At 68.7% G+C, this 54146-nt stretch carries 48 protein-coding genes, 1 tRNA gene and 1 pseudogene; 33 read left to right on the forward strand and 17 right to left on the reverse strand.

Translation table 11 applies throughout. From position 1 onward, the window contains the following. From DM816_RS06700 to DM816_RS06720, 5 genes are all read left to right on the forward strand, one after another. Window positions 1–1410: FtsX-like permease family protein (locus DM816_RS06700; RefSeq protein WP_211588574.1), on the forward strand; the 1410-nt coding region annotated here is incomplete at its 5' end. Between the two features lie 112 nt (window positions 1411–1522). Continuing rightward, the gene (locus DM816_RS06705; RefSeq protein WP_117209271.1) at window positions 1523–2383 is read left to right on the forward strand and encodes an ABC transporter ATP-binding protein; all 861 of its coding nucleotides are present in this window, start codon (window positions 1523–1525) and stop codon (window positions 2381–2383) included. Then, entirely contained in the window at window positions 2370–3017 is a 648-nt protein-coding gene (locus DM816_RS06710; protein WP_117209272.1) for an ABC transporter ATP-binding protein, read from the forward strand. Before DM816_RS06705 ends, DM816_RS06710 begins: the two co-directional genes overlap by 14 nt. Window positions 3018–3114: 97 nt before the next feature. Further along, window positions 3115–3774 carry a hypothetical protein gene (locus tag DM816_RS06715; RefSeq protein WP_162907189.1) on the forward strand — a complete coding sequence of 220 codons (660 nt, stop codon included), beginning with the start codon at window positions 3115–3117 and terminating at the stop codon, window positions 3772–3774. Next, window positions 3767–4636: a GNAT family N-acetyltransferase gene (locus tag DM816_RS06720; protein ID WP_117209274.1), complete on the forward strand. Its 870-nt coding sequence runs from the start codon at window positions 3767–3769 to the stop codon at window positions 4634–4636. Before DM816_RS06715 ends, DM816_RS06720 begins: the two co-directional genes overlap by 8 nt. Here the strand turns inward: DM816_RS06720 and DM816_RS06725 are convergent. Together DM816_RS06725 and DM816_RS06730 are read right to left on the reverse strand one after the other, a co-directional pair. Further along, complete coding sequence (locus tag DM816_RS06725; RefSeq protein ID WP_162907190.1) at window positions 4553–6067, reverse strand: hypothetical protein; 1515 nt, start codon at window positions 6065–6067, stop codon at window positions 4553–4555. The two genes, DM816_RS06720 and DM816_RS06725, sit on opposite strands and share 84 nt — an antisense overlap. 116 nt (window positions 6068–6183) lie before the next feature. Continuing rightward, a complete protein-coding gene (locus tag DM816_RS06730) occupies window positions 6184–6498 on the reverse strand; it encodes a PadR family transcriptional regulator (RefSeq protein WP_117209276.1) in 315 nt (104 codons plus the stop codon). 28 nt (window positions 6499–6526) lie between these two features. Between DM816_RS06730 and DM816_RS06735 the strand changes: the two genes are divergently transcribed. The 6 genes and pseudogenes from DM816_RS06735 (at window position 6527) to DM816_RS06760 (ending at window position 12088) form a co-directional block, all read left to right on the forward strand. Continuing rightward, on the forward strand, window positions 6527–7681 hold the full coding sequence (locus DM816_RS06735; protein WP_117209277.1) for a DUF4153 domain-containing protein: 1155 nt from the start codon (window positions 6527–6529) through the stop codon (window positions 7679–7681). 34 nt (window positions 7682–7715) lie between these two features. Further along, entirely contained in the window at window positions 7716–9389 is a 1674-nt protein-coding gene (icmA, locus tag DM816_RS06740) for a coenzyme B12-dependent isobutyryl-CoA mutase large subunit (RefSeq protein WP_117209278.1), read from the forward strand. Between the two features lie 60 nt (window positions 9390–9449). Beyond that, window positions 9450–10325, forward strand: a complete 876-nt coding sequence (locus DM816_RS06745) for a tetratricopeptide repeat protein (protein WP_117209279.1) — start codon at window positions 9450–9452, stop codon at window positions 10323–10325. A 95-nt stretch (window positions 10326–10420) separates the two neighbouring features. Beyond that, a pseudogene (locus DM816_RS06750) lies at window positions 10421–11323 on the forward strand (arginase family protein); the annotation flags it as partial. A 70-nt stretch (window positions 11324–11393) separates the two neighbouring features. Continuing rightward, window positions 11394–11732: a hypothetical protein gene (locus DM816_RS06755; RefSeq protein ID WP_117209280.1), complete on the forward strand. Its 339-nt coding sequence runs from the start codon at window positions 11394–11396 to the stop codon at window positions 11730–11732. Continuing rightward, the gene (locus DM816_RS06760; RefSeq protein ID WP_425455221.1) at window positions 11618–12088 is read left to right on the forward strand and encodes a hypothetical protein; all 471 of its coding nucleotides are present in this window, start codon (window positions 11618–11620) and stop codon (window positions 12086–12088) included. The genes DM816_RS06755 and DM816_RS06760 overlap by 115 nt, the downstream gene beginning before the upstream one ends. On the opposite strand, the gene DM816_RS06765 is transcribed toward DM816_RS06760, so the two are convergent. From DM816_RS06765 to DM816_RS06775, 3 genes are all read right to left on the reverse strand, one after another. Continuing rightward, window positions 12085–12660, reverse strand: a complete 576-nt coding sequence (locus DM816_RS06765) for a Uma2 family endonuclease (RefSeq protein WP_117209282.1) — start codon at window positions 12658–12660, stop codon at window positions 12085–12087. The genes DM816_RS06760 and DM816_RS06765 overlap by 4 nt on opposite strands. A gap of 71 nt (window positions 12661–12731) precedes the next feature. Then, entirely contained in the window at window positions 12732–12995 is a 264-nt protein-coding gene (locus DM816_RS06770; protein WP_211588575.1) for a dihydrofolate reductase family protein, read from the reverse strand. Window positions 12996–13206: 211 nt separating this feature from the next. Continuing rightward, window positions 13207–13944, reverse strand: a complete 738-nt coding sequence (locus tag DM816_RS06775; protein WP_117209283.1) for an SDR family NAD(P)-dependent oxidoreductase — start codon at window positions 13942–13944, stop codon at window positions 13207–13209. Window positions 13945–13992: 48 nt separating this feature from the next. Between DM816_RS06775 and DM816_RS06780 the strand changes: the two genes are divergently transcribed. Further along, window positions 13993–14370 (forward strand): winged helix-turn-helix transcriptional regulator, encoded by a 378-nt coding sequence (locus DM816_RS06780; RefSeq protein ID WP_117209284.1) that lies wholly within the window; start codon window positions 13993–13995, stop codon window positions 14368–14370. Here DM816_RS06780 and DM816_RS06785 read toward each other — a convergent pair. Then, on the reverse strand, window positions 14357–16261 hold the full coding sequence (locus tag DM816_RS06785; protein WP_117209285.1) for a penicillin-binding transpeptidase domain-containing protein: 1905 nt from the start codon (window positions 16259–16261) through the stop codon (window positions 14357–14359). The two genes, DM816_RS06780 and DM816_RS06785, sit on opposite strands and share 14 nt — an antisense overlap. Window positions 16262–16363: 102 nt before the next feature. Here DM816_RS06785 and DM816_RS06790 point away from each other — a divergent pair, with 102 nt between their 5' ends. After that, the gene (locus DM816_RS06790) at window positions 16364–21295 is read left to right on the forward strand and encodes an NAD-glutamate dehydrogenase (protein WP_117209286.1); all 4932 of its coding nucleotides are present in this window, start codon (window positions 16364–16366) and stop codon (window positions 21293–21295) included. After that, on the forward strand, window positions 21292–21696 hold the full coding sequence (locus DM816_RS06795) for a hypothetical protein (RefSeq protein WP_117209287.1): 405 nt from the start codon (window positions 21292–21294) through the stop codon (window positions 21694–21696). The genes DM816_RS06790 and DM816_RS06795 overlap by 4 nt, the downstream gene beginning before the upstream one ends. Window positions 21697–21701: 5 nt before the next feature. Here the strand turns inward: DM816_RS06795 and DM816_RS45180 are convergent, their stop codons facing one another. Together DM816_RS45180 and DM816_RS06800 are read right to left on the reverse strand one after the other, a co-directional pair. After that, complete coding sequence (locus tag DM816_RS45180; protein WP_281274301.1) at window positions 21702–21833, reverse strand: hypothetical protein; 132 nt, start codon at window positions 21831–21833, stop codon at window positions 21702–21704. Between the two features lie 86 nt (window positions 21834–21919). Then, window positions 21920–23368, reverse strand: a complete 1449-nt coding sequence (locus DM816_RS06800) for a glycoside hydrolase family 3 N-terminal domain-containing protein (protein ID WP_117209288.1) — start codon at window positions 23366–23368, stop codon at window positions 21920–21922. Window positions 23369–23463: 95 nt separating this feature from the next. Between DM816_RS06800 and DM816_RS06805 the strand changes: the two genes are divergently transcribed. Continuing rightward, a complete protein-coding gene (locus tag DM816_RS06805; RefSeq protein ID WP_117209289.1) occupies window positions 23464–24639 on the forward strand; it encodes an ROK family transcriptional regulator in 1176 nt (391 codons plus the stop codon). A 119-nt stretch (window positions 24640–24758) separates the two neighbouring features. On the opposite strand, the gene DM816_RS06810 is transcribed toward DM816_RS06805, so the two are convergent. Together DM816_RS06810 and DM816_RS06815 are read right to left on the reverse strand one after the other, a co-directional pair. Beyond that, window positions 24759–25697, reverse strand: coding sequence for an ABC transporter permease subunit (locus tag DM816_RS06810; protein WP_117209290.1), 939 nt, complete (start codon window positions 25695–25697; stop codon window positions 24759–24761). Continuing rightward, complete coding sequence (locus DM816_RS06815; RefSeq protein ID WP_117209291.1) at window positions 25694–26641, reverse strand: ATP-binding cassette domain-containing protein; 948 nt, start codon at window positions 26639–26641, stop codon at window positions 25694–25696. Before DM816_RS06815 ends, DM816_RS06810 begins: the two co-directional genes overlap by 4 nt. Before the next feature lie 100 nt (window positions 26642–26741). Here DM816_RS06815 and DM816_RS06820 point away from each other — a divergent pair, with 100 nt between their 5' ends. The 9 genes from DM816_RS06820 (at window position 26742) to DM816_RS06860 (ending at window position 36538) form a co-directional block, all read left to right on the forward strand. After that, window positions 26742–27545: an ABC transporter ATP-binding protein gene (locus tag DM816_RS06820; protein ID WP_117209292.1), complete on the forward strand. Its 804-nt coding sequence runs from the start codon at window positions 26742–26744 to the stop codon at window positions 27543–27545. 237 nt (window positions 27546–27782) lie between these two features. Then, a tRNA-Pro gene (locus DM816_RS06825) sits at window positions 27783–27856 on the forward strand. Window positions 27857–27858: 2 nt separating this feature from the next. Next, complete coding sequence (locus DM816_RS06830) at window positions 27859–30114, forward strand: hypothetical protein (protein ID WP_117209293.1); 2256 nt, start codon at window positions 27859–27861, stop codon at window positions 30112–30114. Between the two features lie 36 nt (window positions 30115–30150). Further along, on the forward strand, window positions 30151–30924 hold the full coding sequence (locus DM816_RS06835) for an enoyl-CoA hydratase-related protein (protein WP_117209294.1): 774 nt from the start codon (window positions 30151–30153) through the stop codon (window positions 30922–30924). Window positions 30925–30988: 64 nt separating this feature from the next. Beyond that, entirely contained in the window at window positions 30989–31435 is a 447-nt protein-coding gene (locus DM816_RS06840) for a hypothetical protein (protein ID WP_117209295.1), read from the forward strand. A 64-nt stretch (window positions 31436–31499) separates the two neighbouring features. Next, window positions 31500–32951: a M48 family metalloprotease gene (locus DM816_RS06845; RefSeq protein ID WP_162907191.1), complete on the forward strand. Its 1452-nt coding sequence runs from the start codon at window positions 31500–31502 to the stop codon at window positions 32949–32951. A 66-nt stretch (window positions 32952–33017) separates the two neighbouring features. Further along, complete coding sequence (locus DM816_RS06850; protein WP_117209297.1) at window positions 33018–34622, forward strand: acetolactate synthase; 1605 nt, start codon at window positions 33018–33020, stop codon at window positions 34620–34622. A gap of 177 nt (window positions 34623–34799) precedes the next feature. Further along, the gene (locus tag DM816_RS06855; protein WP_117209298.1) at window positions 34800–35750 is read left to right on the forward strand and encodes an ATP-binding cassette domain-containing protein; all 951 of its coding nucleotides are present in this window, start codon (window positions 34800–34802) and stop codon (window positions 35748–35750) included. Next, window positions 35747–36538, forward strand: coding sequence for an ABC transporter permease (locus DM816_RS06860; RefSeq protein ID WP_117209299.1), 792 nt, complete (start codon window positions 35747–35749; stop codon window positions 36536–36538). Before DM816_RS06855 ends, DM816_RS06860 begins: the two co-directional genes overlap by 4 nt. Before the next feature lie 265 nt (window positions 36539–36803). Here the strand turns inward: DM816_RS06860 and DM816_RS06865 are convergent, their stop codons facing one another. From DM816_RS06865 to DM816_RS06895, 7 genes are all read right to left on the reverse strand, one after another. Further along, a complete protein-coding gene (locus DM816_RS06865) occupies window positions 36804–37262 on the reverse strand; it encodes an excalibur calcium-binding domain-containing protein (RefSeq protein WP_162907192.1) in 459 nt (152 codons plus the stop codon). Between the two features lie 291 nt (window positions 37263–37553). Then, window positions 37554–40412, reverse strand: coding sequence for an ATP-binding protein (locus DM816_RS06870; RefSeq protein WP_117209300.1), 2859 nt, complete (start codon window positions 40410–40412; stop codon window positions 37554–37556). A 16-nt stretch (window positions 40413–40428) separates the two neighbouring features. Further along, window positions 40429–41241, reverse strand: a complete 813-nt coding sequence (locus DM816_RS06875; protein ID WP_162907193.1) for a DUF6299 family protein — start codon at window positions 41239–41241, stop codon at window positions 40429–40431. A gap of 60 nt (window positions 41242–41301) precedes the next feature. Beyond that, on the reverse strand, window positions 41302–43377 hold the full coding sequence (locus tag DM816_RS06880) for a hypothetical protein (RefSeq protein ID WP_162907194.1): 2076 nt from the start codon (window positions 43375–43377) through the stop codon (window positions 41302–41304). 77 nt (window positions 43378–43454) lie between these two features. Continuing rightward, window positions 43455–43877, reverse strand: a complete 423-nt coding sequence (locus DM816_RS06885) for a PLD nuclease N-terminal domain-containing protein (RefSeq protein ID WP_117209303.1) — start codon at window positions 43875–43877, stop codon at window positions 43455–43457. A gap of 17 nt (window positions 43878–43894) precedes the next feature. Further along, window positions 43895–44173 carry a DUF202 domain-containing protein gene (locus tag DM816_RS06890; RefSeq protein WP_117209304.1) on the reverse strand — a complete coding sequence of 93 codons (279 nt, stop codon included), beginning with the start codon at window positions 44171–44173 and terminating at the stop codon, window positions 43895–43897. After that, window positions 44157–44546 carry a YidH family protein gene (locus tag DM816_RS06895; RefSeq protein ID WP_117209305.1) on the reverse strand — a complete coding sequence of 130 codons (390 nt, stop codon included), beginning with the start codon at window positions 44544–44546 and terminating at the stop codon, window positions 44157–44159. The genes DM816_RS06890 and DM816_RS06895 overlap by 17 nt, the downstream gene beginning before the upstream one ends. 19 nt (window positions 44547–44565) lie before the next feature. On the opposite strand from DM816_RS06895, the gene DM816_RS06900 reads away from it, so the two are divergent. From DM816_RS06900 to DM816_RS43645, 9 genes are all read left to right on the forward strand, one after another. Beyond that, window positions 44566–45333 carry a GNAT family N-acetyltransferase gene (locus DM816_RS06900; protein ID WP_117209306.1) on the forward strand — a complete coding sequence of 256 codons (768 nt, stop codon included), beginning with the start codon at window positions 44566–44568 and terminating at the stop codon, window positions 45331–45333. 346 nt (window positions 45334–45679) lie between these two features. After that, window positions 45680–46462 (forward strand): electron transfer flavoprotein subunit beta/FixA family protein, encoded by a 783-nt coding sequence (locus tag DM816_RS06905; protein WP_117209307.1) that lies wholly within the window; start codon window positions 45680–45682, stop codon window positions 46460–46462. A gap of 17 nt (window positions 46463–46479) precedes the next feature. Next, the gene (locus DM816_RS06910; RefSeq protein WP_117209308.1) at window positions 46480–47427 is read left to right on the forward strand and encodes an electron transfer flavoprotein subunit alpha/FixB family protein; all 948 of its coding nucleotides are present in this window, start codon (window positions 46480–46482) and stop codon (window positions 47425–47427) included. 25 nt (window positions 47428–47452) lie between these two features. Further along, window positions 47453–48577, forward strand: a complete 1125-nt coding sequence (locus DM816_RS06915; protein WP_117209309.1) for a cysteine desulfurase family protein — start codon at window positions 47453–47455, stop codon at window positions 48575–48577. Window positions 48578–48786: 209 nt separating this feature from the next. Continuing rightward, window positions 48787–49854 (forward strand): tRNA 2-thiouridine(34) synthase MnmA, encoded by a 1068-nt coding sequence (gene mnmA, locus DM816_RS06920; RefSeq protein WP_117209310.1) that lies wholly within the window; start codon window positions 48787–48789, stop codon window positions 49852–49854. Window positions 49855–50135: 281 nt separating this feature from the next. After that, window positions 50136–51119, forward strand: coding sequence for a uroporphyrinogen decarboxylase/cobalamine-independent methonine synthase family protein (locus DM816_RS06930; protein ID WP_246001657.1), 984 nt, complete (start codon window positions 50136–50138; stop codon window positions 51117–51119). Further along, on the forward strand, window positions 51116–53170 hold the full coding sequence (gene ligA / locus DM816_RS06935; RefSeq protein ID WP_117209312.1) for an NAD-dependent DNA ligase LigA: 2055 nt from the start codon (window positions 51116–51118) through the stop codon (window positions 53168–53170). The genes DM816_RS06930 and ligA overlap by 4 nt, the downstream gene beginning before the upstream one ends. Window positions 53171–53492: 322 nt before the next feature. After that, window positions 53493–53933: a hypothetical protein gene (locus tag DM816_RS06940; protein WP_117209313.1), complete on the forward strand. Its 441-nt coding sequence runs from the start codon at window positions 53493–53495 to the stop codon at window positions 53931–53933. Next, window positions 53920–54146: hypothetical protein (locus tag DM816_RS43645; protein WP_211588576.1), on the forward strand; the 227-nt coding region annotated here is incomplete at its 3' end. The genes DM816_RS06940 and DM816_RS43645, both read left to right, overlap by 14 nt.

Genomic DNA, 54146 nt, shown 5'->3' on the forward strand with positions numbered 1-54146 from the left:
GCCGCCGGGGTCTATCAGGTGACCGCCGCACACCCGCAGGCACTGCTCGCCGCCGTGGCCGCGGCCGACCCGTCGGGCGGGTCGATGGCGGTGGTGCGCAGCGACGAGCAATACGCGCAGGGCAAGGTCGAGCTGATCGGCGTGCAGTCCGAGCGGCTCGGCCGGGTGGCGGCGTGGCGGGGCAAGGATCGCGCGCAGGTCGACCGGATCGGCGAGCGGCTGCGCGAGGGTGCGACGGCGCCCGTGCCGCTGGGCGGCGACGTCATGGTGCGGGTCAACGTGTCCGGGCTGGGCGACGTGCCGCTTCGCCTGGGCGCCATGGTTTCCGTGCCAGGCCTGCCGCCGACCGTGGTGTGGCTGGGCAACCTGGCGGTGGGGCAGCGCGACTATGCGGCGCCGGTCACCGCGTGCGCCGGGTGCCGGTTCGTGGGGCTCGCGGTCGGCCGGGTGGGCGCCGTCACCGGGGCGATCCGGGCAACCCTTGCGCTGCAAGAGATACACACGGGTGGGGCCAGCCTGCCGCTCGCGGCCGACCTGTGGCACACGTCTTCGGAGCGCAACCCGAGCGCGCGGGTGTCGGTGGCCGACAAGACCCTCACGGTGGAGTCCAACGGGCCCGGCGAGGTCGTCGTGTCGCATGTGGACACGCCGGCGCGGCTGCCGGTGGTGCTCGCCGGTGCGGCTCCGGGCGAGGGCGACAGTTTCGCGTTCCCGTCCTTCGCGGATGTGCAGCAGGAGTTCTCGGTCGTGGAGCGGGCTGATCTGCTGCCCCGGGGCGGGGCGCACGGGCTGCTGTTCGACCTCGACCTGGCGGTGCGATCCGCATCGGTGTCCGCTGGGCTGGGCGAGGCCTCCGACCTGCGCTACGAGGTTTGGACCGACGGCACGGCCGGGGCTGGGCTGGACCGCAAACTCGCCGAGCACGGGGTGGGGCTCATCAGGTACCAGAGCATAGGAAGTGAGAAGGAGTTGCTGGCTCGCCGCGCCCCGGCACTCGGCTTCAGTCTCTACCTCCTCGCCGGGATCGCCGCCGCGGCGCTGGGGCTGGGAGTGCTTGCGCTGAGCCGGCGGCTGGGCGCGGCCGACAGGCGGGCCGAGCTCGCCGCGTTACGTGCCACGGGCGTGCGCACCCGGGTGTTGCGGCGGGCGCTGCGCCGGGAGCGGCTGATCGGCCTGGCGCTGCCGCTGGTCATCGGAGTCGTGGCCGGGGTGGGTGCGGCGGTGCTCATGCTTCCGGGCATCCCGCTGGTGACGGCCGGCAGCACGAGACCTATCGAGCTCGCCGAGCTGGAGCTGTGGCGGTCGGCGCTGGAGCCGTCGGCGCTCGTGATCGCCGCGGCCGCCGCGCTGCTCGTGGCGCTGGCCGGCTGGCTGACCGCCGGACGCCTGGCCCGGGGAGGCGTCCAGTGATGGCGTTGCCGAGGGGACTTCGGCCCGGGGAAAGCCGCCGTCGGACGCCTGGCCCGGAGAGGCGTCCAGTGATGGCGCTGCCGAGCGGGTTTTTGGCGCGGGGAGGCGGGCGATGACTTCCGCGGTGATGTGCCGAGGGCTGGTCTATATTTACCGGCTTGAGGGATACGACGTCGTGGCGCTCGGCGGGGTCGACCTCGACATCGCGCCGGGCGAATCGGTCGCGCTGCTTGGGCCGTCCGGTTCGGGCAAGTCTACTTTGCTCAGTCTGCTGGCCGGGCTGCTGCGGCCCGCGGCCGGTCGGGCCGCGATCGACGATATCGACCTGGCCAAGGCGAGCGAGGCCGAGCTGGCGCGCATGCGGGCCACGACGGTGGGCGTCGTGCTGCAGGGGGCCGAGCGCAATCTGTTGCCCTACCTGACGGCTGAGCAAAACGTGCGGTTCGCGCAGCGGGGTGCGGCGGCGCACGGTGTGCAGGGCATGCCGAGCCCGCGCGATGTGCTTTCGCTTGTGGGGCTTGGCGTGCGGGGCAAGCTGCGCCAGCGGCCCGACCAGATGAGCCCGGGAGACCGGCAGCGGCTCGCGCTGGCCGTCGCGCTGGCACACAAACCGGGGCTGCTGCTCGTGGACGAGCCCACCAGCCAGCTCGACACCATCGCGCGCGACGAGATCATCGCGGCGCTTGAGGGCGTGCGCAAGCTTGGCACCACGGTGGTCGTGGTGACACACGATCCGGAGGTCGGCGCGCGGATGGGCCGGCAGGTCACCATCCGGGATGGGCGGGTTGGTGCCGAGGGCCAGCTGGGCGAGGAGTTCGCGCTGGTGGGCCGGGACGGCTCGGTGCACCTGCCGCCCGAGATCCTCGCGGTGCTCCCGCCCGGCACCCGGCTGCGCGTGCACGCCATGCCCGATGGCACGGTGAGCCTCGTGCCCGCGGTGTCCACTTTGGAGGTTGCGGATGCTGCTCGCTGATCGCGTCAGTGTGGCATACGGCAAGAATCGGCCCGTGCTGCGCGATGTGTCGGTGGCACCGGTCAAGGGGCGCATCCTCGCGGTGACCGGCGCCTCGGGCGCGGGCAAGACCACCCTGCTCATGACGCTTGCCGGGATGTTGCGCCCCCTGGCAGGCACTGTCACCGTGCACGGCGTCGCGCTGCGCGGGCGTGACCACGCGGTCGAGCAGGGAATCATCCTTGTGCCGCAACACAATGGGCTCGCCCCGACGCTCACCGCCGCCGAGAACGTTCAGGTAGCGCTGCTTGCCGCGGGGGCATCCGCGGCCGACGCGCGGCGGCTCAGCGCGGAGGCGCTCGCGGCCGTCGGGCTTGAGGCGCAGGGCGACCAGCTCGTCGAGGAGCTGTCGGGTGGGCAGCAGCAGCGGGCGGCAATCGCGCGCGGACTGGCGTTGCGCGGCGAAATCCTGATCGCCGACGAGGTGACCAGCGAGCTCGACGCGGCCAACCGGCAAAACGTGCTGCGGCTGCTGCGATCCGAGGCCGAGCGCGGCGTCGCGGTCGTGTTCGCCACGCACGACCCACAGGCCGCGGCCGCGTGCGACGAGCAGCTGCATCTGGTGGACGGCTACACCGCCACCCCGCCGCGCTGACCCCCACACGGTCCTGTCGGTATGCGATGTGGGTGAAGCCGACGCCAAATGGTGTAGCCGCGCGATTTGCGGTTGCGCCACCGGTTAACGTGAGGGAATGACCTCTCGACCGGTACCGGGGGCCGTGCGGGCGGCGGCGATCGCGCTCGGTGCGCTGGCGTTCATCGGCGCGACACTGATTGTCGTTGGCGTGCTTGAGATCTTGTGGTGGCGCTCGCCCGACGCCGCCGGGCTGGCCGTGATTTTCGACCGGGTGAAGCAGACCTATGGCCTGGACCGTCCGGCGATGCTGCGCGGCGTGGGCGGTGCGGGCGTGCTGATCGCGTTTGGTGTGGTCGCGCTCGGGCTGTCCGGGCTGGCGTGGCCGATACGCGACGGCCACCAGTGGGCCAGAACGACCGCCGTGGTCGGCATGATCGGCCTCGTGGTCGTTGTCGGGGTGGACATCGGGAGTGACCTGGTCCTCGCGACCTCGCCCGCCACATACACGGCCGAGGTCGCGAGCTTCGATCCGCAGGGCCGTGTCGTGCGCGTTGAGGACATCCAAGCCCTGCTCTATCCGGCGTGGTATCCGTGGCTTGAAGATGTCGCGCAGGGCGCGCTGGTCCTCGTGTGCGTGTTTGCGCTCCTGGCGCTGGGCAAGGCGGCTGTCTGGAGCGAAGGCTACTTCAAGGCCGGGCCGGACGCCCGCACCGATGACGCGTGGGGCGCCAAACTCGCGAAGATCCGTGAGGAGAACCAGCGACGTGATGCGTGACAGGCCGGCAACACCCGACGACACTCCCGCCATCCACAAGCTGGTGTCGGCGTGCGACCCGGACTCCAGCCTCGACTCCATCGCGGCCGACCTGGCCCGCCCGGCGATCGTGCTCGCCCGTGACACCGTCGTCGTGCATGACGACGGTGAACTGGTGGCCTGGGCGTGGGTCCACATGGGCCGCCGGGCTCAGGTCAACGTGCATCCCGACTATCGCGGCCGGGGCATCGGCACGCGCCTTCTGGCCTGGGCGGAGGCCCGCTCGCTTGAGCTCGGCAGCTCACGGCTGGGCCAAAACGTGCCCGACAGTCGGACCGATGCGGCGAAGCTCTTGCGCGCCAACGGATACGAGCCGAAGGCGACCGCCTGGCTGCTGGAGATCGCGATGGAGCGCGAGCCGGAGGTCCCGGCGCTCGACGGCATCACGGTGCGCTCCTTCCGCGACGGCGATGGCCTCGCGGCGTACCAGATGATGGAAAAGGCTTTTAACGAATGGCAGCAACGCCCTCACGAATACGGGGAGTGGGCGCAGCAGACGATCGAGCGGGAGACGTTCGTGCCGGAACTGTCCCCGCTGGCGTTCGCCGGGGAGCGGCTCGTGGGTGCTGTGCTGTCGCTGGATGTTTTTGCGCAGGGGTACGTCGAACGCGTCGCGGTGGACCGAGAGTTCCGCAATCGTGGCATCGCACGGGGATTGTTGCTGGAGGCGTTTCGTGGCTTCTACCGGCAGGGCCGCCGCGCGTGTCGTTTGTGGACACACTCGGACACGGGTGCGCTGTCACTCTATGAGCGCGTCGGCATGTCGGTCGTGCGCAGCTCGACGCACTTCAGCAAGCCCCTGCAGCACGATCATCGCGGCTAGCGCCCACAGCAGCGGGCCCCACGCGATGAGCGCGGGCAACGTCAAGTATGCGATCCACCCTCCCGCGACAACACCCGGCAAGCGGCGCGCTCCCGGCCGGACCGCCGCGAACCCGATCACCGAGCTGGGCACGAGCGTGAGCATTGACGCGAGCACGACCGTCTTGGTTGGACTGTCCCAGCCCACGGTTGACCAGTTGTTGCTGTAGACGCCGACGGCCCAGCACCCGACCGCCGTGCCACAGGCCCATAGCACGGCAACCGGCATGCAGGGACGTGCCCGCACGAGCGCCGCCATGAGCAGCAGCACGCACACCGCCGCGATGGTGTGCGGTGGCCAGGCGTTGAACGAAGCGAACGCCGCGTATCCGGCCGCGCTGCCCACACCCACTCCCGCGAGCCGTTCTTTGGAGAAAGGTGCCCGGCTGTGTTCCTCCCGCCCCCCAGCCCTTCGGGCCCGCCCGCCTTGCCCGAACCACCCGATCACGCACAACACGAGGCACGTGGCCAGCACGACGTGTGCGAGCCGGCCGAACCGGGCCGCGGTCAGGTCGTCCAGCGGCAGATGCCAGGCGATGGCGTCGATCGGGCCGAGCCACGTCGCGGGCAGCGCGAGCAGCAGCCGGGCCATGATGGGCAGGCGCGCGGACTGCCCGCTGCGCCGCCGGTGCAGCGCGACGACCGCCGTGGCGAGCACCCCGGCCGCGACGACCGCGCCGATCCGGGCCAGCACGGGCTGGTAGTAGCCGGGTGCGGGCGGGCTGACCACGCCACAAGCGACGATCACGGCCACGGTCGCGGCGAGCACGTTGAACCGTGACTCCAGGGTGGGCGGGCGATAGCCCGCAAGGGCGATGCAGCCGAGGCCTGTCAGCGACATGATGACCCACACGGGCGGGCGCTCGGGCGGCACGAACACCGCCAGCAGCGCGGTGGCAAGCGTCGCCGCGATGGCCACGCCGATCAGCGCCCGCGCCGCGCCTGGGCGCAGGAGCACCCACCCGGCGAGGGCAGAAAGCCATGCGGCGTAAGCCAATGGGCCGGTCGTGGGGATGACCGGCTCGATGCGCCACCATGCGAACGCGGACAGGCCCGCCGCCAGGGCCAGCGCCCACGGCGCGGCCAGCGGCACGCCCAAATGCAGGTCGAAGGCCGCCATGCGCCTGCGCAGGGCGTGGCCCAGCACGTCGAGCACGTCGCCCAGCGGCGGGACTGTCCGATGTGGACCGGCGGAGTCGAGCAGAGTCGCCACGATCTCGTCGCCGCGATGAGCGCGATAGTCGGCCGGATAGGCGTGAAGCAGCAGGCGACAGCGCCGCTCCAGCGGGGTGGCGGCGTGGCCGACCGGCTTTTGTGTCATGGCGCGGGCAGCCGCCGGTTTTGTCTTCGTGCTCTGCGAGGTGATGGTATGCGACATGGCGTCGCCAGCCATGGGTTTTGTGATGGCGTGGCCAGTCGCCGGTTTTGTCATCGCGTCGCCAGCCATGGGTTTTGTGATGGCGTGGCCAGTCGCCGGGTTTGTCATGGCGTCGCCAACCACGGGTTTTGTCATGGTGTCGCCAACCGGCGCAAGCGTGAGCGCGCCGCCTGGGCGTTGTCGGCCAGCCTGCTCGCCTCGGCGTCCAAATGCGACACTCCGTCGCGGGTGAGCTCGTAGTAGCGCCGCAGCCGCCCGTCGACGATCTCCTCCCGGCTCACGGTGACCAGGCCCTGCTCGGCCAGGCGGTCGAGCGCACCGTAGAGCGTGCCGGGGCGCAGCTTGACCCGCCCGCCGGACAGCTCCGCCACCTCCTGGATCACGCCGTAGCCGTGCATCGGCGCGCCCGCGAGGGCGGTCAGGATCAAAAAAGTGGGCTCTTGCATATAGTCAGTTTACCGTTATATTACGGCGATGGACAAGTACCGGTTGATAGCGATCGCTGCCCTGTCGCTGGCCGCATCGGCGTTCGTCACCGTCGGCGAGCCCGGAATCGGTTGGCCTATCGCGGGTTTGGCGTTCGCGCTGATCGCCTGGCGGGTGGACCCGCGCAACGTGGGAATCGCGCTGTTGCTCGGCGTGAGCGCGCTACGGGAGGCCCAGTGGGTGTTCTGGCTGTGCCTGGCCGCCGCGCTGGCGCTCGCGGTGGTCGGGCGGGCGTGGACCCGCATCCCTCGGCCCGGTCACGGGGCGGGCCGAGGGATGATCATCGCGGGCACGCTCGTCGTCGTGTTCGGGGTGTTGCTCGCGTCCGCCGAGCGGGCCTTCGCCGAATGGCTCACGTCCGGGTTCCTGCTCGCGCTGCCGGTGCTGCTGGTGATGGGCGTCGGCATGGCGCTGCCGCAGGCTTGGCTCAAGGGCAAGGAGCGCACGTCGTGGGCGAGGCTCGACTGGATGATCCCGGTCGGGGGACTGATCGTCCTGTTTGGAGCGTTCGCCGCCGTCATGTTCAACGCGTTGTTCGGCGGGCACGAATATGTGCTCAACCCGGAGGGCCCGACGTACGCCAACCATGCGCGCACCGGGTTCGCCCAGTTGGCCGTTGTCGCGATGCTCACCATGGGCGTGGTTCTGGCCGTGCTCAGCCGGGTTTCCGACGAGGATCGGCGGCTCGCGATGGTCATGGTGGGTGTGCTGAGCGGGCTCACGCTCGTGATCGTGGCGTCGGCGCTGCTACGCATGGTGGTTTACGGGGAGGCGTTTGGGTACACCCGCATGCGTCTGCTGGCCGTCGTCGCGATCGTGTGGCTCGGGCTCGTCTTCGTGGCGCGCAAATACGCCTGGCACACGGGCGTTGCCGTGCTGCTCGCGCTGGTCATCCTCAACCCCGACCGCCACATCGCGCAGACCGTGATCGGGCGCTGGGCCCATGACGGCCACCTCGACGCGCCCTATCTCGCGTCGCTGTCGACCGACGCCCTGCCCGCGCTGGACCGCCTGCCCGCCGAAAAGCGCGACTGCCTGACGGCGGCGGTCGCGAAGCGGGAACGGACCGCCGAATGCACCCGCTACCTGCGCGAAGGGTACCGCCAGGAGGGAAACTGGACCGACCCGAGCCAAAGACCTTAGCGATCGTTTAGGTTCGCGGTCTAGTATTCGGGGCATGACCCCAGAGGAGATCGCGGCCGGCCGGGAGCGCTGGCAGCGCAGGTACGAAGAGGCGCCCAAAAGGCGCGCGGACTTCACGACCCTATCCGGTGTCGAGGTGGACCCGCTCTACGGTCCGCCCGAAGGCGCCGCTTATCCGGGGTTCGAGCGCATCGGCTGGCCCGGCGAGTTTCCCTTCACGAGAGGGCTCTACGCCACGGGCTATCGCGGGAGGACCTGGACGATCCGGCAGTTCGCCGGGTTCGGCAACGCCGTGCAGACCAACGAGCGCTACAAGCTGATCCTTGGCGCGGGCGGCGGCGGCCTGAGCGTGGCCTTCGACATGCCGACCCTCATGGGGCGCGATTCGGACGACCCGCGCTCGCTGGGTGAGGTGGGCCACTGCGGGGTGGCCATCGACTCGGCCGCCGACATGGACATCCTGTTCAAGGACATCCCGCTGCAGGATGTGACCACCAGCATGACCATCTCCGGCCCTGCCGTGCCGGTGTTCTGCATGTACCTGGTGGCAGCCGAGCGCCAGGGCGCCGATCTGTCCAAACTGGACGGCACGCTGCAGACGGACATCTTCAAGGAGTACATCGCGCAGAAGGAATGGCTGTTCGAGCCCGAGCCGCACCTGCGCCTGATCGGCGACCTGATGGAGCACTGCGCGCACAACATCCCGCGTTACAAGCCGTTGAGCGTGAGCGGTTACCACATCCGCGAGGCCGGGTCGACCGCCGCGCAGGAGCTGGCTTACACGCTGGCCGACGGGTTCGGCTACGTCGAGCTCGGCCTGAGCCGCGGGCTCGACGTCAACCGGTTCGCGCCGGGCTTGAGCTTCTTCTTCGACGCGCACCTCGACTTCTTCGAGGAGATCGCCAAGTTCCGGGCCGCGCGGCGCATCTGGGCACGCTGGATGCGCGACGTTTACGGGGCGACCGACGAGCGGGCGCAATGGCTGCGCTTCCACACCCAGACGGCGGGCGTGTCGCTGACCGCGCAGCAGCCGGTCAACAACGTCGTGCGCACGGCGGTCGAGGCGCTGGCGGCCGTGCTCGGGGGCACGAACTCCTTGCACACCAACGCATTGGACGAGACCCTGGCCCTGCCCACCGATGAGTCCGCCGAGATCGCGCTGCGCACCCAGCAGGTGCTCATGGAGGAGATCGGCGTGGTCAACGTGGCCGACCCGCTGGGCGGTTCGTGGTATGTGGAGGCGCTCACCGACAAGATCGAGGCCGAGGCGGAGGAGATCTTCACGCGCATCCGCGAGCTGGGCAGCGACGGCACGATCACGAGTGGGATCCTGCGCGGGATCGAGGACGGCTGGTTCACGGCCGCGATCGCCGACAGTGCGTATGCCTATCAGCGGGCGCTCGAAAGCGGTACCAAGAAAATAGTGGGTGTCAATGTCCACACCAGCACGGTGGCCAAGGAGCTGGAAATTCTGCGGGTCTCGCACGAGGTCGAGCTTGAGCAGGTGCGGGTGCTCAAGGAGCGGCGCGCCCACCGGGACGACGACCTGGTGAAGCAGAAGCTCGACGAGATGATCGCCGCGGCACACGGCAACGTCAACATGATCCCTTCCATGTTGGACGCCTGCCGGGCCGAGGCCACGCTCGGTGAGATCTGCGACGCGCTGCGGGCCGAGTGGGGCGTCTATCGCGAGCCGGCACGCTTCTAGGCACCTCGCTAGTGGGAGCGCCGGGGTTGGGAAAGGTTCGGCCGCTTCTAGACTGGGACCATGAGTGAACCACGTCCGACACAGTCGATCTTCACCCGCGGCGCGGTGGACCTGAGTAGCCTCCGTTCCACCCCTGCCCCTGCGCAGGAGGCGCCGCCTGCCCCAAGCGGCGGGCCATGGATCGAGGTCACCGAGGCCAACGTGCAGTCGGTGGTGCTGGAGCGATCGCTCAACACCCCGGTCGTGATCGCGTTCGTTGTGGATCACCCACAGGTCACGCCCTACTTCAACGAGCTTGTGTCGCAAAACACGGCCGATGGAGGGTCGTGGGTGCTGGCCCGGGTCGACGTCCAGGGTCAGCAGCGCCTGGCGCAGGCGTTCCAGGTGCAGAGTGTGCCCACGCTCATGGCGGTGGTCGGCGGGCAGCCGGTGGACGGCGTTCCCGGCATCCTGCCCCCGTCCGACCTGCGCAAGTGGCTCGACGCGGTGCTCAAGGCGGGGGGTGTGCAGGTGCGCCAGGCCGAGGACCCGCGGCTCGCCGAGGCCGACGAGGCGCTGATCATGGGCGATCTCGACACGGCCGAAATGGCGTACAAGAAAATCCTCGCCGATTCGCCCAAGGACGCGGCGGCAGAGGCGGGATTGGCACATGTCGGTCTGGCAAAGCGCGTCGCAGGCGTGGATCCCAACGCCGCCTTGGCAAAGGCCGCGCAAAACCCCCAGGACCTCGCTGCCCAGCTGATGGCCGCCGACGTCGAGGTGCTGTCCGGCCAGGCCGAACAGGCATATCGGCGGCTGGTGGAGTTGGTGCGCAACGTTTACGGTGACGATCGGGAGACGGTGCGCCAGCACCTGGTATCGCTGTTCACCATCGCCGGCCCGGACGACCCGGCGGTCGCCTCCGCGCGGCGCTCCCTGGCCAACGCGTTGTTCTAGATCGAGGAGCACAGCCGAGGGGGGTCAATGCGGCGCATCGCGGTGCTTGACGCTCCCTCCAATCCGGGTCGCGTCCTTCCGTCGGAGGGGGCGCGATGCGTCGGATAGCTGTCCTCGACGCGCCCTCCAATCTGGGGCTGCGGCCGCCAACGGAGACCTCGGTGCCGGGGTGCGCCAAGGCGCCCGGGGCCTTGCGCGACAAGGGTCTGCTGCCCAAAATCGGCGCCCGGGACGCGGGGTGCCTGACCCCACCCCGATACGACCCGGGCGACTGGCGGCCCGGCGACGGCGTGTCACACGCGCCGCAGATCCACAGCTACACGCTGCGCCTGGCCGAACGGATCACCACGATCATCGATGCGGGCGAGTTCCCGCTGGTGCTGGGTGGCGACTGCTCGATCCTGCTCGGGTCGGCGCTGGCCATGCGGCGGCTCGGCGAGGACGTGGGCGGGCGGCTCGGACTGGTGTTTGTGGACGGTCACTCCGACTTCCGGCACCCGGGCAACGCGCCCTACACCGGGGCGGCGGCGGGCGAAGACCTCGCGCTCGTGACCGGGCGGGGCGCGCCCGAACTGGCCGGGATCGAGGGGCGGCGGCCATACTTCCGGGACAACGACGTCGTCGTGCTCGGCATCCGGGAAAATGACGAATACCGATTAGATCTGCAGGCGGCCGGCTTCTCGGTGCGCCCGGCGCCCGTCCTGCGGGCCGAGGGCGCGTCCCGCACCGCGGCGTGGGCGCGGGAGCAGTTGGCCGACTGCGCCGGGTACTGGCTGCACATCGACGTCGACGTGCTCGACGGCGCGATCATGCCGGCCGTCGACGCGCCGACACCGGGCGGCATCGCGTTTGCCGAGCTGGAGCTGCTCATCGCCGGTCTGGTCAACACGCCCGACTGCCTGGGCATGGAGGTGACCATCTTCGATCCCGATCACGATCCGCAGGGCAACTATGCGGCGCTCGTCGTCGAGACGCTGGTCGCCGGGCTCAAGCCGCTCTGGCCCAAGATCCCGGCTCCGCGCAAAGCCCATGATTCGGCCCGCCGGGCGGCACGTTAGTCTCTCCGTCATGCTCACCACAGCGGCATACGTCATCGCGTTTGCTCTGGCCGCATGGGCACTGCTGTGCGCCGCGATCAACCGCCAGCCGGACCGCATCCAGTTCTATGGCGCCATCCTCGCGACCCTGTCGATCGTGGCACTGCTGATCCAGGCCGTTGTCCAGTGGCATCCTCAAGACCCCATAATCTTTATCGGGTACGGCTTGACGGCGCTGCTGCTTCCAGGGGCCGCATGGGCACTGGCGAGGCTGGAGCCCACCAGATACGGAAGCCTGATCGTCGGGGTCGCCGCGCTGATCCAGCCGGTGCTCGTGTTGCGGATGGGACAGGTATGGGGCGTGTCCTGACGTTCGTCTACGGGCTTTTCGCGCTGTCGGCCACGGCTCGGGCGATCGTGCAGCTGGCCACGCGGTTCGAGGTGGCCCCTCTGGCATACCTGCTCAGTTTGCTGGCGGGGCTCATCTACATCGCGGCCACGGTCGGGCTCGCGCTGGGCGCACGCGGGCGTCTGCTCGCGATCGTCTGTTGCTCCATCGAGCTCGCGGGCGTGCTCGGAGTCGGCGCCGCGAGCCTGTACTACCCGGATGCCTTCCCCGAAGCCACGGTCTGGTCCCGCTTCGGCCAGGGCTACGGATACGTCCCGCTGGTCCTGCCCTTCCTCGGGCTCGCCTACCTCATCACCCGCCGCCCGCGGCCAGCCTAATCCCTGCGCCTCGGCAGCTCGACCTCGCCATTGGTCAGCTTGGACAACCGGGTCAGCAGCGCTGGGGCGTAACGTCCATCGCTCAGGTGGTAGATCTCTATTGCGGCGTCGGTCGGATCGTCTGCGACCTCGTCAACGATCCAGTATTCGGGGATGCCCGCGCCGGCGTATTCGTGAAACTTGACCTCGCGATCCCGATCGACAGACTTCTTGTCCTGCCATTTGTCGGGATCGTGAGAGATGACCTCCACGGCCACGGCGATCATGTCCGCGGTGAACCGCTTGAGCCGTTGGCGAAGCAGCTCATCTCGGGTCTGCAGCAGGGCAACGACATCGGGCCGGCGACCGTTGTCGCCAATCGGCACTGGGACATCACCGGTGGCGGAAGGGTAGTGCCGCTTCAGCAGGTCTTTGATCATGTCTGCGGTGAACTCGTGCCAGGGACTGGGCGGGGTCATTATCTCCAGCTTCCCGTCACTGATCTCGAACGGTGCTTCAAGATCGATGCTCCACATGTCGTCCACCCTGAGCGCGCGCGACGGCAGCCAAGCCTGCACTAGGAGATCGGTCATGGATGAAGTCTAGCCGCGTTCGTAGCGCAGCAGGACGGTACGGCCGTCGAAGGGGCGGGAATCGGTGAGGGTCAGGCTGAGGCGCTGTTGCCGTGCGGGAACACGGGTTTGCCGCCGCCGAGCATGACCGGGTGCACGACGATATGGTACTCGCCGATGAGGCCCTGGTCGGTCAGCGCGACCGCGAGTTCGGAGCCGCCACTTAGCAGTATGTCGCCGCCGGGCTCCCACTTGAGGGTCGCCACCTCCTGCGTCCCCCCCATCACGCGGGCACCCCAGTCCGCCGATTCGAGCGTGCGGGAGACGACGACCTTGAAGGGGTGCGGCGGAGACATCCAGCAGCTGGTCGAATCCGCTCCGACCGAGAACGGGCCGTGGACGGCGACCTACGTGGACTGGACCGAGTTCTTTGACAACACGGTGCGCAGCCACTGGGAGTACGAGGCCGACCTGCCATACGGCTGGATCCGTGCGCGCGGCGTGTTCCAGGGCCGGAGCAAAGCCACGGCGGCCGCGTTCAACCACGGCGGCGGGTGCCCCGGGCTGCTAACGCAGCACCCGCGCGATGTGGCTCTCCACCAACTCGCGCAGGCGCCCCGAGGCCGCCGGGTCGACCATAACCCCGATCCGGCGGCCGGCGCGAAACGCCGACACCGGTGAGTCGGGCGGGTTCGTGAGGAGTTCGAGGATCGGCGGGGCGGCCCGTTCCACAGGAGTGGCAAGCACAGCCGACGCCGTCTTGACCACGGCCCGCCAGGGCTGTGCGAGGTGTTCGGCCATGGCGGTGCGCACGAACAGCGGGTTGTACAGCACGTACCGGATCGGCGGGCCCGCCAACGCCAACAGGTCGTTGGCCCGCGCGCCCTGCATGGTCGCGCGGAACCCGCTGTAACGCCGGCGCAACTGCACATCGTCCCAATGGATGCGGCCCGTGCTGCCACCCGTCCCGCACAGGTTCACGATCACCGGCCGCGAAGCGCGCTCCAGCAACGGCCGTAACCGCTGCGCGAGCAGGAACCGGCTCAGCACATAGAGCGCCCACGTGTGCTCGAACCCCTCCGTGGTCTCGACCCGCCCCGGGTTGTAGCGAAAAGCGCCCAGCACCAACGCGTCCAGCGAGGCGAATCGCGCACCCACCGCCCGTGCGAGCGCGTCCGTCGCCGCCAGCGAGCTGAGGTCGGCCTGCCCGCTGCCGACCGTCATGACATCGTGCCCCTCGCTTTCCAGCCGCCGCGCCAGCTCTTTGCCGATACCTTTGGTGCCACCGGTGATGAGAACGTTCATGGCCCGATCATCACCGGCCCACCGCGACCCGCGAAAGAAGGCACATTGATGTTCCCGGTCCCCGTGCTGACCCTCGACCGCCTGTCGTGCAAGGCGACCGACGTCCTGTCCCGCGTGGGCGAGAAGTGGAGCATGCTGATCCTGGGCCTGCTGAGCGTGCGCGCCTACGGCTTCAACGAGCTCGACCGCACGATCGAGGGCCTGAGCCGGCGCATCCTCACCCGCACGCTTCGCACCCTTGAGCGTGAGGGGCTGGTCCGCCGGACACCGCCCGCCGACGGGTCGCAACGGGTCGAATACGTGCTGACCGAGCTGGGTCGGTCACTGCTGCCGCTGGTGGTCGCGCTCGGCGAGTGGGCCGAGCGGCACGAGCCCGCCATCCGGCAGGCCCGTGCCTCCTACGATCACGGCCTCACAGGGCCTTGAGGAACGCGTCGGTGATGGGAAGCGCGGTGTCCTTGGGGGAGCTGCCCTGCTCCACGAAGACCGCGAACGCCAGGTCTCCCGACCACCCGATGAACCACGCATGCGTCTTGGACGGGTCGCCGTCCACATACTCGGCCGTTCCCGTCTTGCCGTGCAGTGCCGCGTGGTGCTTGAGCGAGTCGGCCGTGCCGCTCGTGACCACGAGCTTCATCATCTCGCGCAACGGGTCCACTGTGGACGGCTTCAATGCGGGCCCGTCGGGCGCCGGCTTGCCCGGTGCCGGGTCGAGCACGAGCTGCGGCTGCTTCCACTGTCCGCGCGCGATGGCCGCCGCGACGCCCGCCATCGCGACCGGGCTGACCACCGTGGTCCCCTGCCCGAACGAGGCCGCGGCGAGCTCGGCCGGACTCCCGCCCTGCGACACCTTGCCCGAGGACACGTCGAGCCCGAGGTCCCACGGCTGTCCTAACCCGACAGTCGCGCCGGCCTTGGCCAGCCCGTCATCGCCGAGTTGTGGCCCGACCGTCGCGAAGGCCGTGTTGCACGAGCGGTAGAAGTCCTCGGTGAAGGTCGGGTTGGTGAGCGAGAACATGCCCGCGTTGTGTATGGGCGGGCGTCCCGGCACGGTCAGCTCGCGCGGGCACGGCACGACCTGTGTGGGCGTGACCTTGCCGCTGTCGAGCAGCCCGATGGCCGTGACCGCCTTGAACGTCGAGCCGGGCGGCACCTGCGCCGTGAACGCCATGTTGTAGGTGGCCTTGTTGGCCGCGGCCACGATCGCGCCGTCCGAAACCCGTATCGCGACCAGCGCGCTGTTTTGCCCGAACCGCGCGAGCGCCGCCTCAGCCGCCCGCTGCGTCTTGCTGTCCAGTGTGGTCTTGATGGGCTGGCCCGCCTGGGGCTCGATGGTGTGCAGCACCGCGGCCTCCTGCGTCGTGCCGTCGGGTGCCTTGCGCGTGCTCACCACCTTGAACCCGGCCGTGCCGCGCAGCCGCTGGTCATGCTTCTGTTGCAGGCCGCCCTGGCCCACCATGTCGTTGGCCGAGTACACGCCGGGGTTGGCGTCCATGATCTCCTTGGTCACCGGGCCGACCGCGCCGAGCACGGGCCGGGCGAAGCTCGCGCTCTCGGCCAGCATCCGCTGCTCTTCCCGGAACTGCGTGCCGACCATCGGCTGGATCACCGAGCGGACTTGGTCGTATGCCTCACGGCGCAGTACCACGACCTCAATGAATTTGTCTGCATTCGCGGGATCGCTGATTTGCGCGGTCAGCGGGGCGGTGTCGCCGAGGTTGAAGACCGGGGCGAGCCCGTCCTTGAGCTGGCTGACGAACTGGTCTTTGGGGCCGGCGACGCGCTGCGGGTGGATGCCGACGATGACCACCGGGCGCGACTTGACCAGCTCCTCGGCGCCCGCGCCGAGGACACCGCCGCGGGTCTGGGCGAGCCTGCGCGTCTCGATCCGCTCGCCGCGCTTGAGTGAAGGGTGGATCACGGTGGGCTCCCAGATCACCTCCCAGCCGTCCTTGGCCTTGCTCAGCTTGACCGTGGTCGGATATTCCCACTTGAGCCCGCCCGGCAGCGGCTGAGCGACGCGGACCTCGCCTGTCGCCAATCCGTCCTTCTCGTCGATCTTGCTCACGCTCAGTTGCGGCTTGGTCTCGTAGAGCGTGCCGGACAGCGACTTGATCTCCTCGTTGATCGCGGCTGCCTGGACCTTCTCGCCGTTGGGCAGGATCACCGGCACGTCGCCGACGTTGCCGCTCGACCAGCCCTCCAGGAATTTCTTGAGCGCGGGCTCGGGCCCGTCGTCCTTGGAACACGCGGCCAGCCCGCCGGTGACCAATACGGCGGAAAGTACAGAAACCAGTAATCCCCGATTCAGAAGCACCCGCCATTGTTATCCAGAAGGGCGAGTCCCAGGCAAGCCCGTGGCTTGATTAGGCTGAGGGGAGATGTCCCACAGCGTGGTGGGCGAGGGGAGTGGGCAAGCATGTCCGATCGCGAAGCGGACTTTGGCGCAGGCGCCGACACGGTCTACGAGGGAGCGAGCGTCGATACCGTCTACGAGCAGGGCCGTCCGGCGTCCGACGACATTGAGGAGTCGGACTTCGACGAGGCGCTTCCCAACGGGGAAAACCTGATCGCCGCCGCGGTGGCGCTGGCGGTCACCGACCACGAGAGCCCCGCTGGGGAGAGCGGTCTGGCCGATGCCCAGCTGGTGCAGCGCTATTGGCGATTCGCGCCCGACGAGGAGCTGGTCGATCTCACCCCGGCACACATCCTTCACGCCGCCCGGGGACACCGCGATCTGGCCCAGCAGCGCCAGCCGGGTGAGCTCAAGCTGCGCCTGTCGCTGTCGCCCGACTCCCACCGCACCGTGATCGAGATGGTCACCGACGACATGCCGTTCCTGGTCGACTCGGTGACCGGCGCGCTGACCGCCCGCAACCTCGACGTGCAGCTGCTGGTGCACCCGGTCATGGTGGTGCGCCGCAGCGAGGACGGCACGCTCACCGAGGTCTGCGCCGATGTCGAGCCCGACGACGCGATCGCCGGCGACATCGTCGAGAGCTGGATGCTCGTCGAGACCGATCCGGTGCGCGATTTGGGCGACCAGGACGCCCTGAAGGACGATTTGCAGCGGGTACTGGTCGATGTGCGCAATGCCGTGCAGGACTGGCCGAAGATGCGGGCCCGGGCGCTGTCGCTCGCCGACGAGATCGCCACCGCGGAGCTTCCGGTCCCGGACCGGGACATCACCGACTCGGTCGAGCTGCTGCGCTGGCTGGCCGATGATCATTTTACCTTTCTGGGGTACCGGGAATATGAGCTCGTCGATCGCGACGGCGAGGCGCTGATCCGGGCCATCCCGGGCAGCGGCCTTGGCATCATGCGCGGCGGGCAGGACGAGCCGCGCGTGCTGTCCACGATGACCCCCGAGGCGCACCGCAAGGCCCTCGAAAAGCGCCTGCTCATCATCACTAAAGCCAACTCGCGGGCGACCGTGCACCGCAACGCGTACCTCGACTACATCGGCTTCAAGACCTTTGACGCCAACGGTTTTGTGGTTGGTGAGAAGCGCTTCCTGGGGCTGTTCTCGTCGTCCGCCTATCGCACGAGCGTGCGCGATCTGCCGGTGGTCAGGCGCAAGGTGGCCAGTGTGCTGGAGCGGTCGGGCCTGTCGCCGCGCAGCCACTCGGGCAAGGATCTGCTCGAAATCCTGGAGACCTACCCGCGCGACGAGCTGTTCCAGATCACCACCGACGACCTGTACCAGGCGGCAACGGGCGTGCTGCGCATGGCGGGCCGGCGTCAGCTGCGGCTGTTCCTGCGGCGCGACGCCTACGGGCGGTTCATCTCCGCGCTGGTGTATCTGCCGCGCGACCGGTTCACCACCGCGCATCGCCTTGCCATGCAAGAGATCCTGCTGCGTGAGCTCAACGGGATCGGCGTGGACTACACGACCCGGGTCAGCGAGTCCAACCTGGCCCGCGTGCACTTCATCGTGCGCACCGACCCGCACAACCCGCCCGGCCGCATCGATGTGGACGTGCTCGCCGAGCAGCTGGGCGACGCGACGCGCAACTGGGACGACGACTTCCGGCTCGTGCTGGAACGCAAGCTCGGCGACGAGCAGGCCAAGAAGCTCGCGTCGCGATACATCGACGCGCTGCCCGAGACCTACAAGGACGGGCACCTGCCGTACGAGGCCGTGCAGGACCTGGCAAAGCTGGAGCTGCTGGAGGAGCCCGGCCAGCTGGAGATGCACCTGTTCCGCAGGAAGAATGACGGGGATCAGGTGCGGTTCAAGGTGTTCCGTTACGGCGAGCCGATGGTGCTTTCCGCGGTGTTGCCGGTGCTGCACTCGTTGGGCGTCCGGGTAACGGATGAGCGACCATACTCGGTCGACAGACGCGACGGCACGATCTACCTGTACGACTTCGGGCTGCAACTGCCCGAAGGGGCGCGCGAGCTCGCGGAGGTGCGGGCACACGTCGAAAACGCGTTCGCGGCGGCGTGGCGGGGCGAGGTGGAGGTCGACGGGTTCAACGAACTGGTCGTGCGCGCGGGGCTGACCTGGCGCCAGGCCGTCGTCTTGCGGGCCTATGCCAAATACCTGCGCCAGGCCGGCACCGTGTTTTCGCAGGAATCGATGGAGTCGACTTTCTCCCGGTACCCTCAAATAGCGGCTCTTTTGGTTGCCCTCTTCGAAACCCGGTTCGATCCGCGCCTGGTGCTGGCCGACGGGGAGCGGGCCGTGCAGGCCAAGGAGCTGGTTTCGGCGATCGCACGGCAGCTCGACGCGGTGGAAAGCCTTGACCAGGACCGGATTCTGCGCAACTACCTGACGCTGATGCAGGCGACGCTGCGCACCTCGTTCTTCCAGCGGTCGGCCGACGGGCGGCCCAAGTCGTATGTGGCGTTCAAGCTCGACCCGACCGCGATTCCGGAGCTGCCCGCGCCCCGGCCCAAGTTCGAGATTTTCGTTTACTCGCCCCGGTTCGAGGGTGTGCATCTGCGGTTCGGTGCGGTGGCGCGCGGTGGCCTGCGCTGGTCGGACCGGCGCGACGACTTCCGAACCGAGATTCTGGGTCTGGTCAAGGCGCAGATGGTGAAGAACGCCGTGATCGTGCCGGTCGGGGCCAAGGGCGGGTTCGTGCTGAAGCAGGCGCCTTCGGTGTCGGATCGCGACGCGTACCAGAAAGAAGGCGTCACCTGCTATCGCATGTTCATTTCCGCGCTGCTTGACGTGACCGACAACCTCGATGCGGGCAAGATAGTGCCGCCGCGAGATGTGGTCAGGCACGACGGCGACGACCCCTATCTGGTGGTCGCGGCCGACAAGGGCACGGCGACGTTCTCCGATACCGCCAATGAGATTTCCAAGTCGTACGGCTTCTGGCTCGGTGACGCGTTCGCGTCGGGTGGGTCGGCCGGATACGACCACAAGGCGATGGGCATCACCGCGCGCGGCGCGTGGGAGTCGGTGAAGCGCCATTTCCGTGACGTCGGCATCAACATCCAGGAGCAGGACTTCACGGTGGCCGGCATCGGCGACATGTCGGGCGATGTTTTCGGCAACGGGATGCTGCTGTCGCCGCACATCCGGCTGGTGGCGGCGTTCGACCACCGGCACATCTTCCTCGACCCGCAACCGGATGCGGCACGGTCCTATATGGAGCGTGAGCGGTTGTTCGGCCTGCCGCGCAGTTCATGGGACGATTACGACCGTTCGCTGATCTCCGAGGGTGGCGGGGTCTATCCGCGCTCGGCCAAGTCGATCCCGCTCACGCCGGAAGTCAGGGCGGCGCTGGGCATCACGTCGAGCGCGACCGCGATGAGCCCCGCTGAGCTGATGAAGGCCATCCTGCTCGCACCCGTTGACCTGCTATGGAACGGGGGCATCGGGACGTATGTGAAGGCCCGCGGGCAGAGCCACGTCGACGTTGGCGACAAGGCCAACGACGCGATCCGGGTCAACGGGGCGCACCTGCGGTGCAAAGTGGTCGGTGAGGGCGGCAATCTCGGGTTCACTCAGGCGGGACGGGTGGAGTACGCGCGGGCCGGCGGGCGCATCTACACCGATTTCATCGACAACTCGGCGGGCGTCGACTGCTCCGACCACGAGGTCAACATCAAGATCCTACTCGGGAACTCGGTGGAGGACCGCGACGCGCTGCTGGCCAGGATGACCGACGAGGTCGCCGAGCTCGTGCTCAACGACAACTATCAGCAGGCGACAGCGCTGAAATCGTCTGCGGCGCAAGCGCTTTCGCTGCTGCCCGTGCACCGGCGGCTGCTCACCGAGCTGGAAAAGGCCGGCCGGCTCGACCGCGCGCTGGAGGCCATGCCCAGCGACGAGGAGCTGGCCGTGCGGGGCGAGGCCGGGCAAGGCCTGTGCGCGCCCGAGTTCGCCGTGCTGCTGGCGTACGTGAAGATCACGCTGGAGGAGGAGATCGTCGCGTCGGACCTGCCGGATGAGGCGTGGACGATGCAGACGCTCATCGATTACTTCCCGACGCCGTTGCGCGACATGACCCAGCTCATGGCCGCGCACCCGCTGCGGCGCGAGATCGTGACCACGGTGCTGGTGAACGAGATCGTCAACCGGGGCGGGATCACGTTCGTGCACCGGGCGGTCGAGGAGACCGGAGCCACGGCAGCCGATGTGTTGCGGGCGTATGTGGTGGTGCGCGACGTTTTCGACCTGCCCGCGCTGTGGGCGGCGATCGAGGCCACCGACAACATGGTGTCGACGGATGCGCAGACGGCCATCTACCTCAAGGCGCGCCGGCTGCTCGACCGCGCCGTCCGCTGGCTCATCCAGAGCCGCCGGGCGCCCATGGACGTCGCCGCCGAGATCGGGCGCCTGCGGCCCGGAGTCACCGCTCTCCTGCCCAACCTGGAAAACCTGTTTCTTGGGTCCGAGCGGGAAGCCGTCGAAGCCGACACCGCAGGCCTTTTGGCCCTTGGCGTGCCGCCCGAGCTGGCCGGGCACGGCACGCGGACGCTGTACAGCTTCGGGCTGCTCGACGTCGTCGAGGTCGCGCTCAACACGGGCCGGGACATGCACGAGGTGGCGGGAGTCTACTTTGTCCTGTCGGAGCGGCTGCGCATCGACGACCTGCTGACCCGCATCTCGCGGCTGCCACGCGACGACAGGTGGCAAACCCTGGCGCGGATGGCCCTGCGTTACGACCTTTACGCGGCGCTCGCCGCGCTCACCGGCGAGGTGCTCGCGGCCACGCCGGCCCAGGCACCCGCGCTGGAGCGGGTCGAGCTGTGGGAGCAGCGCAACGCGGTCGCGATCGGGCAGGCGACGAAGGCCATCGGTGAGGTCGACGCGTCCCGGGCCGACCTGGCCGCGCTGTCGGTCCTCTTGCGACAGATCCGCACGTTGGTCCGGACCGCGGCAGCATGAGGCTGTTGCTGGTCCACGCGGCTGACCTGCCGCAGCTCAAGCCGTATGAGGAGCTGGAGGACGAGTACTTCTGGGCCGGGGAGAACCTGCTGTTTGTCATCGACTACCTTTGGCGCGAGAAGGGCATCTCGCTGTTCTCGATCGCCCATCACGACCTGGAGCGGCGCCTGAACGATGCGAACCCGTCGAGCGCGACCATCATCGTCGGCCCGGAGCACAAGCCCCTGCTGGACAAGCTCCATCCGTCCAATCACGACCCAGCCGACCTGCGCCGCGCCCTCATCTACCGCGGCGTCTCACCGCGCGAAGCCGGCCCGGCCGCGGTTGACGGGCTCAAGCTGCTCTACGATCAACTCCTCGCCCTGCCCGACGACAGCGTGTTCGTCATCCACGTGGGCTAGCCGGTTCAGCTCGTCAGGCGCCGCACCTCGTCGGCGAAGGCGCCCGCGCCTGCCCTGTTGAGCGCGGACAGCAAGCCGTACAGCGTGGTGGGCTTGCGCTGGTGACGACTGGCCTGAGTGCTGAGTGTCCGGATCACCCCATGAAGGTGCGGCATCGAGCAGGAGCTCATCGGCCGCCAGCAGTTCCACACCATAGGGCTCCGATCGGAATTTGTAGGCCAGGCTAGTGCGCGAGGCCCAGGAGTTCGGCGGCGGCGCGGCCGTTGGCGTGGGAGGCTCCGTATGTCGTGATGAACGCTCTGACGCCCGCCGGACGCCAGCCGGAGGGCCAGCCCATCTCGACGACCGCGACCGGGTGGACCGCCGCGAGCCGCTCGGTGAGCGTGCGGGTGGCGGGGTTGCGGTGCACGTGCCGTCCAACCAGGACGATCGGGCGTCCCTGCGCGGCCTCGATGAGCGCCTCGGCGGACGTTTCGCTTGCCACGACGGCCATCTGCGGTGTGCCGTTCATGTGGGGCGCGAGGCCCCACGGCACGCGCCCCTCCGCGATGGTGTGCGAAGCGTACAGCTGCACGACCATCGGCGACTCGAACCCGGCGAGGCTGCCCTCCATCGCGACGGCACGCTTGGCCGCCTCGTATCCGAGCCGCGGCGCGGGTGCCACCGACGCCGCACCCATGCTCCACGCGGCCAACGCGTCGCACCGGTCGGCCGCCTCCTCGACCCGCTCCTGCTTGAGCTCACCGGACACCATGGCGTCCACAATGGACGCCGCGATCCGCTCGATCAGCGCGAGGTCCACCTCGGCGCCGATGCACAGCAGGTCTGCGCCCGCCTGCAGGGCCCGGATCGCCGCCCGCTCAATGGAGCCCGCGATGAGCGAGGCCCCCTTCATCTCCAGCGCATCGGTCACGACCGCGCCCGCGAACCCGAACTCGCCCCGCAACAGGTCCACGAGCAGCCCCGAATTGAAGGTGGCCGGGTCATCTCCGGTCAGCGACGGCACGCGGATGTGCGCGGTCATGATGGCCTTCGCGTCCGCCGCCACGACGGCCGCGAACGGCGGGAGTTCCCGTTGGCGCAGCACGGCCGGCGACACATCGACGGTCGGCAGCTCCAGATGCGAGTCGGTGGTGGTCGCGCCGTGGCCCGGGAAGTGCTTGGCGCACGCGGCGACACCCGCCTGCTGCAGGCCCACAACGGCCGCGGCCGCGTGGCCTGCGACCTTGACCGGGTCGTCGCCGAACGAACGGGTTCCGATGATGGGATTGTCGGTTGCGGTGTTGACGTCGACGGTGGGCGCCAGGTTGAGGTTCAGCCCGACCTCGGCCAGCTCGGTGCCGATGGCCTGGTACACCCGCCGGGTCAGGTCGAGATCGCCGATCGCGCCGAGTGCCGCGTTGCCGGGATAGGGGCTGCCCGTGCGGTGGGCCAGCCGCGTGACATCGCCGCCCTCCTCGTCGATCGCGAGCAGGACGTTGGGCCGGGCCGCGCGCAGCTGACCGCTCAGCTTCGCGACCTGATTATGATCAATGATGTTGTACCCGAAGAGCGTGTAGCCGGCCAGGCCCTGTTCCAGGAGGTCGGTTGCCCAAGCGGGGGCGCTGTGGCCGGGAAAGGCCGCAAGAAGCGTCCGCATGGCCAATCGGCGCAGATCCGGATCGATGGTCACGATGACTCCTTCAGACCTGTAGGCTACGGCGGGTACCGGTAAGGCAACCCAATCTAATAAGAAACTTAACTAAAAGCTAGAGCCAAGGATGAGCAATGGCATCAGTGTCCCAACCCGGCACACCGAGATTACTGCGTGCGCTCAATGACCGGGCAGCCCTCGAGCTGTTGCTCGCCCGTGGACCGCTTACACGCTCGCAGTTGGGCGAACTGACCGGGCTCTCCAAGGTCACCGCGTCCCAGTTGGTGGAACGGCTGGAGGGGCGCGGGCTGGTTCAGCGCGTCGGCGAGCAGGCCGGAGGGCGCGGGCCCAACGCACAGCTCTACTCCGTGCGCCCGTCCAGCGCCTACGTGGTGGGCGTCGAGGTCGCCTCCGACCACGCGGTCGCGGCGTGTGCCGACATCACCGGCGAAATCATCGGCCGGGTCGAACACTCCACTCAGGACACCGACGACCCCGTGGGCCTGGTGCACAACGCCGTGCTCGACGCGGTGAAGCAGGCCGAAGCCCCGATGGGGGACGTGCGGCGCATCGTGCTGGGCACGCCCGGCCTGGTCGATCCGGCGACCGGCGACATCGTGTTCGCGTGGAACCTGCCCCGCTGGCACCGCGGTCTCGCGGCCGCGCTGCGCGACGACCTGCACACCACGATCATCTTCGAGAACGACGTCAACCTGGCCGCCGTCGCAGAGGCGCACAACGGCGCGGCCCGCGACGTCAAAGACTTCCTGCTGATGTGGATCGGCGGCGGCATGGGCCTGGCCGTGGTGCTGGGTGGTCGGCTGCACCGCGGTTTCTCGGGAGCGGCCGGTGAAATCGGCTACCTTCCCGTGCCCGGGGCCGAGATCACGCGCGAGGTGACCCGGCGCGGGAAGGGTGCCTTCCAGCAGATCGCCGCGGCCGATGCGGTGCGGGCGGTGGCGCGCGAGCACGGATTCCGCGCGGCGACCGCGGCCGAAGCCGTGCGCAACGTCATCGCGGCGGGCACGAAGGGCGGGCCCGTGCTCGACGAGATCGCGCGGCGGCTCGCGCTCGGTGTGGCGTCGGCCTGCCTCGTGCTCGACCCGCCGATGGTCGTGCTGGCCGGTGAGGTCGGGGCGGCCGGGGGGACGCCGCTGGCCGAGCGCGTGCAGCACGAGGTCGCCGCGATCACCCCGGTGAGCCCGAAGGTCGTGGTGACGGGCGTGCATGAGCAGCCGGTGCTGCGCGGCGCCCTGCTCACCGCGCTCGACACGGTACGAGATGAGGTCTTCGGGTCCACAGTGGACTAGCTCTAAAACTCCTGGAGATTGTTGACCACTTTGGGTCTCGGATCGTTGGAGATTCCATGCCCCCGTCGCGAGAGCAGCAGCAAGATCGCCAGGCGATGCGCGGGCGGCGGCGGTGCCCTTTAGATGAGGTCGCGGCGGCGGAAGGTGGTGAAGGCGGTGGCGGTGGCGGCTATGGCCAGCACCAGGAACAGGACGCCGCTGTCGGTCCAGGTCATGTCGCCGATGCGGTCGCCGGTGCCGGGCCGTGCGAGCCACGTGTACACATGTGCCGACAGGAACAGGTGCTCAGCGTCGTTGCCACGGAAGGCGTTGATGGCATCGGCCACCACCCGCACACCGAGCTCCCACACCACCACGTATCCGATGAGCCCACCGAGGGCCGCGGCCGTGTGCCGGCCGACCGTCGCGATGGCGAAGGCAAGCACGCTCATCAACAGTCCGACCACATTGGCCCGCGCGCACAACCCGACCAGGTCTGCCCAGAAATAGCCGTCGACCCGACCCACGAGGCCTGTGGAGGAGGCGATGGCGTAGAAGGTGCCCACATAAACGGCAGTAAATATGGCGGATATCGCGACGACCAGGCCCACCGCCGCACCGAACTTGGCCCCGAGCACCGCCATGCGGTTGGGCCGCCACAGCAGCAGGTTGGTCATGCCCCCGCTATGCAGCTCCGACCCGATGAACGAGGCCATGACCAGGAACCCGAAGAACCCCAGATAGATCGCGAGCCACATGACCAGATCCCCGATCCGGGTGTGGAACACGAACACGTCATAGAGGAACCGCTCCGTCACGAACTGGGCGGGATCATATTGCGCGCACACCTCCAACCGGTCCGGATTGGCCGCCGCGCAGGCGTCGTATCGCGGCGCATAGTTGTCGCGTGCCTGAGCCGCCGTCCGCTCGGCGTGCTGCCACATCTCGTCGGTCGGCGTGCGCGACTGGCTCATCACCGTGAACACCGTGATGCCGAACACAATGATGAGCACGCTCAGCATGAGCTGGATGAACCGGCGCGAGAAGAACCGGCTGACCTCCGCCCGGATCAGGTTCATCGGGTGACCTCCAGCTCGATCTCGCGCGGCGCGCCGGGCTGCGGCACCTGCGGCGCACTGGTCAGGTCGAGGAACACCCGCTCCAGGTCGGGCGCCACGCGAGTCAGCTCGGTGAGCCAGAGCCCTTGCCGCCCAAGCGTTTCGGTGATCCACGCGGGATCGGTGACGCCCGAAACGACGACCGCACCGTCCTCGACGCGCGCGTCGCCCAGCAGCCTCGCGGCCAGATCGGGATCTGCCACACGCACGCGATAGCACCCCTCGTCGTGCCCGGCCAGGATCGCGCCGACCGGGCCATGCACCACCCGCCGTCCGTGCGAAATGATCGTCACCGTGTCGCACACCTGCTCGATCTCCGACAGCAGATGGCTCGAAATGAGCACCGTCACCCCAGCGGCGGCGAGCCCGCGCAGCAGCGTGCGCATCTCATGCATGCCCGCCGGGTCGAGCCCGTTGGCCGGCTCGTCGAGTATGAGCAGCTCCGGCCGCTTCAGCAGCGCAGACGCCACCGCGAGCCGCTGTTTCATGCCGAGGGAGTAGCTTTTCACCGGGTCTGACCGCCGGTCCGCCAGGCCGACCGTGGTCAATGTCTGCAAGACCCTTTCATCCGGTACGCCGCCGGCCATCGCCAACAGGCGGAGTGTCTTGGCACCACTGAAGTTGCCGAAGAACTGCGGGCTCTCCACGATCGCGCCGACCCGGTGGGCGACCGAGGCATAGTCTCGCGATGACACGCCGAAAATCCGCATCGATCCGCTGTCGGCCCGCACGAGCCCCAGCAGCGCGCGCAGCGTCGTGGTCTTGCCCGACCCGTTGGGCCCCAGAAACCCGTGCACCTGACCGGCCGACACCTCCATGTCGAACCCGTCGAGGGCCACCTTTTCGCCACGCCGCAGGCTGCGGAAAGTCTTGCGCAGACCCGAAATCTCGATGACCGGACTCACGGCGACAGCCTAGCCGCACCCGCCGATATTCGGGGGCTGGCCTGAAGGGCAGGGGGTGGGACAAACATTGTGTCCCGCCAGCTCGCGAGCGAGGCCAAGTATGGTTGGACCCGTGCATCCCGATCTAGTCATCGCCGCCGAGAAGGTCAACGTCGTCCGGTCTCGCAAACACCTCCTGCGTGACGTCTCGTGGCAGGTCGAGCTCGACGAACGCTGGGTGATCCTGGGCCCCAACGGCGCCGGCAAGACCACCCTGCTCAACCTGGCCGCCGGGCGTTCCCATCCGACCAGCGGCACGCTGCACGTGCTTGGCGAGCGGATCGGGCGCACGGACCTGCAGGAGCTGCGCACCCGCATCGGCCTGTCCACGGCGACGCTCGCCGACCGGATCCCGCCCGGTGAACGCGTCCGCGACGTGGTGATGACCGCCTCATGGTCGGTCGTCGGGCGCTTCCGTGAGTCCTATGAGGACGTTGACGCGGCCCGTGCGCTGGAGCTACTCGGCGAGTGGGGCATGGGCGGGCTCGCCGATCGGGAATACGGCACGCTTTCGGAGGGCGAGCGCAAGCGCACCCAGATCGCCCGCGCGCTGATGGTCGACCCGGAGGTGCTCCTGCTCGACGAGCCGGCCGCGGGCCTCGACCTCGGTGGGCGCGAGGATCTGGTGTCCCGCCTGACCGCGCTGGCCCTCGACCCGGACGCGCCGGCCATCGCACTCGTCACGCACCACGTCGAGGAGATCCCGCCCGGATTCACCCACGCCATGCTGCTGCGCGAGGGAGCCGTGGTCGCCTCGGGCCTGCTGGCCGACGTGATCACGTCCGACAACCTGTCCGCGACGTTCGACACCAAGCTGCGCGTGAGTCAGGCCGACGGCCGATATTCAGCCGTGTCGGTGCGCTAGCCGACTCTGGCCGTTGCTTCGCCGGCTTGTGCGCGGCGGCTGACATCCGGCGGCGGCACACTTGCCCGGCGGCTGCGCTGGCGTGCCGATTTGCGGTTCCTCCCAGCCGCAGCGAACTGCGGGCCGAGATGGTGTGCCAGCCGTTTGCCCCCGGCTGCCTGGAGCTCCGGGGGCGATCAACGGAAAAGGAGGTGGCGGGGGCTGCGGGGAGGTCATAGAGTCTGCCGGGAAATTCCACAGCGTGTAGCTCAAAAAGTTGGAGCGCCGGGCTCGGGACCCGGAGGGTGCGGGTGCGAGGCCTGCCACGCTGGCGATGAGCACTGAGAGCACCCATGAGACTGGCCAGGCCTATGCCGCCGGGCAGCTTGCGGCCGCCCTGATCACGGCGGCCACGCACACGGATGAACTGACCCGGCAGCGTGCCGGGCAAAGGGTGCGCCGCTGGCAAGCCGTGCTGGACGGAATGGCCGACGGCATGCTCAATGTCGGCTCGCGCACCGCGGTCGCCGGACTCCCGGTGTGGGTCACGCCCGAGGTGGTGCACGGTGGGTTCGCGACAGGTGAGGCCGCGGCCGGTGGCCCGCTGCGCGAGCACGAGCTGGCGGTCATCGCGCGGGCCGGGCTGCAGCAGCACAGCCGTGGTGCGCTGTTCGCCTACTACCTGTCCGAGCCGGGCGTGGCCGAGCTGGCCGCGCTGCTGGATTCCGGGGGCTACCGGATTGACGTGCCCGAGGAGGCGGCGCTGCTGACGGTCGCGTGGCTGCTGCGCACCGGAGACCACCGCGCTGCCGCGGATCTCGTCGACACGCTGCTCCCGTTTGCCGACCGGCTGCGCTTTTGGCCGGTGCCGGCCGACGCACCGCCCGGCGACCCGGAAATCGTGTGGCGGGAGACCGCACAGCAGGCGGCCACGGCCCTGGCCAACAGGCGCCCGAACGCCGTGATCGAGGCCATGCGTGAGGCGCTGACCGTGTGGAATCCGTTCGCCGACAAGCTGTTGGCCCTGTGGTGCGAGACCACTGACGCCGACGGAAGGGTGGGCGCGCAGATTCCGCACGGCTGGCCGGACCGAGCCGGCGCACTGCTTGCCACCTATCGGCGGCTCGCCGCAGAGCACACGCGGTGTTCCAAGCATCGCAAGCCAAAGGAAAACCTAGGCATATTGTGTACCGCGCTGGAGCGACGCGTCGCCGACGGCGCGCTGACCCCAAGGGTCGCGGGCCTGCTGCAGCACGCCGTCGACTCCATGCTCCGCCGACGCGGAACCGTCGGATCCCCGCAACACCAAGCTTTGCGCGCCCAGCAGGCCGCCGATGCCGCGCGCCCCACACACCACGCGTTCGCGGGGCTCGTCGCCGGGCGTTTGTCATCGTTGCCGCCGCAGACGGGCATCGCCGACGTCGCGGGAGTGCTGTGCGCGGTGCAGCCGGGCGAGGCCGTGCACACCGGTCTGCCGCAGGATGCCGTGATCCCGCAGCCGATCCAGCGGGTGGTGCGCCGAGCGCGGGCGGGCACGCCGGAGGAGCTCATCGGCGATGGCGTGATCTGCTCGGCCGAGGTGCTGGCCATGCTCACCCCGCAGGTCACCGCCGCGTCAGTGGTGTTCGGCTATCGAGACGCGGCCCTGCAAAGGCTTGCGGCAGCGCACTATCGGGCGTTTCGCAACCGGCGCTCGCTGCTCCTGCTCAACCTCGAACACCAGGTGCGCATCCACGAGCTCCCATGGGCCGGGGCGATGGACAGGCATCGCACGGTGACCGCTGCTGCGCAGCAGCAGGCCGCGCGGGCCCTGCGGCGCCTGGGCGGGATCGTGCTCAACGGGTTTCCCGCGACGGTACTGCCAAATCCAATGATCACGGAGCTGGCGGCGCTGAGCAGGCAGGCGGGTGTCGACGTTCCATGGGTGGAGGAGCTGGCGGCGGACATCTTCATGGGCACGTTCTCGGCCAAGTTCCTGGAGGCTGCGAAGATCGCCGCCGAGTTGCTGCGCGGCACGTTCTACGAACGGTATTACGGCATCGACTACGCGGCGGTCGCGGCGATCAACGACGACGGCCGCAAGCGGCGGCGCATCGTGCGCACGTCGTCAACGTTCGATCTAATGTGCCAAGACCGGGCGGGAGGCTGGGGCAGCGGGCGGTATTCGGTGGCCGCCAACGGGATGGTCATCGAGCAGGCGCAGATCCTCACGACGCACAACCTGGCGACCCTGGCCGGGCGCTTGGGCGCCGGCCCGGCCGAAAGCTGGGAGGAGCTTGCGCGTCGGTGCCTGGATTGGACGCTACGGCTGGCGACACGCATCGAAAACAACGCGCGGCCGCTGCGTTCCGTGAAAGATTTGGCTTATGCCTGGCGGCACATGGTGTTTTATCTGTCGCTGGTTGCCCCGGCCGCCCAGCGGCGCTTCATTGGGGAGGCGCAGCGGGCCGGGGTCGGCCGTCTGCTTCCGGCACTGCGCGGTCTGGAGCACGTCGCCGGCGGTGGATCATTTGACGACTCGGGCTCGGCCGGCGATGCCCGGCGCCTGGTCGGGTGGACCGTCGGCCGACATTGGATCTTGGCTGGCTAGTGCTTGCGGGCCAGGTTGTGCCTCTAGAGTCGGGGCATGGACTTTGTGAACGTGGAGACCCCCGTCGCAGGGATCGGCGTCATCCGGCTGGAGCGCCCGCCCATGAACGCGTTGAACGCGCAGGTGCAGGAGGAGTTGCGGGCGGCCGCGGCGACCTGCGCCGGGTCGGATGAGATCAGAGCGGTCATCGTCTATGGCGGCCCCAAGGTGTTCGCGGCCGGTGCGGACATCAAGGAGATGGCCACGATGTCCTATGTGGACATGGCCGCGCGGGCCGGTGCGCTTTCGAGCGCGTTCGACGCGATCGCACGCATCCCCAAACCCGTCGTCGCGGCGATCACCGGATATGCGCTGGGCGGTGGGTGTGAGCTCGCGCTGGCGTGCGACTGGCGGGTGGTAGCCGAGGACGCCAAGCTTGGCCAGCCCGAGATCAAGCTGGGCATCATCCCGGGAGCCGGTGGGACGCAACGGTTGTCGCGGCTGATCGGTCCGGCACGGGCGAAGGATCTGGTCTTCTCGGGCCGGATGGTCGACGCGAGCGAGGCACTGGCGATCGGGCTGGCCGATCGGGTAGTCGCCGCCGACAAGGTGTTCGACGAGGCGCTGGCCATGGTCGCGCCCTATGTGGACGGTCCGGCGCAGGCGCTGCGGGCGGCCAAGGCGGCGATCGACGGCGGGCTCGACCGCGATCTGGCGGGCGGCCTGGCGTGGGAGTCGCAGCTGTTCGCGGCGCTGTTCGCCACGGACGACAAGGTCGAAGGCATGAACGCCTTTGTGGAGAAGCGAAAGCCGGGCTTCACCGGTCGGTGATCCTTTGTGAACGTCGGCGATTCGACAGTCGGGACTGTCGTACTTCGGGTGCACAATATGGCGCGTGGAAGATGAAAGAGCGTTCATCGCGGCATTGACCGAGCTCGCTCTTGAGCGCGCCGCGCCCGACGAGCTGGTGGTTTTCGAGGAGACCGCGGAGGAATACTTCGCCGATCCGCAGGCGGCACTGACAGCCGCCAATCAAGACTCGGCGGTCGGGTTCGGGCTGGAGCTCGCGATGATCACGCCGGTGGCCCTCGCAGTCGGCGCGGCCGTGATGCAGGCGCTGGTGACCGCGCTGTCCGATCGCGCGGTCACGGGCGTGTCCGGTGTGCTGCGGCGGGTGTTGCGCAAGCGCACGCCCGATCCGGCCGACATCGTGCTCAGCCCGGATCAGGCGCGCTACGTCCGGCAGGTGGCGCTCGACCGGGCCCGCTCGCTGGGCATGCCGGAGCAGCAGGCGACGTTGCTCGCCGACTCGTTTGTCGGCGCGATAGCCACCGCGTCGTGAGCCAGCCTTCCGGGCCGGGTTCGGCTTCGGCGGTGCGGCGGTCATCGGGCTGCTCGGATTGCTGGTGCTGCTGGTGCTGCTGGTGATTCCGGCCCATGTGCGGCGCCGGGCCAAGCTGCGTGCCGCGGGTGAGCGGCTGGCCGGAGCCATGCAGCGCATCGGCGAGCTCAGCCGGGAGGCGGGGCTGTCCCGGCCACCGAGGCTGCTGCTCCGTCCGGCCGGGCAGCGTGACGCGTTCGTGTTCGGCCTGCCCTGGCGCTATTACCTGGTGCTCCCGACGGCCATGGTGGTGCGGTGGCGCAATCGTGGGCTGTTCGATCCCGTTGTGCGCCATGAGCTCGCCCACCTGCGCAGGCACGATGTCCAGCTGGCGACGGCGGTGTGGATCGCGGCGGTGCCCGTGCTTCTCGCGCCGATCGTCGGGGCGGCGGCCACGTGGGACTTGTCGCTCATCCCCATGTACCTGTGGCGCGTGGCCCTCGTGATGGGCGGGCTGTGGCTGGTGCGCCGGCAGGTGCTGCGCTCCCGCGAATACGGCGCCGACCTGCGCGCGGCCCGGCAGTCCGGCTATTGGCGCCCGCTGAGCACGGTGCTGCAGCATGCGACCAACCAGCGGGGCGGCCGGTGGCGGCAATTCCTGTCGCACCATCCCACGGTCGCGCAGCGGCTCGGGGTGCTCGCCGATCCGGGGCGCGTCCGGGGCGCGTCCTTCGCCGACGGGCTGGCGTCGGCGTTCCTGGCCGCGATCTTCCTGCCGCTGCTGCACAACACGCTTCAGGTGCTGACCACCGGCACACCGCTGTTCAGCTGGACGTCGCAGATCGCGGCCATCGTCGTGGGCCCGTTCATCGGGCTGGCGATCGTGCTGGGCCCGTTGCTCGGTCCGCTGTTCCATCTGATTCTCGTGCCGCTGGCCGTGGCGTGCGCAGCGCTGGTCTGGCGGCGGCGGGTGCTGCCCGTGCCGCGGTGGCTGATCGACGACGAGCGGACGGCTTGGCCGGCCGCCGCGCGGGAGCCCGGGTTGGGCTTCGCCTTGCTGACCGGGGTCGCGTCCGGTGCGCTGGCGGCAATCGGCGTGACCGTCTACCGGCTCGTGGCCGGCAAGCCGGTCAGCGATGAGGACAGCATCGGGCGCTACCTGCTGTGGCTGCTGACCGCGGTGGCCGTGGCGCTGGTGGTGTCGTTTGTCACGCTCGTGCTGGTGCCCCGCTCGGGCGCCGCCGTCGGTCTGGTCACGGGGGTGTCGGCGGCCGCGGCCGGCGGGCTGTTCATCAATGTGCTGAACACTTTCGCCTTCGGCAACATCCTTGACCTCCGATTCTGGTTGTCGACCATGGAGGCGATGGTTGCCCTTTGGCTTTTTGGGTACCTCTTGCTTCTCCCGCTGACGCTGGCGACCTGGCCACTGCCGTGGCGTGACGTCCCCGGCCGGTTATTGACGACGCTCAGCGTGATCGGGGCAGGTCTCGCGACGTTGTGTGTGGTGGGTCCGGCCCTCACCCTCCGAGAAGTGTGAAACTACTTCACATTTGTGGGAGTGATCGGCTAGGCTCCAAGGCGCTCAAGAGAAAGAAGGAGTGGGATGATCTCTGGCCACGGTGGACAGCTGGCGCTCGCGGCGATCGAGGCAGCCGGGGTGAAGGAGATGTTCACGCTGTCGGGCGGGCACGTCTTCCCGCTCTACGACGCGGCGCATCAAAACGGCTTCCCGCTCTATGACGTGCGGCATGAGCAGACCGCGGTCTTCGCGGCCGAGGCGGTGGCCAAACTCCAGCGGCGGCCGGGCGTCGCGGTGCTCACGGCCGGACCCGGGGTCACCAACGGCATTTCGGGCATCACGAGCGCGTTCTTCAACGCCGCGCCGGTGCTCGTGCTCGGTGGGCGGGCGCCGCAGTTCCGGTGGGGCGCCGGTTCGCTGCAGGAGATCGACCACCTGCCGCTGGTGCGCGCGATCACCAAACACGCGGCCACAGCCTCCTCGACGGACGCGATCCCGGCCGTCGTGGGCGAGGCGCTGTCGGCGTCGCTGACCGGGCATCGCGGGCCGTCGTTTGTGGACTTTCCGCTGGAGGTCATGTTCGGCTTCGGCGAGGCGGCGGTGGAGCCGCCCAAAATCGGCTCCTGGCTACCCGATCCGGACGAGGTGAAGCAGGCCGCCGAGCTGGTGGCCAAGGCGGCGCGCCCGGTGATCATCGCGGGCTCGGATGTTTATGCAGCCAACGCGGGCGAGGCGCTGCGCGCGGTGGCCGAGGCGTTCGAGGTGCCGGTGTTCGCCAACGGGATGGGGCGGGGCCTGGTGAGCGGACCGCTCGCGTTCGCCAAGACGCGCGGGCTGGCGCTCAAACAGGCCGACGTGGTGTGCGTGATCGGCACGGCGCTGGACTTCCGGCTCGGGTTCGGCGACTTCGGCACCGCAACCGTGGTGCACATCGTGGACGAGCCGTCGCAGCGGGCCTCGCACGTGGCGCCCGCGGTTTCACCGGCCGGCGATCTGCGCCTGGTGCTGGAGGGGATGACGCGATACTCGGGCGAGCGAGTGTCGCATGTGGACTGGATCACCACGCTGCGCGAGGGCGAACAGGCGACCGCGGCCAAGCACGCCGAGGAAATGAGCGCCGATTCCGGCCCGATCAAGCCGGCCCGGGTGTATGGGGAGCTCAACAAGGTACTGGATAAAAATGCGGTGACCATTGGAGACGGGGGAGATTTCGTCTCTTATGCGGGGCGCTACCTTGAGCCGTCGCAACCGGGCACGTGGCTCGATCCGGGGCCCTATGGCTGCCTTGGGACCGGCATGGGCTATGCGATGGGTGCTCGCGTGACCTACCCGGATCGGCAGATCTGCGTGTTGATGGGCGACGGTGCGGCCGGGTTCTCGCTCATGGATGTCGAATCGCTCGCCCGGCAGCAGCTGCCCGTGGTGATTGTGGTGGGCAACAACGGCATCTGGGGGCTGGAGAAGCACCCGATGCGCAACATGTACGGCTACGACGTGGCGGCCGACCTGCAACCGGAGCTGCGCTACGACGAGGTCGTGCGGGCGCTCGGCGGCGCCGGCGAGACCGTGTCGAAGGCGTCGGAGCTCAGGCCGGCGTTCGAGCGTGCCTTCGCGGCGGGCGTGCCGTACCTGGTGAACGTGCTGACCGATCCCGCCGACGCCTACCCGCGGTCGGCCAACCTGGCGTAAACTCCCGCAGCAGCCCGGGTCGAACGCTTCGCGATCAACCCGGCTGCGCCAACAACGCCGGGTCAACTGGGCGTGCCGTGCACGCCGGGGTTTCACCGCTTCGCGACGAAACCCTGGCGTCAGGTGCTGTCAGCCGGATGTCCCGGTTTTGTCAGGGGGTACCGGCATAGTGGCGGCATGACAAACGCCATCCTTGCAGAAGGTCTGGTCAAACGGTTCGGCCAGACCACCGCGCTCAACGGCGTCGATCTAGCGGTGCGCCAGGGCACGGTGCTTGGCCTGCTCGGCCCCAACGGGGCGGGCAAGACCACCGCCGTCCGGATTCTCGCCACGCTGCTTCGTCCCGATGCGGGCCGGGCCACGGTTGGCGGGCTTGACGTGGTGCGCGACGCGCACCGTGTGCGGGGGTTGATCGGCCTCACCGGGCAATACGCCTCGGTCGACGAATCGTTGACGGGTTCGGAAAATCTTCGCCTGATCGGTCGGCTGCACGGCTTCGACCGTGGTGCCGCCAAGGCCCGCGCCGCCGAGTTGCTGCGCGACTTCCGCCTCGAAGACGCGGCGGATCGGGCGGCCAAGACATATTCGGGCGGCATGCGCCGCCGGCTCGACCTGGCGGCCTCGCTGGTTGCGCGGCCGCAGCTGCTGTTTCTCGACGAGCCGACGACCGGTCTCGACCCGCGGGCGCGGGCCGACGTGTGGGACATCGCGCGTGAGCTGGTCGCCTCCGGCGTGAGCGTGCTTTTGACCACGCAATACCTGGACGAGGCCGATCAGCTGGCCGACGAGATCGTGGTGATCGACCACGGCCGGGTCATCGCCGGCGGCACGCCCGACGAGCTCAAGCGCCAGACCGGGGCGCAGACCCTGGCGGTGCGGCCCGCGCTGGAGTCCGATGTGGACAAGGTGCGTGCGGTCGTTGCGGAGTTGGCGGCCTCGCCCGAGCTCGCGGGCGGCGTGGTGACGGCGCAGGTGACCGACCCGACGGTGCTGCCGGTGGTGGTGCGCCGGCTCGACGACGCGGGTGTGGCAATCGCCGAGCTGGCGCTGCGCACGTCCACTTTGGACGAGGTGTTCCTCGCGCTGACGGGGCATCGGGCCGAGCAAGAAGAGGAGATCAGGGCATGACCACGCTTTCCGCCGCCGCACCGCGCGTGCGGCCGCTCGCCGGGGTCGGGCAGAGCCTGTCGCTCGCGTGGCGAGGGCTGGTCCAGATCCGGCACAACCCGATGGAGCTCGGCGACCTGTCGTTCCAGCCCATCATGTTCGTGCTGCTGTTCACCTACCTGTTCGGCGGGGCGATCTCCGGCGACCCGCAGGCATACCTGCCGTTCATGCTGCCCGGCATCATCGTCCAATCCGGACTGATGGCCACGATGAACACGGGCATGGGCCTGAGCATCGATCTGCACAAGGGATTCTTCGACCGGCTGCAGTCGCTGCCCATCGCGCGGTGGGCCCCGCTGGCCGGGCGGGTCATCTCCGACACGGTCAAGCAGGGCTGGTCCATGTTCATCCTGCTCGCCACCGGATACGCGATCGGGTTCCGGGCGACCCAGGGCGTGCTGGGCATCCTCGGGGCATTCGGGCTGATGCTCGCGTTCGCCTTGCTGGTGTCGTGGTTCGCCGTGTTCATCGGCACCATCGCCAAGGAGCCCGAGCAGGTGATGATGTATGGTTTCACGGCCATCTTCCCGCTCAGTTTCTTGAGCAACGCCTATGTGCCGACCCACACGCTGCCGTGGTGGCTGCAGGCCTTCGTCAAAATCAACCCGGTCACGCAGCTGAGCGACGCCATGCGCGGGCTGCTCACGGGCGGCCCGGTGCTCGACCACGCGCTCTATGGGCTGCTCGGTGGGCTTGTGTTCGCGGTCATCTTCGCACCGCTGGCCCTGGTCCGGCTCAAGCGCCGCTGAGGGGGAGCGCCGCCCGGCCCAGTGCGCGCACCGCGTTTCCGGGCCGGGCGGCTGTCAGCGCCGGGCGGAGCAACCGTCGAGACCTGTGGGTTGGAGCCGCGCCGACCCGGCGGCGCTGATCGATACCTGCCAACAGTTTGATGGCACAAATGGGCAGACGGTGTTCTGCCCCTACAGGATCTGCGCGAACGTGAGGCTCATGCTTTGCTTCTGAGGTTACTGATCGCACTCGGCGGCGCCGTGTTGAGTCTGTCCAATATGGATGCTACTCCTCTTGTTCGCAGCCCACGCCGTCGCGGTCGCGGTCGAGGTGTAGGCCGTAACCCGGCTCGACAGCGTGGACGGGCGCGGCCCCGGCCGAGCGGGCCTCGTCGCAGTTGTCGAAGAGGTTGCGAATATCCGCACCGCACGGCGGGACATCCACCGGCGTAATCAAGACGGAGTGCGCCCACCCGCCCCGGCTCAGGTACAGCCACATCGAACCGTACTTATCCGTGCCGTAGGTGGGCTCCCCTTGAGCCCAGCAAACCACGTCGACCGCCGTGCCTTCGGCAATGACGTCCCGGATGGTGGACGTGCTGTTGGGTTCCGCGCGCAGATTGGCTTCGGTCTTGACGGTCGCGGGCTGATCCTGTGCCGCGAAGGCCATTGCCGGAATCGAAGCAGCCGACACGGCGGCCGTGAGCAAGGCAGCCGACGCGAGGCGCCGCATGCTGTGGGACATAGTCGCCACCCCCCAAAACGCGACTAATCACACCCAGCCTACCTAGGCAACCGGGCCGGATCCAGCCTCGCCCGGCACTGGGACCGTGCGGGATACTGTCGCGGCGTTTGGTTGATTGACTACAGGATCCCGGATGTCGCACCGATTTTCGCGCGTGCGGCGACGTTATCCCGGATGTTGCGCCGTGGTGCGGCGTGCTTGACAACGTTATCCCGGATGTTGCGCCAAGGCCGTGGGCGTGCTTCTCGCCGGGATGCCAGCACTGCTGCGCGCGGGTCGCGGCCGCAACGCCTACTCCAGCCCGGCCAGCGCCTGCACACCGTCCAATGTGGTACGAAGCCCGCGCGCATAAGCCACCTCGAACCTTTGTGCCCCAAGCGCGCGCCGCGCCGCCGCTTCCAGACGCGCCCGGTCGGGCAGGGACTGGTCGACCGCCCCGTTCATCGCCGTCGCCGCGCCGAGCAGGGTCGCCGCCAGTTCCGCCCGGTTTTCGCGCAGCGACAGATCGGCGCACCCCACCAGCACCGCCCCGATCACCGGAAAGTCGGCGGACCCCAGCGCGTGCCGCAGCGCCTCCGTGTGCAGCACCCGCGCCGAGTCGAGATCCACCGCGACCATCGCCCGGTTGCTGGCGAGCATGGCCCAGAACTGGGGCGCCACCGACATCCCCGACATGAGCTGCGAGGCCCGATCGAACCGCCGCCGCGCTTCCGCGTCTTCGCCCCGCGCCCGCGCGAGCGCGCCCCAAGCGAACTCCATCAGGGTCTGCCCCACGGGCAGCCCAAGCTCGTCGGCATCGGCCTGCGCATCCCGCAGCGCCTCGACACTGGGCTCGACGTCGCCCTGCATCCACAGCGCCATGGCCAACCGCCAGCGCAGCTGCAGCAGGTCCTCGGTCGTGCCAAGCTCGCTCAACAGCTCGATCGCCGCGCGCGCCGAAGCCGCCGCAGGGGTGAAGTCTCCCCGCTGCGCCTCGAACTCCGACAGCGCCTCCAACGCGAGCGACATGCCCCAACTGTCGCCGACCGACCGGTACCCCTCCAACGCCTTTTGAAAATCGACATGCGCCTCTTCCCGGCCCCGCCCCAGGTTGAGCAGGGCATGACCGTGAAACGATCGCGCCGTCGCGGCGACCCACGGGTCGGAATCGTCGAACAGCTCCACATAGGACGGCAGCACGGACAGCATCTCCTGCGCCTCCCACGCGACCAGACTCCTCATCGGCACGACAAGCTTGAGCAGTGGATGCGACATCTGCGCCGTCACCAACTCGGATGCCTGCGAAAACCACTTCCCCGCCTGGGCGAAGTCCCCGTGCCCGTCCATCAGGTTCAGCGCGCCGACCACGAGGGCACGGGCATGCACCTCCGCATCGGTGAACCCGGGCAGCGCCAGCGCCTCCTTGGCCAGGTTGCTGCCCTCACCCCGGTAACCCGAAAGCCACCAGTACCAGCCGAGCGCAGCGACGAACCGCAGCGCCAGGTCGGAGTCTGACGCGGCGACCGCCCGCCGCAACGCGGCGTGCAGGTTGTCCTGGTCGGCCCGCAGCCGGCGCAGCCATGCGGCTTGCGCGTGGCCGCGCAAATGCGGTTCCGCCTCCTCCGCGAGCGCAAGGAAACATCGCGCGTGATCACCCACGAATGGGCTGGAGTCGACATACTCCCGGATTGTCTCCAGCATGTGATAACGCTGCCCGTCGAAGCGCACCAACGACTTTTCCACCAGCGCGCTGACGACCGCGAAGTCCCCGCACACCGCCTCGGCCGCCTCAAGCGTGGCCCCGCCCTGGAACGTCGCGAACCGTTGCCACGCTTCCCGTTCCGCCGCCGAGCACAGCTCCCAGCTCCAGTCCACGACGGCACGCAATGTCTGATGCCGTGGCAGGGCCGTGCGGCTCCCACCCGTGAGCAGGCGGAACCGCTCATCCAACCGGTCGACCAACTGCGCCAATGACATGGTACGCAACCGAGCCGCCGCAAGCTCGATGGCCAGCGGCATCCCATCCAGCGCCTCGCACAATCGCCGCGCCAGCGCCTGGTCCAGCTCATGCAGGGCGCGATCCTCCAGCAGCCGCACCGCGTCCTTGGTGGACAGTGGCGAAACCGGGAACACCACCTCGCCCGTGATGCCCAACGGCTCCCGGCTCGTGGTCATCACGCGGATACCCGGACACCCGCCGAGCACCGACGCGACGAACCGCGCGGCCGCGTCCAGCATGTGCTCGCAGTTGTCCAGGATCAGCAGCCCCTCCCGGTGCGCCAGAGCCTCCACCGTGGACGGCACTTGCTTGCGCATGCCCAGCGCGTCCAGCACAGCGGGCTCCCATTGCGAACCGTCCGTGAGCGGGGCCAGCTCGATGAGCCACACCTGCTCGAAGTGCCGCGCGGCTTCGACGGCCAGGCGGGTCTTGCCCGAGCCGCCCGGCCCGGTGAGCGTGATCAGGCGCGCCTTCATGTGCAGCAGCCGGTCGACCTCGGACTCCCGCCCCACAAACGAGGTCAGCGCTGCCGGGAGCCGGGCCGTGTACGACTCGCCGCGCAGGATGCGCAGGTGCAGATCGGACAGCTCGGCCGACGGGTCGGCGCCCAGCTGCTCGGCGAGGGTCGAGCGCAGCCGCTCGTATGCCGCCAAAGCCTCGGCCGCCCGCCCCTCCCGCCACAGCGCCCGCATCAGCAGCAGGACCGGACGTTCGCGCAGCGGGTATTCCGCGGCCAGCGCTTCCAGCTCGGACACGGATCCGGCCGCGGCCTCCCGCGCCGCGACCGCCCGCTCGGTCACCCGCGCGATCTCGGCCTGCGCGAACGGCTCATCCGCGACATCGGCGAGCACCGGCCCGCGCCACGCCCGCGGGGTATCGACATCAAAGATGTCGATGTTTTCCCGCGGCACGGGCAAGAGATAGCCCGATGCGTGTGCTTCGATGGCCACGCCCGCTTTCCGCAGCCGCGACACCAGCCGCTGCAGCGCGTTGGCGGCGTTGCCGGGCGGCTCGTCCCGCCAGACCGCCTCGATGAGCCGGTCCTGCCCGACCACCCGCCCGGGTTCGAGGGCGAGCCGGATCAGCAGCCGGCGCAGGCGGGCGCCACCGAGGTCGATGGGTGCGCCCTCATCGGTTACCGCCTCCACCGGCCCCAGCAGCGAGATCCTCACAACCTCAAACTATGCCTCAGCCATTCCGCTTCAGCTGAATCGTGGTCTCCACGAACCCCTCGGTGCAAAAGATCGGACCGCACGCCACCCCGAAGGTGAACGAGGCCGCCTTGCCCCCGGCGAACTTCGTGCCCAGTGCCGGCATGATGGTGGCGGACCAGGTGCGCGTCGTCCCGTCACAGGTGATTTCGAAGGCGTCGCCCCCGTAGACCACACCGCGCCCCACCTTCTGCATCAGTTCGGCCTGGATGAACGAGAACTCGACCTCGCCCACGCAGCTGATCGTGCCGCCGACCGTGGCCGAGCCGTCGGCCGGATTGAACGCACCGGTCGGGTTGACGGTCAGCGTGACAACCGGCGGTGGCGCGGCGGCCTCGGCCGTGAAGCTGAGTTTGCCGCCGGAGCCCGACGTGGAGCCATCGTCGATCACGAGGATGTAGTAGGTCGTGCCCGCGACGGCCTCGAACGCGATGGCGTCGGGCCCGCAGTCGACGATCTCGAAGCTGCCCGGCGCACCGGTCATGACCAGGAACCCGCCCTCGTAGTCCGCCGCGCTCATGTCGAGCACGATCGCGGTGTCGGCCGGCGGCGTGTACGAGTACCAGACGCTGGCCTCGGTCGCGGGCGCCTGGCAAGGCACATTGGCCTCCGCGTCATCGGCGTCGGTCGTGGCCTCGCTCGTGTCGAGCGTGGTGCTGAACGGAAGCGATGGGATCGCGATCGCCCCGGCGAACGTGTCGTTGGCCGGAGGCGCCGCCATCGCGGGTGTTGCCACCAGCACAGTGACGAGGGTGAGTCCTGCCGTGGCGATCCATGAGAGTCGTCGCACGGATTCTCCCTTCCTTTGTAGAGGCCCGCCCCGTGCGGGCCCCTATCAAGGGAGACGATTTCAGGCAGCGATGGGACGCAATGTGTCGGATATCGGCACCTGTGCAACATCTCGCACGGCCCGGCGTTGCACGATGATCGCCCCGATCGCCCACACGATCCAGACCGCCTCGGCGAGCATGCGCAGCAGCGCGGGCGACACCGCGATGTACGGCAGCATCAGCAGGCCGTGATCGATCGCGCCCAGGAGCGCGAACGCCGCCACGACGTAGGTCGCGATGCCGAACTTGCGCGTCCCGGCGGCGCGTAGCGCCCGGCCCAGCAGCACGAAGCCCACGCCGTAGAGTGCCAGCCCCACCGGATGCCAGACGCTTCCCATGTGGACGGTACCGAGCACGCCCACACCGAGCCCTGCGACTGTCACAATCAGGCCCAGCAGTGCGCCCTTGGACGAGCGCAACCGTCGCAAGTAGACACCGAGCGCGAGCAGGGCCAGCACGATCGCCCCGATCGTCGCATCGCGCACCTCCACCCGGGCCAGACCCGACGCGCCGTACCAGTCGCAGCCCGTCGGGATGAACCGGTCGCCCCGGCTGTACGCGGCGCATTCGAGCATCTTCAGGGTGTGCGCCGGCTCGCCGAAGTAGCGGTGCGTGCCAAGCCCACCGCAGCCCGGCACCGTGCGAATGTTGGTGTCGGACATGGATGTCCAGCAGTTGTCGAACCCCTGCCCGTCCCACCAGAAGTTCAACCCATTGGGTTTCGAGGCGCCGTTTTCGTCGACACCCATTTTGTTGTTCTGGTACCGGTTGTGGTGCGACGTGTCGAACTGCCGGCCCAGCTCGTTATCGTTGCGCACGAACGCCGGCACGTAACTGGTGACGAAGCCGGAGTAGTTGTTGCCGTAAATCCAGTTGTCGCGCCAGACGTTGTAGTTGCCGCCCGGATTCACGATGCCGCCACCGATCGGCAGGCCCACGGCAGGGCACACCACACCCTGCTCGTAACCGCGATCCTTGAACGGCTTCGCACACGTACCGTCAACAATGTATTTATAATAATCGGTGTTATTGTTCGCGATGACATTGCGCTCGAACTTGGCGTGATTCTGCGGCATTCCCGGGTGGTCCGGGAACGCGCTGTCGGTCGCCACACCGGTCGTGTTGTCGGTGAACCTGCTGTCGTGCACCCACACCGAATCGCCCGCCGTGCCGGAATATCCGAGCAGATTGTGGTGCCCCCAGCAATTGCGGATTTCGACCGCGTAGCGCTCGACGTCGTGGCCCTTGTCCTTATTGATGTTCGACGCCGCGCCCGGATAGAACGCGGAATCGCCATTCCCATAGCCTTCACAGTCGGTGTAAAGCCCGTGGTCCACCGCGAAAGTCAAGAACCCGTATTCGTCATTCCACCGGCCGAGCGTGTTGTCGACGACAAACCCATCGGTCTCAATGATATAGAAGGCGTTGAATTCGCTCCGCTGCGCGGTCATGTTCTTGAAATACACGCCGTCGGCGTTGTCCGCCCGGATCGTGTTGAGCTTCTTGTATTCGGCGTCGATGATGACGTCCTCGCGGTGCGCGCCGGTGCCCTCGATCTGCAGGTTCTTCTTGCCCAGGATCGCGACCAGGTTGGTCAGGTGCGGGCAGGCCAGCTGCTGATCCCAGGTCAGGATCGGAAACGCCTCATACACCTTGCCCTTCGGCGCGGTGTCCCAGGTGTTCTGGCAGGCCGGGCTCGGCGGCGCCAGCGAAGGCTCCTCGTAGTAGTGTCCGGGCAAGATCTTTATGTTGGTACCGGGAAGCTTGGCCGCGTCGACGGCCGCCTGCAGGTGCCGGTAGCCATTGGCCTGGCACTCGGTCCACAGCCGCTCGTTTTCGGCCTTGAGTGCGGCCGGATAGGTCGCGATCTCCGCACGGAACCCGGCCTCGTCGGTCTTGCACACCAGCAGCGTCGGCCCGGTCGTGCGGTATGTCGGAACGCTGCCCTTCCCGTCCAGCTCGCGCGTCGGGCGCTCGTCATGGGCCCGCGCCGCGCTCGCCGTCCCGAACACGAAGAGCGCGACGATCGCGGCCGCGCCCACCACCCACAGCCATGCCTGAGCCCAGTGCCTCGCGGGCGCACCGCTAATCCTCATGAGGCCGGAGCCTAGAATAAGTTTCGCGTTTGGGCTAGAGAGCCGTTGCCCTGTTTTGCCCAGTTTGCCAACCGGCGTCAGTCCTCGGGCTTGTCCTTCTCGCGCAGCTCGTCCTCGCGGCGGCGCAGGTCTTCCTCCCACTTGCGCAGCAGCTCCCGCTCCTCCTCGGCCCGCCGCGCCGCCTCCTGCTCGGCCCGGCCGGTGTCGATCCGCTTGAGGAACTCGGGGTCGTCGTCGGGTGCCACCGTCCTACGTGGACGATCGCTCTCCGGGAAGCCGCCGCCCGGCCGCCACGCCTGCCGGCGCGGCGTCGAGTAGCGCTCCTTGCCGGCGATGAACCAGGCGAGCGAGCCCACGAGCGGGAACAGCAGGATGATGATCACCCACGCGAAGCGCGGCAATCCCTTGATGTCACCCTCCTCGGTCGACAGGCAGCTGATCAGCGCGGCCACGCACAGGGCGATCTGGAGCAGAAACAGGATCGGAAGCAATCGTCCCATGGCAGTGAAGGGTATTCCTACCGCACGACAAGTACGACCCCGAGCACCCCGAAAGCGACACAAGCGGCCGCCGTGAGCACAATCTCCCGCCCGACCGGCCCGGTGAGCGCGTTCACCCGGCGCTGCACGACCACCAGCAGACCCACCCAGCACAGGGCCGCCACACCGATCACGCCGACGCCCCGGCCCTCGTGCAGGGCCAAGCGCACCAACAGAATCGCGACCACGGTGGCCACCAGGGAGGTACGCCGCCAGCTCAGCCGGGTGCGCTCGTGCGCGCTATCGGGCGGCGGCATCGACGATCACATACCCGATGGCCATCAGTCCACTGATCGTGACCACCAGGGCCAGCACACCGGGGAAGCGGGACGCGGGCAGCGGCTGATTGTGGCGCATGGCCACCTCGCACCTGATCCAGTGGTCGACTGCCCGCAGGGCCAGGAACGCGCCAATCGCGATTGGCATGATCGCGAGTGCCTCCTTCAGCCCGGCGACCGGGAGCGGCGACAGGAACTGTGCGACCGCCAGGCCGCCCGCGATCAGCGCCAGCCCGGTGCGGATCCAGGCCAGGAACGTGCGCTCGTTGGCGAGGGAGAACCGATAATCGGGAGTCGCGCCCGACTCCCGGATCTCGTGAGGATCAAACCAGTTGCGGAAGGTGCCCAGCACGCACCTAGTATGGCTCCCGATGAGTCTGCTTGATCTTTATGATGCCCAGCTACGTACCTACGACGCGCTCGACGGCGAGTGGGACGGCCCCGTGTTCCGCAAGGTCGGCGGGCCTGGCGGGGGCTTTGTCGGGTACCGCGATGTATCGGGGGTTGAAGATCTTGACGCCCTGATTGTGCGCGAGCGCGACTTCTTCGCCGCCCGCGGGGAGCGGGTCGAGTGGAAATACCACAGCCACGACCTGCCCGCCGATCTCCCGGATCGCTTGCGCGCCAACGGGTTCGTGCCGGAGGCCGAGGAGACCGTGCTGATCGGCGAGGCGGCGCTGATGACGACGATCCCGGCGGGGAGCGTGCCGGTGCGCGAGACGAGCGACCCGGCCGATTTCGCGCGCATCGGCTCGATGAAGGCCGAGGTCTACGGCCGCGACATGTCGTGGGTGCCGCAGATGCTGGAGCAAGAGCATCAGACAGGGCTGCGCGTGTTCGTCGCCGAGCTTGAGGGGCGCATCGCGAGCGCTGCGTGGCTGCGGTTTGTGCAGGGCACCGAGTTCGCCGGGTTGTGGGGCGGCGCGACGCTCAAGGAGTATCGCGGTCGCGGCATCTACAAGGCGCTCGTCGCCCACCGCGCTCGGCTTGCCGTGGCGCACGGCTACAAATACCTCTACGTCGACGCGTCCGACGACAGCAGCCCGATCCTGCAACGCCTCGGTTTCCAAGCCGTCACGAAGACAACGCCCTACGTCTTTACTCCTGCGCAAGCAAGTCGCGGGGTGGACCGCCTTTAAGAACCTGCTCAGAGTTGTTGTCCGTAACTCCGGCGGATAGCTCTGGGCTGACCTGGCCCCGGTCGCCGACGTTACGGACAACGCTTTTGGCGACCTGCTTAAGGCGCCGTCTTCCCTCCCGATCTCGACCACTTCGTGGATCAAAGATCGCTCAGTCCAGACGCCAGCGATGGTCCGCCGGGTCTGGACGCCGACCGGCTCCTGATCGCGGGCCGCTACTCCCGCGTGACCATGATGGCGTGAGGTCTGTCACGATTGGCTGGATTCCGCGGCTACCTTACTCGCAGGTAACATCGGGCGAAGTTAGTCTGCGGTTGATTTGAACGCCCGTTAACTGGAGTTGCGGATGAAGATCGTCGTACTTGTCAAGCAGGTGCCGGATTCCGGCGCCGAACGCAATCTGCGCGCGGAGGACAACACCGTCGACCGCGCCTCCGCCAACAACGTGATCAATGAGATGGACGAGTACGCCCTTGAAGAGGCGCTGCGCATCCAAGAGGCGCACGGCGGTTCGACGGTCACCGTGCTGACCATGGGACCCGAGCGCGCCACCGAATCGATCCGCAAGGCCCTGTCCATGGGGCCCGACGGGGCGGTGCACGTGCTCGACGACGCGCTGTCCGGCACGGACGCGCTCGGCACGAGCAAGGTGCTCGCGGCCGCGCTCAAGCGGCTGGAGCCCGACCTCGTGCTGTGCGGGGCCGAGTCGACCGACGCGCGCGGACAGGTCCTGCCGCACATGCTCGCCGAACGGCTCGGCGTGGCCGCGCTGACCGGGGCGCGCAAGCTCACCGTGGATGGTTCGCAGCTGACGATCGAGCGCCAGACCGAGGAGGGCTACGAGGTCGTGACGGCCGCGACCCCCGCGATCGTGAGCGTATGGGACACCATTAACGAGCCGCGGTACCCCTCCTTCAAGGGAATCATGGCCGCCAAGAAGAAGCCCGTCGAGACATTGACCCTCGCGGACCTCGGGGTGAGCGCCGACGAGGCCGGCTGGGCGGGTGCCCTGACGACCGTCGCCTCGCACGCCAAGCGGCCGCCGCGCAGCGCCGGGGTCAAGGTGACCGACGACGGCGAGGGCGGCACGAAACTGGTCGAGTTCCTTGTGTCCGAGAAGTTCGTCTGAGAGGTCGAGGTCGAATCATGGCTGAAGTACTGGTGGTCGTCGAGGCCTCGGGCGGCACGGTCAAGAAGGTCTCGCTTGAGATGCTGACCATGGCGCGGGCGCTGGGCACGCCGAGCGCGGTGGTGTTCGGTGACGCGGCCGGGCTGGCGGACAAGCTGGGCGAGTTCGGCGCGGAGAAGGTCTATGTGGCGTCGGGTGACGATGTCGAGTCCTATCTCGTGGCGCCGAAGGCAACGGTCCTCGCGCAGCTGGTCAAGGACGTGCAGCCGGCTGCCGTCCTGCTGGGCTCGACCCAGGAGGGCAAGGAGATCGCGGGCCGGCTCGCGGTCAAGCTCGACAACGGCGTGCTGACCGATGTGTCGGCGCTCGAACCCGACGGCACGGCAACGCAGGTCATTTTCGCCGGATCGGCAATCGTGAAGTCGAAGATCCTGGGCGGGATCCCGATCGTCACGGTCCGGCCCAACTCGCTGACCCCGGTCGCGGCTCCCGTCACTCCCGCGGTGTCCAACCTGGACGTTGCGGTGGGCGACGCGGACAGGCTGGCCAAGGTCGTCGAGCGGGTGGCCGAGGCCAAGGGCGCGCGGCCGGAGCTCACCGAGGCATCGATCGTCGTGTCCGGCGGGCGGGGTGTGGGCTCGGCGGAAAACTTCAAGCTCGTGGAGGAGTTGGCCGACCTGCTCGGCGCGGCGGTCGGCGCGTCCCGCGCGGCCACCGACTCCGGGTTCTACCCGCACGCGTTCCAGGTGGGGCAGACCGGCAAGACCGTGTCGCCGCAGCTTTACGTCGCGCTGGGCATCTCGGGCGCGATCCAGCACCGGGCCGGCATGCAGACGTCGAAGACCATCGTCGCCGTGAACAAGGACGCCGAGGCGCCGATCTTCGAACTCGCCGATTTCGGTGTGGTGGGCGACCTGTTCCAGGTCGTGCCGCAGGCCGCCGAAGAGATCCGCAAGCGCAAGTAGGTGTCGGGTTAGGCTTGGCGGCGAGATGGGATACCTTGATCACGCCGCCACCACGCCTATGCTTCCTGAGGCGTTGGACGCCTATGTAGCGACGGCCCGGGAGGTCGGCAACGCGTCGTCGTTGCACGGTCCGGGCCGTCATGCCCGCAAGCTGGTCGAAGAGTCCCGGGAGCGGATCGCCGCCGCGCTTGGGGCCCGGCCCTCCGAAGTGATCTTTACTTCCGGGGGGACGGAGAGCGACAACCTGGCGGTCAAGGGCATCTACTGGGCGCAGCGCGCGCTGGGCCGCAACCGCGTGGTCGCCAGCTCCATCGAGCATCACGCGGTGCTCGATGCCGTGCAGTGGCTGGCCGACCACGAGGGCGCTCTTGTGACATGGTTGCCCGTCGATGAAGTCGGCCGGGTGCAGCCGTTCGAGGCAGGCGATGATGTCGCGCTCGTGACGGTGATGTGGGCCAACAACGAGGTCGGCACGATCCAGCCGATCGCCGAGCTGGCCGCCGGGGTCGGGGCGCCGTTCCACACGGATGCCATCCAGGCCGTGGGGCTCGTGCCGGTGAACTTCGCGGCCAGCGGGGTGTCGGCGCTGTCCGTGACCGGGCATAAGCTGGGCGGGCCGGCCGGGGTGGGTGCGCTGCTGCTCGGGCGCGACGTGTCGTGCACGCCGCTGCAGCACGGCGGGGGACAGGAGCGTGACGTGCGCTCCGGCACGCTCGACGTGCCCGCGATCGTGGCGTTCGCCACGGCGGTCGAGCATGTGGTGGCCGAGCAGGCACACGAGGCGGCGCGCCTGTCACACCTGCGCGACGAGCTCATCAAGCGGGTGCGCGAGGTCGTGCCCGACGCGGTGCTCAACGGCGACCCGGTGGACCGGCTGCCGGGCAACGCGCACTTCAGTTTCCCCGGGTGCGAGGGTGACGCGCTGCTGCTCTTGCTTGACGCGCAACACATCGCGGTGTCGACGGGCTCAGCCTGCAACGCCGGTGTGGCACAACCATCGCACGTGCTGCTGGCCATGGGCGCAGACCCGGTGACGGCCCGTTCGTCGCTGCGCTTCACGCTCGGCCACTCCAGCACCGTCAACGACGTCGACGAGCTGATCGCCGCCCTCCCCGGCGCCGTAGAACGCGCCCGCCGCGCCTCCCGCTGACCACCCCTTTTTCTAGCCGATCATGAACCTACGTCCATGTTGGACGGCGTGCCGTTTCCGAGACTTCATGATCGACGCCCCGTCCACCCCGGCGCTGGGGAGTTGACCATGAAGTTGATGCCGCGACACACCGCCGAACACGGACTAAGTTCATGATCGACCGGAAGGTGAGCGGGCGGGCGGTGTGGGGACCTGGCTAGACTCGATGGGTGCGTGTTCTTGCTGCTATGTCGGGTGGAGTCGATTCGGCCGTGGCCGCCGCGCGGGCGGTCGAGGCCGGGCTCGACGTCACCGGCGTGCACCTGGCGCTGGCCCGCAATCCCGCCAGCCACCGCACGGGCGCCCGCGGCTGCTGCACCATCGAGGATTCGCGCGACGCCCGCCGGGCCGCCGACGTGCTGGGCATCCCGTTCTATGTGTGGGACATGGCCGACCGGTTCCACGACGATGTGATCGAAGATTTTATTTCTGAGTACGCGGCCGGCCGCACGCCGAACCCCTGCCTCCGCTGCAATGAGAAGATCAAGTTTGCGGCGGTGCTCGACCGGGCCGTCGCGCTGGGCTTTGACGCGGTCGTGACCGGGCACCACGCCCGGCTCGACGGCGGGGTGCTGCGGCGCAGCGTCGACCCGGCCAAGGACCAGTCCTATGTGCTGGCCGTGCTGACCCGCGAGCAGCTTGACCGCGCGATGTTCCCGCTCGGCGACTCGACCAAGGAGCAGGTGCGGGCCGAGGCCGCACAGCGCGGGCTCAGCGTGGCCGACAAGCCCGACTCGCACGACATCTGCTTCATCGCCGACGGTGACACGCAGGGCTTCCTGCGCTCGCGCCTGGGCTCCCAGGCCGGCGACATCGTCGATGCCGAGACGGGCGAGGTGCTCGGCAAGCACGACGGCGCATACGGTTTCACGGTCGGCCAGCGCAAGGGGCTCGCCCTGACCCGGCCCGCGCCCGACGGGCGCCCGCGCTACGTGCTGTCCATCACGCCGGTCAACAACACGGTCACGGTCGGCTCCGCCGAGGCGCTAGAGGTGTCCACTGTGGAGGGTGTCCGTCCGGTGTGGACCGGTTCGGCCGTGCCCGATGGCCCGATCGAGTGTCACGTCCAGCTGCGTGCGCACGGCCGGCCCATCCCGGCGGTGGTCGAGCTCGCGGGCGACAGGCTCACCGCCCAGCTGCGCACGCCCGAGCGCGGGGTGGCGGCGGGGCAGGCCATCGTCGCCTACCAGGGCGACTACGTCCTGGGCAGCGCCACCATCACGACCGCTGGGGCCTGAGTCGCCCTCCGGGTTCGTCGGCGTGCCAGACGCCCGCGGCCTTGAGCCTGCTTGTGCCGGCGAACGGCCCTCTCGGTGGAGCTTGCCCACCTGACCCGGCTGATCGTGTTCTGGTCCCCCTTCTGTCGATATTGCACCCTGCCCTCGAAGTAGGTCAGCGCCAACCCGGCCAGCCCGATCAAGACCTCGATCACATCGATGGCTACGGACATGCGGTAAGTGTCCGCAGTCGATGGGCCGGTATCAACAGGCGGAGGTGGTGGCGTGAGTAGGCTTGGGCAATGGGTGAATCGGCGAACGGTGACGTGTGGCGGCCGGGGATGATCGCGACTGGAATCGGGTCGCTGCCAGGCACGGACATCAAAGACGCGCTCGCCATGACATTTGGCGAGCTGCCGGATCTGCCTTATCTGCCGGAGCTTCCCGGGCGCGGGCCGGGCGCAGACATGATCGGGCGCGGCGCGGGGCTGATGGTCGACCTGCCCGTGGAGCTTTATGCCGGGCGTTGGCGGATCGCGTCGCACGGCGGTGCGGATCTGCGGCGCGCGCACGATCTGTTGGAGCGAGATCTTGACGTTCTGACGGAACTGGCGGACGGCTTTACCGGTACCGTAAAAATTCAGGCGACCGGGGCCTGGACCCTGGCCGCGAACCTTGAGTTGCCGCTCGGCGGGTTGGTTCTGAAGGACCATGGCGCGGTGGGTGACCTGGCCACGTCGCTGGCGGAGGGGTTGCGCGGGCATGTCGACGACGTGCGGAGGCGGGTGCCCAAGGCGCACGTCGTGTTGCAGCTTGACGAGCCGACGCTACCGGCCGTCATCAGCGGGCGGGTGAGGACCGAGAGCGGATTGCACACCTATCGGGCGGTCGACGCGGCGCGGGCGAGGTCGGTGCTGCGGTCCATGGTGGACGGTGTGGGCGTGCCGGTGGTCGTGCACTGCTGCGCGGCCGATCCGCCGGTGGCGCTGATGCGCGAGGCGGGTGCCGCGGGTGTGGCCGTGGACCTCACCAAAGTGAAGAATCTCGATCAAATTGGTGAGGTCGTGGACGGCGGCACGGTGCTGTTCGCAGGTGTGACGTCCACCTCTGCGGCGGAGATCGCCGACCGGGTGGGCCGGCTGCTGCGGGACCTCGGATTCGGCCCGGACAGGGACGTTGTGCTCACACCGGCGTGCGGACTGGCGGGTCACTCGCCGAGCGCGGCCAGAGCGGCGCTCAAAGCGTGCCGCGAAGCGTCGGACCTAGTGGTTAAAGTGCTGGAGTGAGCAAGCTTAAGGACCGTTATGCAGAGCTCGTCGCCAAGATCGAGGACGCGCAGCACCGCTACTACGTGACCGAGCAGCCGACGCTGTCGGATGCCGAGTATGACGCGTTGATGAAGGAGCTCGAGCGGATCGAGGCCGAGCATCCTGAGCTGGTCACGCAGGACTCGCCGACCCAGCGGGTGGGCGCGGGCAAGTTCACCAGCTTCGCGGCCGTCACCCACGCCGAGCGCATGATGAGCCTGGACAACTCGTTCAGCGACGAGGAGCTGGCGGCCTGGGCGCGGCGGGTCGAGCGCGACGGGGGCACGTCGGTGCGTTACCTGTGCGAGCTCAAGATCGACGGTCTGGCGATCAACCTCACCTATGAGAAGGGGCGGCTGGTGCGCGCCGCGACCCGGGGGGATGGGATCACCGGCGAGGACGTGACGGCGAATGTCAAGCGCATCAAGCGGATTCCGCACCGGTTGAGCGGCGACCCCATTCCAGATCTGGTTGAGGTACGAGGCGAGATCTTCTTCCCGACGGAGGGCTTCGCTGATCTCAACGCGGCGCTCGTGGCCGCGGGGGAGCGCCCGTTCGCCAACCCGCGCAACGCGGCGTCCGGTTCGCTGCGGCAGAAGGATCCCGCGATCACGGGCAGCCGGCCGCTCAAGCTCATCGTGCACGGGATGGGCGCGCGCACCGGGTTTGAGCCCGCGTCCCAGTCGGAGGCCTATGAGCAGCTCAAGGAGTGGGGGCTGCCGACAAGCGACCGGTGGAAGGTGTGCGACTCGCTCGACGAGGTGCGCGACTACATCGCGTACTACCAGGAGCACCGCCACGACCTGGAGCACGACATCGACGGCGTTGTGATCAAGGTCGACCAGGTGGAGATCCAGCGCAAGCTGGGCTCGACCAGCCGGGCCCCGCGCTGGGCGATGGCGTTCAAATACCCGCCCGAGGAGGCCAACACCAAACTGCTCGACATCCTCGTCAACGTGGGCCGCACGGGCCGGGTCACGCCCTATGCACAGCTGGAGGCGGTGCAGATCAGCGGCGTGACCGTCACCAGCGCGACCCTGCACAACCAGCAGGAGGTGGCGCGCAAGGGCGTGCTCATCGGCGACACGGTGGTGGTGCGGCGCGCGGGAGACGTGATCCCGGAGATCCTCGGGCCGGTCGTCGATCTGCGCGACGGCACGGAGCGCCCGTTCGTGATGCCGAGCAAGTGCCCGAGTTGCGGCTCGAAACTGGCTCCCGCCAAGGAGAGCGACGTCGACATCCGTTGCCCCAATTCGCGCAGCTGCCCGGCGCAGCTCGTGGAGCGCATCTTCTACATGGCCGGGCGGGGCGGGTTCGACATCGAGGTGCTGGGCTACAAGGCGGCCGCGGCGCTCATCGACTGCGGTGCGATCGTCGACGAGGGTGACATCTTCGCGCTCAACGAGGAGATCCTGCTCGGGTGCGAGTTCTTCCGCAACAAAAACGGGTCGCTGTCAAGCAACGGGCGCAAGCTGCTGGACAACCTCGAGGTCGCCAAGACCCGCCCGCTGTGGCGGGTGCTCGTCGCGCTGTCGATCCGCCACGTCGGGCCGACGGCGGCCCGCGCCCTGGCCGACTACTTCGGGTCGGTGGAGGCGATCGAGAGCGCGACGGTCGAGGAGATGTCGGCCGTGGAGGGCGTCGGTGGGATCATCGCGGTGTCGGTGAAGGAGTGGTTCACCCATGACTGGCACCGCGAGGTGGTGCAGAAGTGGCGCGACGCCGGGGTCAACATGGTGGAAGAGGTCAAGCGGGCCGCCGTGGTGGAAAAGGGCCCGCTGACCGGTGTCACGGCGGTGGTGACGGGCACGCTGGCCGCGTGGACGCGCGAGGAGGCGACCGCCGCGCTGGAGGCGTTGGGCGCCAAGGTGAGCAGCTCGGTGTCGAAGAAGACCGGCTTCGTGGTGGTCGGCGAGAACGCAGGGTCCAAATTGGACAAGGCCGAGAAGCTCGGCGTGCCAACGCTCGACGAGCAGCACTTCAAGGCGCTGTTGGAGGATGGCCCCGAGGCAGCCGGGCTGAGCCTGTAGCGCTCGTGCTCTCCGGGCTTTCGCGACGGTCTTGGGTGGGGGTCGGCTGGGCTGAGCCTGTAGCGCTCGCGCTCTCCGGGCTGTCGCGGTGGCGCTGGCCTCCGGCGCTGGGTGAGCTGAGCCTGTAGCGCCCGCAGTGTCCGGGCTTTGCGCGCCGGTCTCGCCTCGGGCGTCGGCCGGGCTGGGCCGAAGCGCGCCGACCGGTCCGGGCCTAACTCGGCGGTGCGCGACGTACGCTATCGCTGGACCTTCCTGGTGGAAATGTCGGGTTCTACCGCTTAAACAGGCCAAAAGTCGTAAGTTGCTCATTATGAGCCGAAAGATGAAAGCAGCGATTGTTGGGCTGAGCATTGGACTCGGCCTCTTCCTGCTCCTGTCAACCAGCCCCGCGCATGCCGGCGTCACCGCGTCCGTGTCGAGCAACGCCGTCAACCTCACCGCGACCGGCTGCTCAGGGGCGGCCGGGGCGACGTTCACGGTCACCGGGCCCGATGGCAAGTCGTTCGAGGTGAAGTCGCCGGGCAGCAACACGGGCGGGTTCACCACGGCCGGATTCCCGCGCGGCACCTACCGGTTCACCGGCAAGTGTGCCAACGGGACGAGCGCCGGATCGGGCACCTTCGTGCTCGCCCCGAGCGGCGCGCCGATGGGCGGCGACGGTGGCCGTGATGGCAACGGCGTGGCCGTGATGGTGGGCGCGGCGATGCTCGGTGTTGCCCTGGCCGGTGGCTTCTTCCTCATCCGCCGACGTGCACGCGTGTGACCGCTGCGGGTCGCCGCTGGGCCCCCGCAAGGGCCTGCTGGACGAGGTGCTCGCGTCGGTCGGGACGATCGCCGCGGCCCAGCGCGACGCCGAAGCGGTGGTCTATCCGCCCCGCTCCCTTCGCGGGTTGATCATGAAGTTGATGCCGCGACGCGCCGTCGAACATGGACTTAAGTTCATGATCAACGGGAGGGGGTGGGTGGGGGTCGTGGG

Origin of the sequence: Allorhizocola rhizosphaerae, from assembly GCF_003426775.1 — a bacterium.
Classification (GTDB): domain Bacteria; phylum Actinomycetota; class Actinomycetes; order Mycobacteriales; family Micromonosporaceae; genus Allorhizocola; species Allorhizocola rhizosphaerae.

Excerpts from the sequence above, each read along its gene's own strand:
- DM816_RS06705 (WP_117209271.1), top strand. The coding sequence starts at position 1,523 with ATGACTTCCGCGGTGATGTGCCGAGGGCTGGTCTATATTTACCGGCTT.
- DM816_RS06710 (WP_117209272.1), top strand. The coding sequence starts at position 2,370 with ATGCTGCTCGCTGATCGCGTCAGTGTGGCATACGGCAAGAATCGGCCC.
- DM816_RS06715 (WP_162907189.1), top strand. The coding sequence starts at position 3,115 with ATGACCTCTCGACCGGTACCGGGGGCCGTGCGGGCGGCGGCGATCGCG.
- DM816_RS06720 (WP_117209274.1), top strand. The coding sequence starts at position 3,767 with ATGCGTGACAGGCCGGCAACACCCGACGACACTCCCGCCATCCACAAG.
- DM816_RS06725 (WP_162907190.1), bottom strand. The coding sequence starts at position 6,067 with ATGGCTGGCGACGCCATGTCGCATACCATCACCTCGCAGAGCACGAAG.
- DM816_RS06730 (WP_117209276.1), bottom strand. The coding sequence starts at position 6,498 with ATGCAAGAGCCCACTTTTTTGATCCTGACCGCCCTCGCGGGCGCGCCG.
- DM816_RS06735 (WP_117209277.1), top strand. The coding sequence starts at position 6,527 with ATGGACAAGTACCGGTTGATAGCGATCGCTGCCCTGTCGCTGGCCGCA.
- icmA (WP_117209278.1), top strand. The coding sequence starts at position 7,716 with ATGACCCCAGAGGAGATCGCGGCCGGCCGGGAGCGCTGGCAGCGCAGG.
- DM816_RS06745 (WP_117209279.1), top strand. The coding sequence starts at position 9,450 with ATGAGTGAACCACGTCCGACACAGTCGATCTTCACCCGCGGCGCGGTG.
- DM816_RS06755 (WP_117209280.1), top strand. The coding sequence starts at position 11,394 with ATGCTCACCACAGCGGCATACGTCATCGCGTTTGCTCTGGCCGCATGG.
- DM816_RS06760 (WP_425455221.1), top strand. The coding sequence starts at position 11,618 with ATGGGCACTGGCGAGGCTGGAGCCCACCAGATACGGAAGCCTGATCGT.
- DM816_RS06765 (WP_117209282.1), bottom strand. The coding sequence starts at position 12,660 with ATGACCGATCTCCTAGTGCAGGCTTGGCTGCCGTCGCGCGCGCTCAGG.
- DM816_RS06770 (WP_211588575.1), bottom strand. The coding sequence starts at position 12,995 with ATGTCTCCGCCGCACCCCTTCAAGGTCGTCGTCTCCCGCACGCTCGAA.
- DM816_RS06775 (WP_117209283.1), bottom strand. The coding sequence starts at position 13,944 with ATGAACGTTCTCATCACCGGTGGCACCAAAGGTATCGGCAAAGAGCTG.
- DM816_RS06780 (WP_117209284.1), top strand. The coding sequence starts at position 13,993 with ATGTTCCCGGTCCCCGTGCTGACCCTCGACCGCCTGTCGTGCAAGGCG.
- DM816_RS06790 (WP_117209286.1), top strand. The coding sequence starts at position 16,364 with ATGTCCGATCGCGAAGCGGACTTTGGCGCAGGCGCCGACACGGTCTAC.
- DM816_RS06795 (WP_117209287.1), top strand. The coding sequence starts at position 21,292 with ATGAGGCTGTTGCTGGTCCACGCGGCTGACCTGCCGCAGCTCAAGCCG.
- DM816_RS06805 (WP_117209289.1), top strand. The coding sequence starts at position 23,464 with ATGGCATCAGTGTCCCAACCCGGCACACCGAGATTACTGCGTGCGCTC.
- DM816_RS06810 (WP_117209290.1), bottom strand. The coding sequence starts at position 25,697 with ATGAACCTGATCCGGGCGGAGGTCAGCCGGTTCTTCTCGCGCCGGTTC.
- DM816_RS06820 (WP_117209292.1), top strand. The coding sequence starts at position 26,742 with ATGGTTGGACCCGTGCATCCCGATCTAGTCATCGCCGCCGAGAAGGTC.
- DM816_RS06830 (WP_117209293.1), top strand. The coding sequence starts at position 27,859 with ATGAGCACTGAGAGCACCCATGAGACTGGCCAGGCCTATGCCGCCGGG.
- DM816_RS06835 (WP_117209294.1), top strand. The coding sequence starts at position 30,151 with ATGGACTTTGTGAACGTGGAGACCCCCGTCGCAGGGATCGGCGTCATC.
- DM816_RS06850 (WP_117209297.1), top strand. The coding sequence starts at position 33,018 with ATGATCTCTGGCCACGGTGGACAGCTGGCGCTCGCGGCGATCGAGGCA.
- DM816_RS06855 (WP_117209298.1), top strand. The coding sequence starts at position 34,800 with ATGACAAACGCCATCCTTGCAGAAGGTCTGGTCAAACGGTTCGGCCAG.
- DM816_RS06860 (WP_117209299.1), top strand. The coding sequence starts at position 35,747 with ATGACCACGCTTTCCGCCGCCGCACCGCGCGTGCGGCCGCTCGCCGGG.
- DM816_RS06865 (WP_162907192.1), bottom strand. The coding sequence starts at position 37,262 with ATGTCCCACAGCATGCGGCGCCTCGCGTCGGCTGCCTTGCTCACGGCC.
- DM816_RS06880 (WP_162907194.1), bottom strand. The coding sequence starts at position 43,377 with ATGAGGATTAGCGGTGCGCCCGCGAGGCACTGGGCTCAGGCATGGCTG.
- DM816_RS06885 (WP_117209303.1), bottom strand. The coding sequence starts at position 43,877 with ATGGGACGATTGCTTCCGATCCTGTTTCTGCTCCAGATCGCCCTGTGC.
- DM816_RS06890 (WP_117209304.1), bottom strand. The coding sequence starts at position 44,173 with ATGCCGCCGCCCGATAGCGCGCACGAGCGCACCCGGCTGAGCTGGCGG.
- DM816_RS06900 (WP_117209306.1), top strand. The coding sequence starts at position 44,566 with ATGAGTCTGCTTGATCTTTATGATGCCCAGCTACGTACCTACGACGCG.
- DM816_RS06905 (WP_117209307.1), top strand. The coding sequence starts at position 45,680 with ATGAAGATCGTCGTACTTGTCAAGCAGGTGCCGGATTCCGGCGCCGAA.
- DM816_RS06910 (WP_117209308.1), top strand. The coding sequence starts at position 46,480 with ATGGCTGAAGTACTGGTGGTCGTCGAGGCCTCGGGCGGCACGGTCAAG.
- DM816_RS06915 (WP_117209309.1), top strand. The coding sequence starts at position 47,453 with ATGGGATACCTTGATCACGCCGCCACCACGCCTATGCTTCCTGAGGCG.
- DM816_RS06930 (WP_246001657.1), top strand. The coding sequence starts at position 50,136 with ATGGGTGAATCGGCGAACGGTGACGTGTGGCGGCCGGGGATGATCGCG.
- DM816_RS06940 (WP_117209313.1), top strand. The coding sequence starts at position 53,493 with ATGAAAGCAGCGATTGTTGGGCTGAGCATTGGACTCGGCCTCTTCCTG.